Origin of the sequence: Ruegeria sp. HKCCA5426, from assembly GCF_013034585.1 — a bacterium.
Taxonomy (GTDB): Bacteria; Pseudomonadota; Alphaproteobacteria; order Rhodobacterales; family Rhodobacteraceae; genus Ruegeria.
In genome coordinates this window covers 57,672-113,419 of the sequence record NZ_WQGH01000010.1, presented here as the reverse complement: position 1 = coordinate 113,419, position 55,748 = coordinate 57,672, and the positions used below count along the sequence as shown (strand labels likewise).

61 protein-coding genes and 1 pseudogene (2 of these 62 cut by a window edge) are annotated in these 55,748 nt (G+C 58.3%); 22 read left to right on the top strand and 40 right to left on the bottom strand.

What is annotated here, in order from left to right; genetic code table 11:
- The 3 genes from GOV87_RS16395 to GOV87_RS16385 all read left to right on the top strand — a co-directional run.
- On the top strand, positions 1–359 hold the 3' end of the coding sequence (locus GOV87_RS16395; RefSeq protein WP_171212485.1) for a tryptophan 2,3-dioxygenase. 520 nt of this gene lie to the left of the window's left edge; the window shows 359 of its 879 coding nt (coding positions 521–879); its start codon lies beyond the left edge, outside the window; its stop codon occupies positions 357–359.
- Positions 360–362: 3 nt separating this feature from the next.
- The gene (locus GOV87_RS16390; protein WP_171212484.1) at positions 363–1,190 is read left to right on the top strand and encodes an alpha/beta hydrolase; all 828 of its coding nucleotides are present in this window, start codon (positions 363–365) and stop codon (positions 1,188–1,190) included.
- 208 nt (positions 1,191–1,398) lie between these two features.
- Positions 1,399–2,226 (top strand): hypothetical protein, encoded by an 828-nt coding sequence (locus GOV87_RS16385; protein ID WP_171212483.1) that lies wholly within the window; start codon positions 1,399–1,401, stop codon positions 2,224–2,226.
- A 132-nt stretch (positions 2,227–2,358) separates the two neighbouring features.
- Here GOV87_RS16385 and infB read toward each other — a convergent pair whose 3' ends face one another.
- The 6 genes from infB to pip all read right to left on the bottom strand — a co-directional run bounded on the left by infB (position 2,359) and on the right by pip (position 9,639).
- Entirely contained in the window at positions 2,359–4,833 is a 2,475-nt protein-coding gene (gene infB / locus GOV87_RS16380; protein ID WP_171125960.1) for a translation initiation factor IF-2, read from the bottom strand.
- Between the two features lie 8 nt (positions 4,834–4,841).
- Positions 4,842–5,465 (bottom strand): RNA-binding protein, encoded by a 624-nt coding sequence (locus GOV87_RS16375; RefSeq protein ID WP_171125958.1) that lies wholly within the window; start codon positions 5,463–5,465, stop codon positions 4,842–4,844.
- A gap of 24 nt (positions 5,466–5,489) precedes the next feature.
- Positions 5,490–7,106 (bottom strand): transcription termination factor NusA, encoded by a 1,617-nt coding sequence (nusA, locus tag GOV87_RS16370; RefSeq protein WP_171125956.1) that lies wholly within the window; start codon positions 7,104–7,106, stop codon positions 5,490–5,492.
- On the bottom strand, positions 7,106–7,696 hold the full coding sequence (gene rimP / locus GOV87_RS16365) for a ribosome maturation factor RimP (RefSeq protein WP_171126679.1): 591 nt from the start codon (positions 7,694–7,696) through the stop codon (positions 7,106–7,108). The genes nusA and rimP overlap by 1 nt, the downstream gene beginning before the upstream one ends.
- 147 nt (positions 7,697–7,843) lie before the next feature.
- On the bottom strand, positions 7,844–8,665 hold the full coding sequence (locus GOV87_RS16360; protein WP_171212482.1) for an ABC transporter substrate-binding protein: 822 nt from the start codon (positions 8,663–8,665) through the stop codon (positions 7,844–7,846).
- Entirely contained in the window at positions 8,662–9,639 is a 978-nt protein-coding gene (gene pip / locus GOV87_RS16355; RefSeq protein WP_171212481.1) for a prolyl aminopeptidase, read from the bottom strand. The genes GOV87_RS16360 and pip overlap by 4 nt, the downstream gene beginning before the upstream one ends.
- Before the next feature lie 48 nt (positions 9,640–9,687).
- Between pip and ubiG the strand changes: the two genes are divergently transcribed.
- Positions 9,688–10,434: a bifunctional 2-polyprenyl-6-hydroxyphenol methylase/3-demethylubiquinol 3-O-methyltransferase UbiG gene (gene ubiG, locus GOV87_RS16350; RefSeq protein ID WP_171125949.1), complete on the top strand. Its 747-nt coding sequence runs from the start codon at positions 9,688–9,690 to the stop codon at positions 10,432–10,434.
- Positions 10,435–10,436: 2 nt separating this feature from the next.
- On the opposite strand, the gene GOV87_RS16345 is transcribed toward ubiG, so the two are convergent.
- From GOV87_RS16345 to GOV87_RS16330, 4 genes are read right to left on the bottom strand one after another with little or no spacing between them, the layout of a single operon-like run.
- Positions 10,437–10,877, bottom strand: coding sequence for a MarR family winged helix-turn-helix transcriptional regulator (locus GOV87_RS16345; RefSeq protein ID WP_171125947.1), 441 nt, complete (start codon positions 10,875–10,877; stop codon positions 10,437–10,439).
- A 16-nt stretch (positions 10,878–10,893) separates the two neighbouring features.
- Positions 10,894–11,724: a carbon-nitrogen hydrolase family protein gene (locus GOV87_RS16340; RefSeq protein ID WP_171212480.1), complete on the bottom strand. Its 831-nt coding sequence runs from the start codon at positions 11,722–11,724 to the stop codon at positions 10,894–10,896.
- Positions 11,724–11,981, bottom strand: coding sequence for a glutaredoxin 3 (grxC, locus tag GOV87_RS16335; protein WP_171212479.1), 258 nt, complete (start codon positions 11,979–11,981; stop codon positions 11,724–11,726). Before grxC ends, GOV87_RS16340 begins: the two co-directional genes overlap by 1 nt.
- A gap of 37 nt (positions 11,982–12,018) precedes the next feature.
- Positions 12,019–12,783: a ComF family protein gene (locus tag GOV87_RS16330; protein WP_217360880.1), complete on the bottom strand. Its 765-nt coding sequence runs from the start codon at positions 12,781–12,783 to the stop codon at positions 12,019–12,021.
- Here GOV87_RS16330 and GOV87_RS16325 point away from each other — a divergent pair.
- Complete coding sequence (locus GOV87_RS16325; protein WP_171212478.1) at positions 12,764–13,594, top strand: methyltransferase domain-containing protein; 831 nt, start codon at positions 12,764–12,766, stop codon at positions 13,592–13,594. The two genes, GOV87_RS16330 and GOV87_RS16325, sit on opposite strands and share 20 nt — an antisense overlap.
- A 57-nt stretch (positions 13,595–13,651) precedes the next feature.
- Positions 13,652–14,701: a ferrochelatase gene (gene hemH, locus GOV87_RS16320; RefSeq protein WP_171212477.1), complete on the top strand. Its 1,050-nt coding sequence runs from the start codon at positions 13,652–13,654 to the stop codon at positions 14,699–14,701.
- Between the two features lie 75 nt (positions 14,702–14,776).
- Here hemH and GOV87_RS16315 read toward each other — a convergent pair whose 3' ends face one another.
- On the bottom strand, positions 14,777–14,959 hold the full coding sequence (locus GOV87_RS16315) for a hypothetical protein (protein WP_108861641.1): 183 nt from the start codon (positions 14,957–14,959) through the stop codon (positions 14,777–14,779).
- Positions 14,960–15,098: 139 nt separating this feature from the next.
- Positions 15,099–15,698, bottom strand: coding sequence for a L,D-transpeptidase (locus tag GOV87_RS16310; protein ID WP_171125937.1), 600 nt, complete (start codon positions 15,696–15,698; stop codon positions 15,099–15,101).
- Between the two features lie 169 nt (positions 15,699–15,867).
- Here GOV87_RS16310 and GOV87_RS16305 point away from each other — a divergent pair, with 169 nt between their 5' ends.
- Positions 15,868–16,383: a CAP domain-containing protein gene (locus GOV87_RS16305; protein ID WP_171125935.1), complete on the top strand. Its 516-nt coding sequence runs from the start codon at positions 15,868–15,870 to the stop codon at positions 16,381–16,383.
- Between the two features lie 66 nt (positions 16,384–16,449).
- On the opposite strand, the gene GOV87_RS16300 is transcribed toward GOV87_RS16305, so the two are convergent.
- From GOV87_RS16300 to GOV87_RS16270, 7 genes are all read right to left on the bottom strand, one after another.
- Positions 16,450–16,914 (bottom strand): PTS sugar transporter subunit IIA, encoded by a 465-nt coding sequence (locus GOV87_RS16300; RefSeq protein WP_171126672.1) that lies wholly within the window; start codon positions 16,912–16,914, stop codon positions 16,450–16,452.
- 61 nt (positions 16,915–16,975) lie between these two features.
- Positions 16,976–17,539: a ribosome hibernation-promoting factor, HPF/YfiA family gene (hpf, locus tag GOV87_RS16295; protein ID WP_171125931.1), complete on the bottom strand. Its 564-nt coding sequence runs from the start codon at positions 17,537–17,539 to the stop codon at positions 16,976–16,978.
- A gap of 253 nt (positions 17,540–17,792) precedes the next feature.
- Entirely contained in the window at positions 17,793–18,551 is a 759-nt protein-coding gene (lptB, locus tag GOV87_RS16290) for an LPS export ABC transporter ATP-binding protein (RefSeq protein WP_171125929.1), read from the bottom strand.
- The gene (locus GOV87_RS16285; protein ID WP_171135066.1) at positions 18,551–19,042 is read right to left on the bottom strand and encodes an LptA/OstA family protein; all 492 of its coding nucleotides are present in this window, start codon (positions 19,040–19,042) and stop codon (positions 18,551–18,553) included. The genes lptB and GOV87_RS16285 overlap by 1 nt, the downstream gene beginning before the upstream one ends.
- Positions 19,043–19,045: 3 nt before the next feature.
- Positions 19,046–19,645 carry an LPS export ABC transporter periplasmic protein LptC gene (gene lptC / locus GOV87_RS16280; RefSeq protein ID WP_171212476.1) on the bottom strand — a complete coding sequence of 200 codons (600 nt, stop codon included), beginning with the start codon at positions 19,643–19,645 and terminating at the stop codon, positions 19,046–19,048.
- Positions 19,646–19,657: 12 nt separating this feature from the next.
- Positions 19,658–20,626 (bottom strand): SIS domain-containing protein, encoded by a 969-nt coding sequence (locus GOV87_RS16275; protein ID WP_171126669.1) that lies wholly within the window; start codon positions 20,624–20,626, stop codon positions 19,658–19,660.
- Entirely contained in the window at positions 20,623–21,237 is a 615-nt protein-coding gene (locus GOV87_RS16270; RefSeq protein WP_171126668.1) for a ribonuclease D, read from the bottom strand. Before GOV87_RS16270 ends, GOV87_RS16275 begins: the two co-directional genes overlap by 4 nt.
- A gap of 186 nt (positions 21,238–21,423) precedes the next feature.
- Here GOV87_RS16270 and GOV87_RS16265 point away from each other — a divergent pair, with 186 nt between their 5' ends.
- The 3 genes and pseudogenes from GOV87_RS16265 to GOV87_RS16255 form a co-directional block, all read left to right on the top strand.
- Positions 21,424–22,656 carry an MFS transporter gene (locus GOV87_RS16265; protein ID WP_171212475.1) on the top strand — a complete coding sequence of 411 codons (1,233 nt, stop codon included), beginning with the start codon at positions 21,424–21,426 and terminating at the stop codon, positions 22,654–22,656.
- 34 nt (positions 22,657–22,690) lie between these two features.
- Positions 22,691–23,119, top strand: coding sequence for an Lrp/AsnC family transcriptional regulator (locus tag GOV87_RS16260; protein WP_171125918.1), 429 nt, complete (start codon positions 22,691–22,693; stop codon positions 23,117–23,119).
- Between the two features lie 358 nt (positions 23,120–23,477).
- Positions 23,478–24,008, top strand: a pseudogene (locus GOV87_RS16255) (flagellar basal body P-ring protein FlgI); the annotation flags it as partial.
- A gap of 41 nt (positions 24,009–24,049) precedes the next feature.
- On the opposite strand, the gene GOV87_RS16250 reads toward GOV87_RS16255, so the two are convergent.
- The 8 genes from GOV87_RS16250 to GOV87_RS16215 form a co-directional block, all read right to left on the bottom strand.
- Positions 24,050–24,697, bottom strand: a complete 648-nt coding sequence (locus tag GOV87_RS16250; RefSeq protein WP_171212474.1) for a DUF1523 family protein — start codon at positions 24,695–24,697, stop codon at positions 24,050–24,052.
- Between the two features lie 11 nt (positions 24,698–24,708).
- The gene (locus tag GOV87_RS16245; protein ID WP_171125914.1) at positions 24,709–24,975 is read right to left on the bottom strand and encodes a hypothetical protein; all 267 of its coding nucleotides are present in this window, start codon (positions 24,973–24,975) and stop codon (positions 24,709–24,711) included.
- Positions 24,976–26,313: a DUF6638 family protein gene (locus tag GOV87_RS16240; protein WP_171212473.1), complete on the bottom strand. Its 1,338-nt coding sequence runs from the start codon at positions 26,311–26,313 to the stop codon at positions 24,976–24,978.
- The gene (locus GOV87_RS16235; protein ID WP_171212472.1) at positions 26,310–26,765 is read right to left on the bottom strand and encodes a hypothetical protein; all 456 of its coding nucleotides are present in this window, start codon (positions 26,763–26,765) and stop codon (positions 26,310–26,312) included. Before GOV87_RS16235 ends, GOV87_RS16240 begins: the two co-directional genes overlap by 4 nt.
- The gene (locus tag GOV87_RS16230) at positions 26,762–27,058 is read right to left on the bottom strand and encodes a hypothetical protein (RefSeq protein WP_171212471.1); all 297 of its coding nucleotides are present in this window, start codon (positions 27,056–27,058) and stop codon (positions 26,762–26,764) included. The genes GOV87_RS16235 and GOV87_RS16230 overlap by 4 nt, the downstream gene beginning before the upstream one ends.
- Before the next feature lie 154 nt (positions 27,059–27,212).
- Positions 27,213–29,144: an ATP-binding protein gene (locus GOV87_RS16225; RefSeq protein WP_171212470.1), complete on the bottom strand. Its 1,932-nt coding sequence runs from the start codon at positions 29,142–29,144 to the stop codon at positions 27,213–27,215.
- 75 nt (positions 29,145–29,219) lie between these two features.
- Complete coding sequence (locus GOV87_RS16220; RefSeq protein ID WP_171212469.1) at positions 29,220–30,344, bottom strand: hypothetical protein; 1,125 nt, start codon at positions 30,342–30,344, stop codon at positions 29,220–29,222.
- Positions 30,345–30,661: 317 nt separating this feature from the next.
- Positions 30,662–31,741 carry a hypothetical protein gene (locus GOV87_RS16215; protein ID WP_171212468.1) on the bottom strand — a complete coding sequence of 360 codons (1,080 nt, stop codon included), beginning with the start codon at positions 31,739–31,741 and terminating at the stop codon, positions 30,662–30,664.
- Between the two features lie 249 nt (positions 31,742–31,990).
- On the opposite strand from GOV87_RS16215, the gene GOV87_RS16210 reads away from it, so the two are divergent.
- Entirely contained in the window at positions 31,991–33,466 is a 1,476-nt protein-coding gene (locus GOV87_RS16210; protein WP_171126661.1) for an NAD-dependent succinate-semialdehyde dehydrogenase, read from the top strand.
- Positions 33,467–33,588: 122 nt separating this feature from the next.
- The gene (locus GOV87_RS16205) at positions 33,589–35,772 is read left to right on the top strand and encodes an esterase-like activity of phytase family protein (protein WP_171212467.1); all 2,184 of its coding nucleotides are present in this window, start codon (positions 33,589–33,591) and stop codon (positions 35,770–35,772) included.
- An 88-nt stretch (positions 35,773–35,860) separates the two neighbouring features.
- Here the strand turns inward: GOV87_RS16205 and GOV87_RS16200 are convergent, their stop codons facing one another.
- The 7 genes from GOV87_RS16200 to GOV87_RS16170 form a co-directional block, all read right to left on the bottom strand.
- A complete protein-coding gene (locus GOV87_RS16200; RefSeq protein ID WP_171212466.1) occupies positions 35,861–36,493 on the bottom strand; it encodes a hypothetical protein in 633 nt (210 codons plus the stop codon).
- Between the two features lie 203 nt (positions 36,494–36,696).
- On the bottom strand, positions 36,697–37,164 hold the full coding sequence (locus GOV87_RS16195) for an Hsp20 family protein (RefSeq protein WP_171126658.1): 468 nt from the start codon (positions 37,162–37,164) through the stop codon (positions 36,697–36,699).
- Between the two features lie 121 nt (positions 37,165–37,285).
- Positions 37,286–38,098, bottom strand: coding sequence for a serine protease (locus tag GOV87_RS16190; RefSeq protein ID WP_171212465.1), 813 nt, complete (start codon positions 38,096–38,098; stop codon positions 37,286–37,288).
- The gene (locus GOV87_RS16185; RefSeq protein WP_171125892.1) at positions 38,095–38,844 is read right to left on the bottom strand and encodes a serine protease; all 750 of its coding nucleotides are present in this window, start codon (positions 38,842–38,844) and stop codon (positions 38,095–38,097) included. Before GOV87_RS16185 ends, GOV87_RS16190 begins: the two co-directional genes overlap by 4 nt.
- Before the next feature lie 157 nt (positions 38,845–39,001).
- Positions 39,002–40,324 (bottom strand): glycolate oxidase subunit GlcF, encoded by a 1,323-nt coding sequence (gene glcF / locus GOV87_RS16180; RefSeq protein WP_171212464.1) that lies wholly within the window; start codon positions 40,322–40,324, stop codon positions 39,002–39,004.
- 4 nt (positions 40,325–40,328) lie between these two features.
- The gene (locus GOV87_RS16175; protein ID WP_171212463.1) at positions 40,329–41,429 is read right to left on the bottom strand and encodes an FAD-binding protein; all 1,101 of its coding nucleotides are present in this window, start codon (positions 41,427–41,429) and stop codon (positions 40,329–40,331) included.
- A gap of 65 nt (positions 41,430–41,494) precedes the next feature.
- Positions 41,495–42,934 (bottom strand): FAD-linked oxidase C-terminal domain-containing protein, encoded by a 1,440-nt coding sequence (locus GOV87_RS16170; protein WP_171126654.1) that lies wholly within the window; start codon positions 42,932–42,934, stop codon positions 41,495–41,497.
- 81 nt (positions 42,935–43,015) lie between these two features.
- Here GOV87_RS16170 and GOV87_RS16165 point away from each other — a divergent pair, with 81 nt between their 5' ends.
- A complete protein-coding gene (locus GOV87_RS16165) occupies positions 43,016–43,714 on the top strand; it encodes a DUF599 domain-containing protein (RefSeq protein ID WP_171125884.1) in 699 nt (232 codons plus the stop codon).
- Positions 43,715–43,749: 35 nt separating this feature from the next.
- The gene (locus tag GOV87_RS16160) at positions 43,750–44,097 is read left to right on the top strand and encodes a hypothetical protein (RefSeq protein ID WP_171212462.1); all 348 of its coding nucleotides are present in this window, start codon (positions 43,750–43,752) and stop codon (positions 44,095–44,097) included.
- Positions 44,098–44,099: 2 nt separating this feature from the next.
- Here GOV87_RS16160 and GOV87_RS16155 read toward each other — a convergent pair whose 3' ends face one another.
- The 4 genes from GOV87_RS16155 to GOV87_RS16140 form a co-directional block, all read right to left on the bottom strand.
- Positions 44,100–44,585, bottom strand: a complete 486-nt coding sequence (locus GOV87_RS16155) for a flavodoxin family protein (protein WP_171212461.1) — start codon at positions 44,583–44,585, stop codon at positions 44,100–44,102.
- Positions 44,586–44,587: 2 nt separating this feature from the next.
- The gene (gene rlmH / locus GOV87_RS16150; RefSeq protein ID WP_171212460.1) at positions 44,588–45,058 is read right to left on the bottom strand and encodes a 23S rRNA (pseudouridine(1915)-N(3))-methyltransferase RlmH; all 471 of its coding nucleotides are present in this window, start codon (positions 45,056–45,058) and stop codon (positions 44,588–44,590) included.
- A gap of 44 nt (positions 45,059–45,102) precedes the next feature.
- On the bottom strand, positions 45,103–45,462 hold the full coding sequence (rsfS, locus tag GOV87_RS16145; protein WP_170353820.1) for a ribosome silencing factor: 360 nt from the start codon (positions 45,460–45,462) through the stop codon (positions 45,103–45,105).
- 155 nt (positions 45,463–45,617) lie between these two features.
- Entirely contained in the window at positions 45,618–46,967 is a 1,350-nt protein-coding gene (locus GOV87_RS16140) for a mechanosensitive ion channel family protein (RefSeq protein WP_171212459.1), read from the bottom strand.
- Positions 46,968–47,082: 115 nt separating this feature from the next.
- Here GOV87_RS16140 and GOV87_RS16135 point away from each other — a divergent pair, with 115 nt between their 5' ends.
- The 6 genes from GOV87_RS16135 to GOV87_RS16110 all read left to right on the top strand — a co-directional run bounded on the left by GOV87_RS16135 (position 47,083) and on the right by GOV87_RS16110 (position 52,050).
- Positions 47,083–47,178 carry an isopropylmalate isomerase gene (locus GOV87_RS16135; protein ID WP_254428854.1) on the top strand — a complete coding sequence of 32 codons (96 nt, stop codon included), beginning with the start codon at positions 47,083–47,085 and terminating at the stop codon, positions 47,176–47,178.
- A gap of 43 nt (positions 47,179–47,221) precedes the next feature.
- The gene (leuC, locus tag GOV87_RS16130) at positions 47,222–48,625 is read left to right on the top strand and encodes a 3-isopropylmalate dehydratase large subunit (RefSeq protein WP_171125874.1); all 1,404 of its coding nucleotides are present in this window, start codon (positions 47,222–47,224) and stop codon (positions 48,623–48,625) included.
- A gap of 38 nt (positions 48,626–48,663) precedes the next feature.
- The gene (locus GOV87_RS16125) at positions 48,664–49,218 is read left to right on the top strand and encodes an HdeD family acid-resistance protein (protein WP_171126650.1); all 555 of its coding nucleotides are present in this window, start codon (positions 48,664–48,666) and stop codon (positions 49,216–49,218) included.
- A gap of 42 nt (positions 49,219–49,260) precedes the next feature.
- Positions 49,261–49,866, top strand: coding sequence for a 3-isopropylmalate dehydratase small subunit (leuD, locus tag GOV87_RS16120; protein WP_171125870.1), 606 nt, complete (start codon positions 49,261–49,263; stop codon positions 49,864–49,866).
- Between the two features lie 328 nt (positions 49,867–50,194).
- Positions 50,195–51,025: a hypothetical protein gene (locus GOV87_RS16115; RefSeq protein WP_171126649.1), complete on the top strand. Its 831-nt coding sequence runs from the start codon at positions 50,195–50,197 to the stop codon at positions 51,023–51,025.
- Positions 51,022–52,050, top strand: a complete 1,029-nt coding sequence (locus GOV87_RS16110) for an endonuclease/exonuclease/phosphatase family protein (protein WP_171212458.1) — start codon at positions 51,022–51,024, stop codon at positions 52,048–52,050. Before GOV87_RS16115 ends, GOV87_RS16110 begins: the two co-directional genes overlap by 4 nt.
- A 93-nt stretch (positions 52,051–52,143) precedes the next feature.
- On the opposite strand, the gene GOV87_RS16105 is transcribed toward GOV87_RS16110, so the two are convergent.
- A complete protein-coding gene (locus GOV87_RS16105) occupies positions 52,144–52,635 on the bottom strand; it encodes a hypothetical protein (protein ID WP_171212457.1) in 492 nt (163 codons plus the stop codon).
- 194 nt (positions 52,636–52,829) lie between these two features.
- On the opposite strand from GOV87_RS16105, the gene GOV87_RS16100 reads away from it, so the two are divergent.
- Together GOV87_RS16100 and leuB are read left to right on the top strand one after the other, a co-directional pair.
- Positions 52,830–53,684 carry a LysR family transcriptional regulator gene (locus GOV87_RS16100; RefSeq protein WP_171212456.1) on the top strand — a complete coding sequence of 285 codons (855 nt, stop codon included), beginning with the start codon at positions 52,830–52,832 and terminating at the stop codon, positions 53,682–53,684.
- Positions 53,685–53,837: 153 nt separating this feature from the next.
- Positions 53,838–54,941 carry a 3-isopropylmalate dehydrogenase gene (leuB, locus tag GOV87_RS16095; protein ID WP_171212455.1) on the top strand — a complete coding sequence of 368 codons (1,104 nt, stop codon included), beginning with the start codon at positions 53,838–53,840 and terminating at the stop codon, positions 54,939–54,941.
- 60 nt (positions 54,942–55,001) lie between these two features.
- Here leuB and GOV87_RS16090 read toward each other — a convergent pair whose 3' ends face one another.
- Positions 55,002–55,748, bottom strand: the 3' portion of a protein-coding gene (locus tag GOV87_RS16090) for a transglycosylase domain-containing protein (RefSeq protein WP_171212454.1). 1,440 nt of this gene lie beyond the right edge of the window; only the last 747 of its 2,187 coding nucleotides appear in the window; the start codon falls outside the window, past its right edge — the gene reads right to left on this strand; its stop codon occupies positions 55,002–55,004.

Here is a 55,748-nt window from a genome sequence, read left to right as displayed (position 1 = left end):
ACGAAGTCCTTCACATGATGGCACGGCAAGGGTTCGATGTGCCGGACGACTTGCTGAACCGCGACTATGCGCAGCCATACTCCGGTGACTCGCGCATCGTGAAGCTGTGGGTGCAGGTCTTCCGCGACACGAACACGTATTGGGACCTCTATGCGCTGGCCGAAAAGCTGATGGATGTGGAATCCCTGTTTCAACGCTGGCGTTTTGACCATGTCACCGCAGTTGAGCGCGTAATCGGCAACCAACCCGGCACTGGTGGCTCCAGCGGTGTGTCCTTTCTACGCAAGGCCTTGGATTTGCGGTTTTTCCATGATCTCTACGATGTACGTACCGAACTGATGTATGCCGAGCAGGAGTAAGTGATGCTGTACCGGGGTTTCACACAGGAAGAACTGGATCAGGAATATTCACCCCGTTCGATGATCGGTGGCGACCTGACACCCTATGTCAACAGTTGGGCTGCACTCAGCGCGCAGCATCGGGCGCAGATGGAATGCCACGAGAACCTGGCTTACGGCGACAGCCCGTCGCAGGTTCTGGATTTCTTTCCGGCAAAAGGCACTGGCGCACCGCTGCACGTGTTTATCCACGGCGGCTATTGGCAAGCGATCAGCCAGCGCGAATCCGCGATGATGGCCCCGGCCCTGATGGAGGCTGAGCAGTCCTTTGCGACCCTGAACTATACGCTGGCCCCGAACGCGCGGATCGGCGACATGATCGAGGAATGCCGCGCTGCGATACTCTGGCTGGCGGCGAACGCCACCAGTTTAGGCTATGACCCTTCCCGCGTGACACTGTCCGGCCACAGCGCCGGGGCGCATCTGGCCAGCATGGTCATGGCAACGTCCGCCGACGCACTGGCCCGCGCGGGGCTACGTGTGCGCGACGTGATCTTGATCAGCGGGGTTTATGATCTGGAGCCGATCAGCCTGACACCCGTCAACGACCCGCTGCAACTAACCCCGGTCGAAGTCCACGACCTGTCGCCCATCCGGCGCCTTCCGGCCCCCGGCCCGCGCTATCGCGTGACCGTAGGTGAGCGCGACACCCCCGAATTCATCCGCCAAAGCCGACACTACGCAGAACTTTTGCGAAAGGCCGGGCACTCGGTGAGTTTTGACCTGCAAAAAGGGGTGCATCATTTCGATATCGTTATGCATCCGGGGACGTTTTTGGCGGCGACAAAATAGCCAACGGCATAATCTGCGACGCCAGGAACGTCTGGTTCGAGCCCTAAACGGTCTTCCTATCGCTTGCCAAGTCGCCAACTTTTTAGACGAGCAGAAGTTTTTCTCGCCTACCATTTTTAGTTTTGGTGCATCGACAACTATGTTTGCATGCCTAAAGATTGCCTTTAACAAAAAGTTGATAAACTAAAGTAAAGGAGCAGGCATTTTCATGACAACTTGCAGCTTCATCCTGTCGACCGGCCGGACATCAACAGAAAATATTGCGGCGATTGCTGGAAGAGCACATCCAGATGCTAAGGTTGAACATGAGGGTCTTGGTTCAGAATATTTTTCAAGGAGAGTTTATCGGCGCCCCGGAAAGTTCGCTCAGGTCCTCGGTTCCCACGTTCCTTTGCAGCGTAAGCTTATTGAAATCGAAGATATGATCACACAAGGAACGCGTTATCTCGATGTCGGCTGGCCGTGCTATGCTTGGTTACCATATTTTTCTAAGAGGTTTTCAAGCCGGTTAAGATTTGCGCATTTGGTAAGGAATCCGTTCCATGTTGCCGCATCACTCACAACGCATGGCTTGTTCAACCCCGAAATCCGTGCCGGAAGGCGTTGGGAAAGAATCGCCATGATTCATGTGGACGACCCACGAGTTAAGTATTCGAAGTTCGCTGCGGTGGCAGAGGGGTTTACACCGTTTGAACGCAACTTGTTCCACTGGTTGGAATTGAACGAGTTTATGATTGAGCAGCACGAACGGGAAGGCTTTGTCGGTGTTTTTCGATTTGAAGAGTTGTACGAGGGCCAGCACCCAACCGTGACTGTCCTTCTGGACCAACTCGTTTCGAAAGCACAGTATGACCTAAATGCCAGAGCAGTGGATTCGGTCCATCGTAAGTTACCCGCCCAGATACGGAAACCGAACTCTCAGCTCGTTGAAGCGGTAATCGAGGTTGGTACGCGACTAGGATATTCGGAAGAGTATTTGCGCAATTCGGCAAGTGTTGAGGAATTGAACGAAAGGTACTCGAGGAAAAGGCTTTAGTTCCTCATTCGAGAGGCACATTTGACATCCCATAAATGCCCGTTTGCCCCGCATAGTAGTCATTGAAATTTAACAAATGCCAAAAAAAAGCGGCCCAATGGGACCGCTTTTATTTTTCTTATAGCACTCGGATCAATCCAGCGTCCGCGTTACCTCTTCGCGCTCGAAGATTTCGATCACGTCGCCGGCGCGGATATCGTCGTAATTTTCGAACGCCATACCGCATTCCTGACCCGACTGAACCTCAGCCACTTCGTCCTTGAAGCGCTTCAGCGTCTTCAGCGTCCCTTCGTGGATCACCACGTTGTCACGCAGCAGACGGACGCCTGCGGAACGGCGGGCAACGCCTTCGGTGACCAGACAGCCCGCAACCTTGCCGACGCCTGTGACCTTGAAGACTTCGCGGATTTCGGCGTAACCGATGAACTTCTCGCGGATCTCGGCGCTCAGCAGGCCGGATGCGGCGGCTTTCACGTCGTCGACGAGGTCATAGATCACCGAGTAATAGCGAATCTCGACACCCTTCTGGTTCGCGGTGTTCCGCGCTGATGCGTTGGCACGGACGTTGAAGCCCATGACGGGGGCACCCGAGGCTTCGGCCAGGCCGATATCCGTTTCGGTGATCGCACCCACGCCCGAGTGCAGAACGCGCACGCGGACCTCGTCGTTGCCGATTTTCTCCATCGCCTGAACGATGGCCTCGGCAGAACCCTGCACGTCAGCTTTGACGAGGATCGGCAACTCGGCCACGTTCTCGTCTTCTTTCGCCTTCTGCATCAGTTGCTCAAGGGTGGTCGCAGCACCAGCGGCGGCGCGTTTGTCCTTGGCGGCTTGCTCACGGTATTCCGCGATCTCACGCGCTTGCGCTTCGGTCTCGGTCACGTTCAGAACGTCACCAGCTTCGGGCGTACCATTCAGACCCAGAACCTCGACCGGAACCGAGGGGCCGGCCTCTTTCACGCGGTCGCCCTTGTCGTTGATCAGCGCACGGACCTTACCGTATTGCTCACCCACAACGAAGATATCACCCTGACGCAGCGTGCCGTTCTGAACCAGAACGGTGGCGACGGGGCCACGGCCCACGTCCAACTGCGCCTCGATCACGGCACCCTGGGCGGCGCGATCGGGGTTGGCTTTCAGTTCCAGAATCTCGGCCTGCAGCGCGATGGCTTCCAGCAGTTCGTCCAGGCCCTGACCGGTGACGGCCGAGACCTCAACATCCTGAACCTCACCCGACATCTTCTCGACGATCACCTCATGCTGCAGCAGGTCGGTGCGCACTTTGTCGGGGTTGGCTTCGGGCTTGTCGATCTTGTTGATCGCCACGATCATCGGCACTTCGGCGGCCTTGGCGTGGTTGATCGCCTCGATGGTCTGCGGCATCACCGCGTCATCGGCAGCGACCACCAGAACCACGATATCCGTGACCTGAGCCCCGCGCGAACGCATCGAGGTAAAGGCCGCGTGGCCCGGCGTATCCAGGAAGGTTAGCGTGGTGCCGCCATCGGTTTTCACCTGATAGGCGCCGATGTGCTGGGTGATGCCCCCGGCCTCACCCGCCACAACGCGTGCGTCACGGATCGCGTCCAACAGCGAGGTTTTGCCGTGGTCAACGTGACCCATGATGGTGATGACCGGCGGACGCGGCTGCAGTTCGTCATCGCTGTCTTCGACCTCTTTGATGACGTCTTCAACATCCGAATCAGAGACACGGGTGACCTTATGGCCAAATTCTTCGATGATCAGCTCGGCAGTATCGGCGTCGATGGTCTGGTTCTGCGTGACCATCATGCCCATCTGCATCAGCGATTTGACTACATCCGCCACACGCTCGGCCATACGGTTGGCCAATTCCGAAACCATGATCGCCTCGGGCAACTGTACGTCACGGATCACCTTTTCCCGCTCGACCGGGGCACCCATGGCTTTCTGACGCGCGCGCTCCTGCTTGCGCTTCATCGACGCCATCGAGCGTTGACGGTTGCCTTCGCCGCCGGTGGCCTGACCCAGTGTCAGCTTACCCGAGCGGCGGTTATCGTCACGGCCCTTGCCACGACCGCGCTGTTCGCGTTCGCGGTCTTGCTTGCGCGGAGCGGCAGCAGGCGCAGGCTTGCTGGCCGGGCTGCGCGCGGCTTTGGGTTCTTCGGGCGCGGGGGCGGCAGCAGCGCGCTTGGCGGCTTCTTCCGCCTCTTTGCGCTTGCGCTCTTCTTCCTCGGCCTTGGCGCGGGCACGTTCTTCGGCCTCGCGCTGTTCGCGTTCCTTGGCCTCCTGTTCGGCACGGCGGCGGGCGCGTTCTTCTTCACGCGCCTTTTCCTGCGCTTCGCGAGCGGCGGCTTCTTCAGCCTCACGCGCCTTGGCAGCTTGCAGCGCCTTCATCCGGCGTGCCATTTCCGCGTCGGAAATCCCGGCAGGACGGCGCGACGGATCACCCGAGGGCGTTGCACCGCCACCCGGCTTTCCGGCACCCGGCTTGGGGACCACCACGCGTTTGCGTTTGGTTTCCACCACGACATTCTTGGTGCGTCCGTGGCTGAAACTCTGTTTCACATTTCCGGGGCGTGCCCCGCCACGAAGACCCAATGTCTTTTTGCCGTCACTATCGCTCATAAAGCTTCTTACCCTTCCGAGCGGCCCTTGCCGCCGTCATCCGTTTCGCGCAAGCCACGCAGGCGCTGCGCTTCCTCTACAACACGTTTGGCGAGTCCGCCAGAGGCCAGCGCCGCATGAATCACGGTTTGGCGCCCAAATGCCGCCCCTAATTCATCCGCTGTCAGCCAACCGATGTATTTTCCGAAGTGCGGCGTGCTGAGTTTCGACTTGCCGCGCCCCGATCCATCAGAGGCCTGAATCAGTACCTGAGCCTCTTCCCGGTCCAGCCACGTCTTGACCTTTTCATATCCCGCGACTGCGTCGCCGGACTTACGCGCCAGGCTGATCAGTTCGATCACCCGCCGCGCGACTTGTTTTTCAACCTCGTCAGCCAGGTCCGTCTGCGCCGTTGCCTGCGCCTTGAACCCGCGCGAGAACAGCTTTTTGCCGACGGCCTTATCCAGCGCGGCGCGATCCGCCGCTACATAGACCCCACGCCCCGGCAATTTTGCCGCAACATCGGGAAAGACCTGACCATCCGGCCCCATCACAAAGCGGATCAACCCGTATTTTGGCTGAACCTCGCCCGTGGCGATGCACTTGCGCTCGGGGCCTTCCGACCGATCCTTATGGACGCCACCGCGACCCATTCACGCCACCCCGAGGCCCTGAGATCAGGCCTCGGCCTCCTCGTCAGCTTCGCCTTCAACCTCTTCTTCGGCCTGCTCCAGCTCGGCCGGATCGACCCAGCCCAGCATTATGCGGGCGGTCATGACCAAATCCTGCGCTTCTTCCAGCGTAATGCCAAAAGGTTCCAGAACACCGTCATCCTTGATGCGCTCGCCGTCGACCGTGGTCCAGCCACCGGCCAGTTCCCAGTCGGCGCAGGTGGCGAAGTCTTCCAACGTCTTCACGTCATCTTTGGCCAGCGCTTCTACCATCTGGGGTGTGAGGCCTTCGAATTCAATAAGGCTGTCCTCGGCGCCCAGCGCACGGGCAGCATCCAACGCCGCCTTGGCCTGTGCTTCCAGGAATTCACGAGCCCGGGTCTGCAGTTCCTGCGCGGTGCCTTCGTCAACACCATCGATGACCAGCAGCTCGTCCAGCTCGACATAGGCAACTTCTTCGAGGTTTGTGAACCCTTCGGAGACCAGCAACTGCGCGAAGAATTCGTCCAGATCCAGGCTGTCCATGAACAACTGGGTGCGGGCTTCGAATTCTTTCTGACGACGCGCCGATTCTTCGGCCTCGGTCATGATGTCGATGTCCAGGCCGGTCAGCTGGCTGGCCAGACGCACGTTCTGACCGCGACGGCCGATAGCCAGAGACAGCTGTTCCTCGGGCACAACCACTTCGATCTTGCCGGCTTCTTCGTCCAGAACCACCTTGGAAACCTCGGCGGGCTGCAGCGCGTTCACCAAGAAGGTCGGCTGATCTTCATTCCACGGGATGATGTCGATCTTTTCGCCCTGCAGCTCATTCACAACTGCTTGCACGCGGCTGCCGCGCATACCAACGCAGGCGCCCACTGGGTCAATCGAGCCGTCATACGAGATCACAGCGATCTTGGCGCGCGAGCCGGGGTCGCGGGCCACGGCCTTGACCTCGATGATGCCGTCATAGATTTCCGGCACTTCCATCTTGAACAGCTCAGCCATGAATTCCGGCGCGGTGCGCGACAGGAAGATCTGGTGGCCACGAACCTCGCGGCGAACCTCTTTGATGTAGGCGCGCACGCGGTCGTTGGGACGATAGCTTTCACGGCCGATCTTGTCATTGCGGCGCAGAACGGCCTCGGCCCCACCCAGATCGACGATGACATTGCCGAATTCCTCGCGCTTGACCGCACCGTTGATGATGGTGCCTGCGCGATCCTTGAATTCTTCGTACTGACGGTCACGCTCGGCTTCGCGGACCTTTTGCAGGATCACCTGCTTGGCAGATTGCGCCGCGATCCGGCCCATTTCAACCGGCGGGACTTCTTCGACGAAGACGTCACCGACCTCAGGGTTTTCCATGTATTGCTTGGCTTGCTCGACAGTGAACTCGGCCTGATAGTTTTCCAGCTCTTCATCCTCGACCACGGTGCGGACGCGGGTAAAGGTCGCCTTGCCGGTCTTGCGGTCGATCGACACGCGGATGTCCATCTCAGCGCCGTAGCGGCTCTTGGCGGCACGGGCGAGCGATTCTTCCATCGCTTCGACAACCAGACCGGGGTCGATCATCTTTTCGCGGGCCACGGCCTCGGCGGTCTGCAGCAGCTCCAGCTGGTTGGCTGAGGTGATTGCCATCAGTTCGTCTCCTCTTCGGACCCTTCGGTCTCAATCTCGTCGAAAGCGTTTTCGTTCAGGGCACCGGCGTCTTTGCGCTGGCGCAGCATTTCCTTGATCAGATCATCGGTCAGGACCAGCTTGGCATCGCTCAGCCAGTCGAATTGCAGACCAATGGTGATTGTCTCGGACCCTTCGGGGATATTGATCAACACTTCATCCCCTTCGATCCCAGCCAATTCGCCCTTAAACCGGCGGCGGCCGTCGATCAGTTCAGCGGTCTCGATCTTGGCCTCATACCCTTCGAAGGTCTCAAAATCCTTCAGACGGGTCAGAGGGCGGTCGATACCGGGGCTGGACACCTCAAGCGTATAAGCGTCAAGGATCGGGTCCTCGACGTCCAGCGTGGCGCTGACCGCGTTGGAAATCTCGGCGCAATCATCCACTTCGATGCCGCCATCGGGCTTGTCCGCCATGATCTGCAGCGTGGTCAACTTACCGCTCATCAAACGGATGCGGACCAACTCATACCCCAGATCCTCGATCACGGGGGTTATGATCTCGGCCAGTCGCCGGTCGATGGCTGCTTTGGCTATCAGGTCGTTTGTCATTCGGGTCTCTACCCTTCAATCGGGCACAAAAAAACGGGCGCGCGGCCCGTCGTATTTTCCGGTGGAGCTTTGAACCAGAAGTCCAACGCGCCGCTGTTGGAACTGCATATACGCAGGGTTTCCCGAGTCTGCAACCCCCGGCGAGAATTAAGCCAGCCACCACCGCTCGGCGATGCGGCCATCGTCCAGCGCACGCGCCTGTCCGACCTGACCCGGCATTCCGACACGAGCGGCCACGGCCAGCGCCATATCCGTCTCGCTTGGGAAAAAGCGCAGACCGCGTTGCCCCCTTAAATCGTCCTGCGCGGGCAGAGCGGCGACATCCACATAGCCATCCCGCAAAGCCTCAGCCCGAACACGCGCATCAGGGATCACGATAACTTCCAGCGCATCGACCCAGCCCGCCTGACCGCTTTTATAGTGACCGGCGACTTTGCGCCCCAAGAAATGCCGCCCGTCTTCGGCACGCTCGACCCGGTAACATCCGGTGCCGTTGGCCGCGCGCAATGGCGTTACGTCTTGCCCATTGCGCGTTATGACAAATCGACTGTCTGCCAGCAGAAACGGCAGGCCCGGATTAGCTTCCGCCAGTTCCAGCCGCAGGGATAAGTGCGAGGTGGCCTCAACACGCCCGACCTGTTCCAGCATGGCAAGAACGTCGGCAACGTCCAACGGGGCCTCATCATGGAACAGAACACCAGGGCGCAGATCGAAACGCCAAACCCGCGCGTTCGCATCGGTTTGCCAGCCTGTCGCCAATTCCGCGCGCAACGTGCCATCCGGCGCGATCTCGGTCAGCGTGTCGAACACAGCGCCACGCGCCACCTGTTCAAGGCTTTCGTCCCGGGGCACGGCCAATCGCAGCGTTCCGCCGGACTTGGGCGTGTTGGCCAATGACGCGCCGGTTGCTGCCAGCAGAGCCGCTGCTGCACCCGAAGCAAACAAGGCACGACGGTCCATGCGGGTCATGCGATGCCCTCCGCCACGCGGTCCATGATACGCACCAACTCGGCGCTGATGCCCGGCTCGGACAGGGCATGGCCTGCCTGTCGCACCATCTTGAGCTCGGCATTGGGCCAGCGTTCCGCCAAGGACCACGCGGCCTGCGGCGGGCAGATCATGTCATACCGCCCCTGAACGATATGGCCGGGGATATGGGCGATCCGGTCCATCTGATCCAGAATCTGCCCGTCTTTTTCAAGAAAGGCACTGTGCGTGAAATAGTGATTCTCAAGCCGTGCAAAGGCGCGCGCGTATTCGCCGGGGCTTTCACCCGTCGACCCGTGCGAATGGATCGAGGCCAGCGCGTTCTCCCACGCCGACCACGCCCGCGCATACAGGATTTCCGTCGCCCGATCGCCCGAGAACAAGCGTTTGTGATAGGCGCCTATCGTGTCCGACAACTCATCCTCGGTCAGCAGAGCAGTGAATTTCGCCCATTGCTCGGGCCAGAACTTGCCCGCGCCGCCGCCATAGAACCAATCCAGCTCGGCCTGCGTGGCCAGAAACACGCCGCGCAGTACCAGACGGTTCACCCGGTCTGGATGCGCTTGCGCATAAACCAGCGCCAAAGTCGCGCCCCAACTGCCGCCGAACACCGTCCAATCGTCGATATCCAGCAGAGTCCGCAGGCGTTCGATGTCATCCACCAGATCCCACGTCGTATTATCCACCACCGAGGCATGAGGCCGCGACCGGCCACACCCGCGCTGATCAAACAGAATCACCCGAAACACACGCGGATCGAAATACCGCCGCATCGCCGGGCTGCAGCCGCCGCCCGGTCCGCCATGCAGAACCACAACCGGTAACCCCTCGGGATTGCCGCATTGCTCCATATAAATACGGTGCCCATCGCCCACATCGACCATTCGCTGATCGAACGGGTCGATCGGCGGGTACAGATATTGAACTGCGCGCTTTTGGTCCGGGTACTTATCCATTAGAGCCCTATATAGTCTTTAAATGTAAAAGAGCACACGGAGACAGGAATGCAAGCGCATCCGAACACGGTGGACCCGTCCGAGATCGCAAAATTCGAGGCGATGGCGGCTGAATGGTGGGATCCCCATGGGAAATTCAAACCGCTGCACATGCTGAATCCGTGCCGTCTGGATTATATCACACAACAGATTGCGGGTGAATTTGACCGTGACCTGACGACCGCGAAACCATTCGAAGGCCTGCGCCTGCTGGATATCGGCTGCGGCGGCGGGCTTTTAAGCGAGCCGATGGCGCGTTTGGGCGCGACGGTCGTGGGCGCCGACGCCGCCGAGGGCAACCTACCCGTCGCCCGTATCCATGCCGAGCAATCGGGACTTGAGATCGACTATCGCCACACCACAGCCGAGGACATGGCCGCTGCGGGCGAACAATTCGACGTCGTGTTGAACATGGAAGTGGTCGAGCACGTAGCCGATCCATTGGGCTTCCTGACCGCCTCGCAACAACTGCTGAAACCGGGTGGGTTGCTGATCTGCTCGACCATCAACCGCAACCCGAAATCCTATGCGATGGCCATTTTCGGGGCCGAGGTCGTCATGCGCTGGCTGCCGCGCGGCACGCATGAATGGAACAAGTTCATCACCCCTGATGAGCTGTTCGACCTGCTGCGCCAATCCGGGCTGGACCCGGTCGACCGCAAGGGCTTCGTCTTCAACCCGATTCTGTGGAGCTGGTCGATCTCGGACCGGGATTTAAGCGTGAATTATGTGACGGCGAGTGTGAAGGCGGGCTGAGCTTACTCCCCCTCCAACTGCAACCGCAAATCCCTCAACACGGGCAGCGTGCCGCGGACACGCTCCAACCCCAGCTCTCCAACCACACGGTTAATCAGCGGGGCGATAGAGGAAATCGCCTGATCGCGGGCGCGGCGGCCGGCAGGGCTGATCGCGACCATTTTGCGGCGGGCGTCGTCCCAATCGGGGCGGATGTGGATGTATCCGGCCCATTCCAGCTTGGCCAATGTGTTGGTCATCGCCCCGCGCGTGACGTGGAAAGTGCTGGCCAGTTGTGCGGGCGTGCGTTCATCCCCCACAAAGACCAAATGGTTCAACACCGAGAAGTGTGAGATTTCCATGCCCTTGGGCAGCACCCGGCTAAGCCGGTTGCGCAATAGCTGGTCGGCGGTCAGGATCTCGCTGAACAGCGTGACCGCAAGGGCATTGGTGTCGTCCGTCATTGGGTCCGGCTCTGGGTCAGGGGCCGTCAAAAGCCCGCAGGTGCGTCAATGAAGGCACGCGGCGGCGCGCCTCTGACACAGAACTATCATCCAAATCAAAAATGTGAATGCCCGGATCGGTACCTGCGTCGATGATGACCTCTCCCCATGGCGCCACGACCATGCTGTGACCGTAGGTATAGCGCGTTCTGCCACGGGTTTTGGGATGCTCTCCGGTTTGGGCCGGTGCCAGCACCCAAGCGCCGTTTTCAATCGCCCGGGCACGCAACAGCGATTCCCAATGTGCAGCCCCCGTAACTGGGGAAAACGCCGCCGGAACCGTCAAGATGCGCGCACCAGCCTGAGCCAGCGCCGCATAGAGGTGGGGAAAGCGGATATCGTAACAAACGGTCAGGCCAACTTTGCCGAAATCTGTCTCGGCAATCACGGCCCGGTCACCGGGGCGGTAGTTTCGAGATTCCCGAAAAGTCTCGGTCTCAGTGACCTGCACGTCAAACATGTGGATCTTGTCATACCGCGCAACGATCTGCCCCTGCGGGTCGATCATGATGGAACGGTTGGCAAATCGCCCGTCCGCGTCATGAGTTTTGACCGCCAGCGAGCCGATCAGCAGCCACACGCCCAGCGCCTGCGCGTGATCGCGCAGCCCGGCCAGCGTCAGGTCATTTTCTTCGTACTGCAAAACTTCGCGCTGCCGCGTTGTCGAGGTCGAGACGCAGTTCGTCACCTCAGGGGTGAGGATGAACTGCGCGCCCTGTTCGGCCGCCTCGGTCATCAGGGCGCGCACCATCTTCAGATTTTCGGACGGATCATCCGACGAGGTGACCTGCAGCAGCGCAGTCAGCATCACGCGGCCAGAAGCCGGTCCAGCTTGCCCTGACGCTCCAGCTCATAAAGATCGTCGCAGCCACCCACGTGCTGCGTGTCGATGAAAATCTGTGGCACGGTGCGTTTACCACCAGCGCGCTTGATCATCTCGGGCTTGCGTTTGGGGTGTATCAAAACATCGACTTCTTTGAACTCAACGCCTTTCTGTTTCAGCAGTCGTTTGGCCGCGTGGCAAAAGCCGCATAGCGGAGAGGTATAGATTTCAACAGGTTTCATAATCCGTCCCTTGGGGTTTCACGTAATCTTCGACGAATTAGGCATCCTTGGCAACGCGCGCTAGGGTCAACACGAAAATATGATTTGCGCCAGATGCAAGGCAGACACTTGCACAAGCGGACAGCGTCGCGCCGGACGTCATCACGTCGTCGACCAGCAGAACATCCCGCCCCTGCATCCGGTGCCGCCGCTTGGGATGCGCAACAATCACGTCTTCCAATGTCCGCGCACGTTCCGCTGCAGTTTTTCCATCCAGAATCGGAGTTCGGACGGGCCGAACCAAAAGGTCGGGACACACCTGCAATCCGGTTTCCCGCCCCACGTGATGCGCCAACAAAGCGGATTGGTTGTATCGCCGTTTTAACAATCTGGTCCAATGCAGCGGCACCGGAGCGAGCAGCATGTTGTCACGAAACAAGTCACGCCCTGCCTGCACCATCCATCGCGCCGCCGGGCGCGCCAGTTCCGGGCGGTCACCATGTTTCAGAGCCAATATCAGCGCCCGCGCCCTGCCTTTGTATAAAAGAGCGGAACGCCCATCCCGCCACGGCCGGGAAACCTTCATGCAGTCATCGCATTCAATCCGGTGCCCGTCCGGATCACCGGGCAAGGGGACGCCGCAGCTTTCGCAGACGGTGCCCCCGATAAATGGCGTGTCGCTCCAGCAGGGTCCGCACAGGGCAAAGTCCGATTCTGTCAGCGCGCCGCATCCCAGACAGCGCGGCGGATAGATCAATTGGACGGCGGCTTGAATCCGCGGCCAGATGCGATAGTTGCCCCTTATGAAGCTGCCTGACTCCAATGCACCCTCTTTGTTTGACCGCTTTGCCCTGACAAAGCGTCGCGCCCGCGCGCAGGACGACGCATTGTTTTTGCACCGCGCCGCGATTGACGAGGTGCAGGATCGCCTCTCCATGGTTAACAAAAGCTTTACCGCCCCGGCGATCGTGACGCCCTTTGCGCATGTTTGGCAGGGTGTGTTGCCCAAAGCGCATATCGTTGCCGATGAACATGTTTTGCGGCTGACGCCCGGCGCGCACGATCTGGTGGTACACGCAATGGCGTTGCACTGGGCTAACGATCCGGTCGGGCAACTGATTCAGTGCCATCGCGCGCTTAAACCCGACGGGCTGTTGCTGGTTGCGTGTCTGGGTGGGGAAACCTTGCACGAGCTGCGCACATCCCTGGGGAAGGCCGAGATCGAGGTCACCGGCGGCCTCAGCCCGCGCATTGCCCCGATGGGTGAGTTGCGCGATCTGGGCGGATTGCTGCAACGGGCGGGTTTCGCTCTGCCTGTCGCCGATACCGCGCGCCTGACTGCGGAATACCGCGACATAGTCCACCTGATGCACGATCTGCGCGCGATGGGAGAGACCAACAGCCTGTCCGAGAGGTTAAAGCACCCCACCCGACGGCAGGTCTTTGGACGGGCGCAAGACATCTATGCCGAAAACTTCGCAACCCCGCAGGGTCGTCTGGCGACAACTTTCGAATTGATCTGCTTGACCGGCTGGTCGCCCGATGAAAGCCAGCAAAAACCCCTGCGCCCCGGATCGGCACAAGCGCGCCTTGCCGACGCGCTGGGAACAAAAGAAGGCAAACTGTCCGATTGACGGCGGGCTAATTCCGTTTATCTCAGCCCGAAACACGACGATTTCAGGAAGCATCCCATGTTTGACGCCACCCGCCCCGCTCATGCCCCCGACGACCACCCAAAGGTCAAAATGGGCCGCGTCGGTATTCTTTTGGCCAATCTGGGCACCCCGGACGATTACAGCTATTGGCCAATGCGTCGCTATTTGAACGAGTTCCTGTCGGATCAGCGCGTCATCGACTATCCGAAATGGAAATGGCAGCCGATCCTGCAAGGTATCATCCTGACCAAGCGGCCTTTTAGCTCGGGTGAGGCGTACAAGTCGATCTGGAACCACGACAAGGGTGAAAGCCCGCTGATGACGATCACCAAGGATCAGACGGCCAAGCTGCGCGAGGCGATGCAGGCACGTTATGGCGATCAGGTGATGGTGGATTTCTGCATGCGCTACGGCAACCCTTCGACCAAGTCCAAGGTGCATGAGATGGTGGCGGCAGGCTGTGACCGCATCCTGTTCTTCCCGCTCTATCCGCAATATGCAGGCGCGACGACCGCCACGGCAAACGATCAGTTCTTTCGCGCGCTGATGGAAGAAGCGTGGCAGCCTGCGTCACGCACCGTTCCCGCCTATTTCGACGAACCCGCCTATATCGACGCCTTGGCCGGTTCAGTCCAGAACGCCTATGCCGCGATGGAAACCAAACCAGATATTCTGGTCTGTTCCTACCACGGGATGCCGGAACGCTATCTGCAGCAGGGCGATCCGTATCACTGCCAATGCGCGAAAACGACCCGGCTTTTGAAAGAGCGTCTGGGATGGCAGGATGACCAGCTTGTCTCGACATTCCAATCCCGGTTCGGGCCGGAAGAATGGCTAAAACCCTATACAGTCGATCATGTTGCTGAGTTGGCGCGGCAGGGTAAGAAGAATATTGCCGTCATCGCTCCGGCGTTTTCCGCCGATTGCATCGAAACGCTGGAGGAGATCAACGAAGAGATCAAAGAAAGCTTTGAAGAGGCCGGCGGCGAGACCTTTACCTATATACCCTGCCTGAACGATGACGATTCGCACATCGCTGCGCTTGGCAAAGTGATCGAAGACAATCTGAAAGGCTGGTTGGACTAATTCGCCCCGGCCCTTGGGCATAAAAAAAGGCGGTGGAAAACTCCACCGCCTTTTCTTTGTATTGCGCTCGTCGAATTAGCTTGCTGCAACAGCTGCGGCAACCACAACCAGCAGGACCAGCGGCAGGATGATGCCCTGCGACGAACCCTGAGTTTCTTCGACAACAACAGGTGCTTCAACAACCGGCTCTTCCAGGTTGCCAGCATAAGCGGTCGATGCAGCAGCGGTCAGTGCAGCGGCGAGAACGAGTTTCTTCATATTAACCTCCAGAATACGCACGGTTTCATATATTGAAACCGCACACCCAAGACTTACCTCGTGTTTTTTTCTAATCAGCTATCCGACTGGAATGCAAATGGAACTTGCTCCAAAAGCGGGTTCGTGCGCGGAAATGTCGTCAAATAAGCAACACTTGCGTACCTACGTTCGCCATTGAAAACAACTCGGCAATATCCTCGTTAAACAGACCGATGCATCCGTTGGATGATCTACGCCCGATTTTACGTGTGTCATGTGTGCCGTGAATCCGATAGTACTTCCAGCTTAGATACAAAGCGTGCGTTCCCAACGGGTTATCCGGCCCCGGAGGGATATAGTCCGGCCATTCCGGATTTCTTTTCTTCATGGATGGCGTTGGCGACCAGCTTGGTCCTTCAACCTTGCGGATGACACTTGTGCGGCCACGGCGCGTTAATTCCTCGGTCAGAGGCACCGAAGATGGATAGAGTTTGTAGACCGATTGATCATCTGACCAATAATGCAGCGCGCGTGATACCGTATCGACCAGAATGGCCCCGTTCCGCGTGTTCGAGAAATAAGGCTGCCAATCCAGCGCACGGAAGCCCGAAACGTTTCTACGGACCTGCGGTTCAGGTTCCGGCGCAGGACGGAGCGGATCACCGGGGATGTACTGCGCGATCGCGGGCGAGGCTAAAACAGCCGAAGCGCCGGTTAAAAATCCACGGCGGGTCGTCGAGGGAATGAGCTTCTTGACCATATCAGGCGGTCCTTTGCTAAACCAAAGTTGAAAATCTAACGCATTTTATTGCCAGAATACCTCATTCGCAAATCAAACCGGCAGAATCACGCGAGAATCAGCTTTTGCAGGTTTGCCCAAGTCAGTCGGGCGCGCTATGCCGTAAGGCATCACAATCATCAGGTCGGCCATGACGCGTATTATTTCATTACTTTTCGTTTGCTTCGTTGCGCTGGCAGCGTGCACCCCCAGCAGCACCCCAACCTATGGGTCGGATGGTCGCCCGCTGCCGACGGTTTACAAGATTCGCGGAAACCCGGAAAAGTTGCAGTTCCGGATGCTTGATTCGGTGAACGCGCTGCGTCAGGCGTCGGGGCTGCAATCTGTGCAGTTGAACTCGCAGCTTAACGCTGCTGCGGCGACTCATTCCAAGGACATGGCGCGCCAGAACCGGCCATGGCACTTCGGATCAGACGGTTCATCGCCAATCGACCGCGCCGCACGCGTGGGGTATTTCGGTACTTTCCTGGGCGAAGCGATCTCGGAGACCTACGAGACCGAGACTGAGACACTGGCCGCATGGATGCAGGAGCCGGGTCCGCGGTCCGTGATCATGGACCCGAAAGCCACACAGATGGGCTTTGCCTGGCATCAGGAAAATGGCGGCAAAATCTGGTGGACCCTGGAAATGGGAACCGGCGGCTAAGACGCCAATCCAGCCAAAAAAGAAAGCCCCCGAAAATCGGGGGCTTTTTTATTGTTTGTCAGTGGCTTATGCCGCTTGCATCGACTGCGCCTCGGTCAAGATCGCATAAAGCTTGACCGGATCGGGATTGGCCCGAAGCTTGGCGCAAACCGCAGTGTCCCGCAGCGTTCTAGACACCAGAGCAAGGGCCTTCAGGTGATCGACACCGGCCTCTTCCGGCGCAAAAAGTGCGAAGGCGATATCGACGGGCTGCCGGTCGACCGAGCCAAAATCAATCGGCTTTTCCAGCATGACAAAAGCCCCGGACACCTCTTCGACTTCGTTCAGACGAGCATGCGGCAACGCAACACCATGCCCAACACCCGTCGGCCCAAGGCTTTCACGTTCCAGCAAACTGTCCACAACAGTTTGCGCTTCAAGTCCCAGAATCCCGGCGGCAATATCGCCGATTTCCTGAAACAACCGCTTCTTACTGGAAGCGGCGGACAAAACACGTACTGCTTCGGGCTTTAGTATGCTCGAAAGCTCCATGATCACGCTCCACGGCAATGCCCCCACCTTTGGCAGGGGCTAGCCTTGCTATTCTTGCCTGTTACGGATCGATCCAGCCGATATTCCCGTCGTCCCGACGGTACACGACGTTCAATCCGTCCTTGTTTTCATTCCGGAACACCAGCACCGGGGCACCAGCCAGTTCCATCTGCATTACGGCTTCACCAACACTCAGCGATGGGATCTTGGTCTCCATCTCAGCCACGATCATCGGCTGCAGAGATTCGGGTTCGTCAGCCGACTCCGATTCGTCAGAGGCGAGGATATAAGAGGATGCTCCAAAGAGTTCAACCGGCTCGGCCCGATCCTTGTGGTGGTCCTTCAGACGGCGCTTGTAACGGCGCAATTGTGTTTCCATCTTGTCGCAGCAAGCCTCAAAAGCTGCGTAGATTTCAGTTGCGTGGGCTTTGGCCTGAGCCGTCAGGCCGGTGGAAAGATGCACAGTAGTTTCGCACACATATTCATGCGCAGAACGGGAAAAGACGACATTGGCATCGGTCGGACGCTGGGCATATTTACCCACCACCTCGCCAAGTTCGGTCTGCACATGGGTCTGAAGTGCTTCACCGATGTCGATCTGTTTTCCGCTAATTTGGTAACGCATGTGATCTCCTTCACAATTCACACCCATTCTGACGCCGCAAATCGCGACGCGCTTGTTGATTATCGGGTGGGGGGTATCGACAATTTCCGCAGTAACCGAACCGCGCACCCTTCAGGGAAGGGGCATCGTGATCCAGAATTGAACCGTAGAAATGCCATACCCCAATTGAGGCAAGAGACGGCGGAAGAGTCAATCAAAACAGGTGTGTATATACGCGATTTCCGCCATGCAGTCGGCACAGACCTGCACAAACCTATGAAATTCGGAAGTTTTCGCCCAAATAGACGCGGCGCACGTTTTCATTTTCGACCACCTCGTCCGGCGTGCCGGACATAAGGACCTGGCCGTCATGCAGAATATAGGCGCGATCCACGATCTCGAGGGTTTCGCGGACATTGTGGTCGGTAATCAAAACGCCGATTCCACGCTTCTTCAGATCCGCGACCAGATGACGGATATCCCCCACACTGATCGGGTCAACGCCCGCAAAGGGTTCATCCAGCAGCAGATATTTGGGGTCTGCTGCAAGGCAGCGCGCGATTTCGACGCGACGACGCTCACCACCTGACAGGGCCAGCGCGGGCGCACGGCGCAGATGTTCGATCGAAAAGTCCGACAGCAGCTCTTCCAGCCGTTCCTTGCGGCGATGCGCGTGACTGACAGTGATATCCAGCACCGAGGCGATGTTGTCCTCAACACTCATCCCACGGAAAATCGACATTTCCTGCGGCAGATAGCCGATCCCAAGACGCGCGCGACGGTACATCGGCAAAGTCGTGACCACCTGCCCGTCAATCGTGACGGTCCCCGCTTCGGGGAACACCAAACCGGCCACAGAATAGAATGTCGTCGTCTTGCCTGATCCGTTCGGCCCCAACAGAGCGACCACTTCGGACCGGTCCAACGTCATGGAAACGTCCCGGATCACCGTTTTCTTACGATAAGACTTGCGCAGTTTTTCAATTCTGAGGCCCGAGTTGCCCTCGGCAACAGTCAGGCTCGGACCGGCCATCAATTGGCCCCCTGCTGCAGAATGGTTTTGACGTTGCCCGTCATCGTCGCTGTACCGGTCGTAAGGTTCGCGTTCATCTGGTCGCCACTGATCGTACTTGGCCCCTGCGTCAGCAGAACATTGCCCTTCATGACGATCACGCCCGAGTCGATGGTGTATTCCGCCCAGTCACCTTCCGCAGCGTCCGGCGGGCTGACCAGAACGACATCCTCTGTCGCCTCCATGCGTTCAATCGCGGACCGATCTTCGTTGTAGATGACCAGAACACGTTCGGCTGTCAGGCGCATTTCGCCCTGGATTACGATCACATTGCCCTGAAACTCGGCCGATCCGTTTTCCTGATTCACGTTGAGCGTTTCTGACGTCACCTCAACCGGCAGGCTGGGGTCTGCCTTGACGGCCCCGAACGCGACCTGTGTCTCTTGAGCAGTCGCTGAAACAGCACCGGCTACAAGGGCACAAAACGCAATGGCTAAACGAAAATCGAACACAGGTTATCTTTCTGCTTTTTCCGGCTCATACACCAACTTGACGCCATCTGTAAAAATAATATGGACCGGCCCGTCCTTTTTTTCAGTCCCAAATGTCATCCGGCCCGCTGAAAAGTTGCCAATTATGCCCGTGCCGTCGACCTGACCCGGTGTATCACCACGGATTTCGTCCAGCGCCGTATTCAAAAGGTCCGTCGTAACCTTGATACCGTCTGTTGTAATTATGACCACATCACCGACAAAGATCGCCGTGTTCTTGTCCGGGCGGATCATCCCGGAATTTGAGTCCAGCGTGATCACGCCCCCGTCCGAAAGACCAAGCCGCCCCTTGAAATCAGACGCTGTCGGAACCGAGTTTTTTGTCCCCTGAGTCGCCTTTGTCGCTTCGATTTGAACCTCTTCGCCCTTGCGTGTGGTGCCGCGATAATTCGGCAGGGTCACGACCTGATCTGCCAGCCGTTCCTCGATATCTCTTTGCGTAAAGGGCACAGTTACGTTGGTTTCAATACTGCGCGACAACAGGAAAACGGTGGACAGCAGCACGATGGCCGCCAGTGGCAGCAACACCTTGAGGAATTGCACCATGCGCGAATGACTGTCCACAGATCCGCCCTCTTATCCCAGCCCGACGCGCAGGCAGTCGTGAATGTGCAGCAGCCCCTCGGCCGAGCCGTCGGAGTCAGGCGAGACCACGAACAAAGAAGTGATCTTGTGATCGTTCATGATCGCAACAGCTTCTTCCGCCAGAGCATCGGGGCTGATCGTGGTCGGGCTTTCCGTCATGACTTCGGCGGTGGTCTTGTCCAGAAGCCCGTCCATGTGACGCCTCAGGTCACCATCCGTGATGATACCGGTCAGTTGACCTTGCGCATCTGTAACGCCAGCGACGCCGAACCCTTTCTGGCTGATCACGATCAACGCCTCGCTCATCGCGGTGTCAGCCGCCACCAGAGGCAGCGCGTCGCCTGAGTGCATCAGATCGCGCACGGTGGACAACTGGGCGCCCAATTTGCCACCAGGATGAAACGCGCGGAAATCCTCGGGTTTGAAATCGCGATGCTTCATCAGCGCAATCGCCAGCGCATCACCCATCGCCAACGTCAGCGTGGTCGAGATCGAAGGCACCATGCCGAACCCGCAGGCCTCGCCCATCGACGGGATCAGCAGATGCACATCCGCCTGTGTCATCAAGGTGCTTTCGGGTTTGCTGGACAGACCGATCAGCGGGATACCAAAACGGCGTGTAAAGGCCAGCAGGTTCGCAAGTTCGGGCGCTTCACCCGAGTTCGAGATGGCCAGAACCACGTCGCCTTTGGACACCATACCCAGATCGCCATGGCTGGCCTCGGCAGGGTGAACGAAATAGGCGGGCGTGCCGGTGCTGGCCAGCGTTGCCGCGATCTTGTGGCCAATATGACCCGATTTTCCGATGCCGCTGATGATGATGCGGCCTTTGGCCTGCAATATCATTTGCACAGCTTCGGCAAATTGTTCGTCCAGGCCTTCGGCCAGAACATCCAACGCGCGGGCTTCGTCAGTGACGACTTGCCGCGCGGTTTTCAGGAAAGCTTCGGTATCGGTCATGAGTGCGCAAATATATCCGTTTCGGGCCAACCGGCGAGGTCGAGTTTCGCACGCATCGGCAGGAAGTCAAAACAGGCCTGGGCCATTTCGGTCCGGCCTTCGCGGGCCAAACGCCCGTCCAGCGCCTCGCGTAGGCGGTGCAGGTACAACACATCCGAGGCCGCATACTCCAACTGCGCCTCGGTCAGGTTTTCCGCGCCCCAGTCACTCATCTGTTGTTGTTTCGAGATATCAACACCGATGAGTTCCTGACACAGGTTCTTCAGCCCGTGGCGGTCGGTATAGGTCCGCACCAATCGGCTGGCGATCTTGGTGCAATAGACAGGTGCCGCCAGCGCGCCAAAGGTATGAAACAGCGCGGCAATGTCGAAGCGGCCAAAGTGGAACAGTTTCAGCACGTCGGTGTTTTCCAGCATGGCGCACAGGTTTGGCGCAGCGGTCTGGCCTTTTTCGACCTGCACAATATGGCTGTCACCATCCCCCCCGGACATCTGGATGACACACAGACGGTCACGATGTGGGTTCAATCCCATGGTTTCACAGTCAATGGCCACAACAGGGCCCATATCCAACCCGTCTGGCAGGTCGTTTTTATAAAGATGGTTTGCCACGGGGGTCTTCCTTTGTGCCGTATCGCCCCCGAGATAGGAGGTTTGGGCCGTAAACTCAACGCCATCCATGGAATGCGACCAATATGCACATGTTTCTTGCCCCTTGCGCGTTTGACTAGAAAATGGCGTTCTTTACCGGGCAACATCACCGTCAGAGCAATTGGGCGCAAAAGAAAGGCATTGCAGATGCTCAGCATCCTGCGAAACCGAGTTTACCGCCATTTACTGGCCGCACAGATCGTGGCGCTGACCGGAACCGGATTGGCAACCGTTGCTTTGGGTCTTTTGGCGTTTGAGCTTGCCGGTGAGGCCGCCGGTTTGGTGCTTGGCACGGCCCTGACCATCAAAATGGTCGCTTATGTGGTGGTTGCGCCGATTGCCGCCGCTTTCGCCGAAAAGCTGGACCGGCGGCGAATGCTGGTCGCCCTGGACGTGGTGCGCGCTGCCGTTGCGATGTGCCTGCCCTTTGTAACGGAAATCTGGCAGGTCTACTTGCTGATCTTCGTCCTTCAATCTGCCTCTGCCGGATTCACACCGACCTTTCAGGCGACGATTCCGGACGTTCTTACGGATGAGCAGGATTATACCAAAGCTCTGTCGCTTTCGCGTTTGGCTTACGATCTTGAAAGCGTGGTAAGCCCGATCCTGGCCGCGCTATTGCTGACAATCGTAAGTTTCGACAGCCTGTTCTGGGGAACGGGTCTTGGGTTTGTCGCATCGGCACTTCTGGTAACTTCGGTTGTCCTGCCCTCGCCCGAACCGACACGACCCCGTGGCGTCTATGACCGCACAACGCGCGGTATCCGTTTATATCTGGAGACGCCCCGCCTGCGCGGGTTACTGGCGCTGAGCTGGGCAGCTGCCGCGCTAAGCGCGATGGTCATCGTGAACACGGTCGTGATCGTCCGGGCCGATTTGGGTTTATCGGAAAGCGCCGTAGCCATTTCACTTGCCGGATTCGGGGGCGGTTCGATGCTGGCCGCATTTGTCCTGCCGACGCTGCTGAACAGGTTCCGGGATCGCAGGGTCATGCTGACGGGAGCCTTCTTTGGCACCTTTTCCATGGCGATGGGGGCAGTGTTGTCCATTGGGGGCCAAATCACGCTGCCGACACTGATCCTGACTTGGGTCTGCATCGGGTTCGGATATTCGGCGACCCTTACGCCATCTGGCCGGTTGTTGACACGGTCTGCCGCGCCCGAGGACCGCCCGGCCGTATTTGCCGCGCAGTTCACCCTATCCCATGCCTGCTGGTTGGTGCTTTATCCGTTGGCGGGCTGGCTGATGACGGTCAAAGGAGTAACACATGCCTTGGGCTGGATGGCGTTCGCTGCGGTCTTGGGACTGGCACTGGCGGTTCTGTTGTGGCCCACCGAAGACAGGAAAGCCGTTTCCAAAGAACACCTTCACAAGCCTTGAGCAACAGCGCAACTCTGCACTACACCTTTGAGCCATGGATCAACTGGACCGCCGCATCATCGCCGCCCTTCAACACAACGCTCGCGATTCAACCACTCGGATCGCGGCGAAGCTTGGCGTGGCAAGAACCACGGTGCATGAGCGCATCAATCGCATGGAAGAACGCGGCGTGATCGCCGGGTACTCCGTGGTGCTAAATACCCCCGAAGATGCCCCACGCGTTCAGGTTGTCGTTTTGCTGGAGGTGCAGCAGAAAGAAACCACGCGCATTATCAAGCGACTGGAAGCCTACCCTGAGGTCAAACTTTGCCTGTCCATCAATGGCGAGTTCGATCTGCTGCTGTCGGCCGAGGCCCCCCGGATCGAGGATCTGGATATTCTGGTCGATGACCTCGCCAAGATTCCGGGCGTCCTTCGGACCAATACCAGCGTTGTATTCGGGCGCAGGATCGACCGAATCTGAACAGCCGATAACTGTCTGTAAACCCTCGCACAGCTAGCTTGGCCCGGACTGATCAGAATCCCGGACCGGCAGAATGCCCAATCGACGATCCTTGGACTGGCTTTTGCGTTGTACATCGCGCAAGCGGCGATAGCTTTAGCTTCCCCCCAAACGGCAGCGCTCTGTGATCGGGCGGCGCTGCGCGCAGCGCTGTCACACGATGTCCCTATTGACGTCCTGCGCGCCATAACTCGGGTCGAAACCGGACGCACACTGGACGGTCAATTCGCCCCGTGGCCATGGGCCATCAATGTCGAAGGGGGGGTTTCTGGTTCAAATCCGAGGTTGAGGCGAAGTCTTACGTTTTCAACATCTTCAAAGGGAGCCTGATTTCACGACGGCGGGTCGGATCGAAACGGCAATAAACAGGGAATTCAACCGCCCCGTCGCCATCATGCGCGATTCCGGGACAGTCGAGTTGAACATCGCCGCCACGCAGTCTCTTTCTACGGCACATGCCCTGGGTCGGATCGAGAACATTCTGGTGCAACCCGAGGCCAAGGCTCGGGTTGTGGTTGACCAACGTTCGGGCACGATTGTCATGGGGCAAGAGGTAAGGATTTCCCGGGTTGCAGTCTCTCAAGGCAACCTAACCCTTACTGTAGAAGAGGCCCCGATCGCCGTTCAGCCCAACCCATTCGCACGCGGCGAAACCGTAGTGGTCCCCCGAACCATCGCCGGCATCGAAGAAGACGAAGGCACTGGCCTGGCAGAGATACCCGAAGCCACGACCCTGTCCGAGGTTGTGGCAGGGCTGAACGCACTTGGGGTGTCGCCGCGCGACATGATAGACATCTTGAAAACGATCAAGGCCGCGGGTGCCCTGCATGCGGAATTCGTCGTCCGTTGAGTTTACCAGACACGGCCAAGGTCACGGCGCCCCAACGACCCCTATTTCGATTTCCAAGTATCCAGCCATTTCCTGAAGCTGCTGCTCTTTTCTTCGATTGCGTCGCCAGCGGCATAAAACCCATCTTCCACGTTCTCAAGCATCGGGTCGATACGGCGTTGCCGAAACCTGCGCCACCGCACCCAAATTGCCCAGAGGATCGAAAAGAACACTGTCAGGAAAATGATATTGAACCACGGGATCACTCGCACATCCGGGCTGTCTACCGGGCGCACCGACACCACATTGGGAAAGATCGACATAAGTTGATTGCGCCAGCCATAGTGGCGCAACACCACCCATTGCGGATCTGCTGCTGTTGAAACCAGATTGGTCAGCTCTGCCTGCAGATTAGAGCTGTCGAGCTTGAAATAGGGCGGCCATCCCCACCCGGTATCCTCGTTGCGGTAAACGCGCGGGGTTCCGTTAGGGCGGAACGTTTCAACGAACCGCACATCACGATTGACAGTCTGCGCGCCTTCCTGACCAGTATCCTGCTGCGCCCAGAAAATCGAATTCTCGCCAAAATCGACCCGGCGCACCTCGGTCTTGACGACCCGGACAACGTCCTGTTGCGGCAAAGTATACTCCAGTACTGCCGCAACAGACCCCCAAAAGAGTATAATAAACGCCCATTTAACATAGACCATCTGTCCGGCCCTCACATGAAATTTGTAATATATAACAACAGGGCGATTGCCCCAAGCGGGACGACATAGACACCCAGCAGCAGTTTCTTGCGGAAAGACCTGTCATATTGCCTCATGCCCCGCTTCAAAAAGGCTTCACGATCACCGGTAATTCCCTTCTTTTCCCAATGCGCAATCAATTTGCCGCGTCGAACCCAGCGGGAATAAAGCGACAGAACAAAATAGATCACCGTCAGAATGATCAGCAAAGGGATCAAAAATCGCAGAGCGACGAACATTCAACCTCTTCCTACTGCGCCCCAGGGGCCAACGCGCGCGATGATATCATCGCTCACCCGGTCCTCGCCGCTCATATCCGGTTCGTGACCGAACAGAGCCGCGCGCGCACCGGCTTTGTCCACCTGATACTCGCGCGCGAGGAAGTCGGCAACAAAGGCTTTCTTGGTTTCGGGCCAGGTTTTGTAGGTGCTGTAGAACAGTTCCTTGTGGCAGATGAACAATTGGCGCGGGTCCAGCGGGGCCAGTTCGGCCAGCAGCATGTTCACAAGATCGCGGTTGGGCGTGTCCGCAGCGCGCAGCGTGTAGAAATAGGCCGGGTGATCCGAGGTGATGCGCGGCCAGGGCCCGCCATCTGTCGCCCATCGCAACAATTCGGCAAGCCCATGATACGCCTCAGGCAAGCGATCCGAGTGGTTGCGCGCCAAACGCCGCATATCGCCGCGGTCCAGCCCAGTCAGATCGACACCGGCATCTGCCGCCGCAGCGATCGTCAGGAAATCCATTTTCTGTTGCAAGATAGCGGCCGAGTTCAGCCCACGAGCCTCGATGATCGTTTCGACCAACGCGTTATTTTCCAGAAACTGCGCGATCCCGTTGCGCTGCAATTGGTGAAGCAAATACTCCATCGGCAACCCGTCCGGCTTGTCGCCCATATAAACCGCCGCCGGATGATCCACATCCGCAAACAGATACAGCCCGCCGAAATGCGCCGTCCAGAAATTGCGCCGATCAAAGGCTGTATGGCGCAAGCGCACCGGGTTGCGGGTCACATCACCGGTGTCCCGTGCGGTTTCGATCATCTGAGCGATCAGGACATCGTCAAACCATGCGTCTTCCTCGGACTTGAAACGTTCGACCATACCGGCCAACTGTTCAGCCTTGCGCAGGGTGCCGCCGACCGTATCTGCCTCAACCTCGATCCTGCGCAGGCTCAGCAGATCAGCAGGCGTGGTGAGTTCAAAGACAGAGTTCACCAACTCTCCGGCCACGGCATCCGTGGCGGTCAGGGCAAAAAGCTGCGCCTCGTTCATCTCGATGAATTCACGCAGGATATCGCGCGAGGTCGAGAATTTGACGTTCAGCAAAGGCGCGCGTTTTTGTTCAGTCGTCAGCAGGACGAACTGCCGGTTGACCCCGTTGGGGTTTAGGTAGAGCGGGTCGTCCAGCTCAATCACCACCTCCGGCGAATAGCCCGAGATATCGACATGGAAATCCGTCAACGCCGTGGTCTTGCCCGCCAGATGCTGCAGCGCGCGGTTATACCGCTCGACCAAAGCCGGGCTGGAGATGTGGACGAGGTTGCCGAACATCAGGCCTTTTTCGATGAGGCGGATCATTGCAATTCATCCCTAGACGATCGTCGCGCGCGCGTTTCTGCCATGTGACTTCTCTGAGAGTCTACTCGGCTTTGAGTTTCTTGCATCGAAGCAGTGTCTTCAGCTGCCGCTCGACGCCCCAAGGCGTGGTTAATCAAGCAGACCGCAACACTCGAAACTACAAGGAGCAGTAAGTATTCAGACCCTCCACCTGAACCAGCAGAAAGAAGCAAGGCCCAACCCCAAAATTTTATCAAAAACGGAACGCTGCTGAAACCGCCTGACAAAATTGCCGAAAGAATAGCAGGCCCAATTGGCACCACAATAAATACCAGAAACAAGCTGACCAAAACCGCTCCCATTCCGGTATGCTCGTCTCTCTTCAATCGTAGTTTACCGGCGTGCCAACCCACAACGGCCGAAATCGCGACGCTCAAAACGTAGTAGGCAATAAGCGGCAGAACGTCGTTCATTTCATCTCCGTTCTGAAGCGCCAAACTACAATGGTCGCAAATATTATCAACGGTAACGCAAACGCCCGCGCCGTGATCTGCAAGTTGAACCCGAGGTAAGACACTACGCTGCCTTCGAACAGGATCAGCGTTTCCTCCCATGTCGTTCCCTCGAACCCGCCACCCGCGTTCACGCCGAATTGGGTCAGGAACAGTACCGCTACGGCAGCCAAAAAACCGATCACACCCCAGCGCAAAGGCAAAATCAGACCCAGAACAAGGGCCAAACCGGTGATTGCGACTGTCAACGTCATGTCTCTTTCTCCTTTGACTGACAGAGCGCATCAGTGCGCGCTCTGACGCTCAAAGTCTGCGCGATCACATGCGGTAGCAACGACCGACCAAGAAAACGTGAAGGCATTTCAGCCAACTGATCTGGACAGTTTGATTGCTTGATCAAAGTAGCCGTCACCCTTTCCCCTCCAGATATCGCCGCTTGGCCTCTTCCATCCGGCTCATCTCACGCACCGCGTTTTCGATGGCGACCTCGTCGCTCTTGTCGGCATAACGGAACTCGCTGTCGGCGTAGCGGTTGATCTCTTGCATCACCATCTCAACCGTGATCGGCTGGCGCAGGCCCTCGATCATGGCCTTCTTGGTGTCGTAGTCGCGGAACAGGAACAGGTCGGGGTTTTCCATCCACTCGTCGGGCAGTTCGAAATCCATCGCGCGGACCTTGACCGCGTCGGTGATGTTCTTGATCGCGCGGCCGGTGAAACGCTCATCCGCCTGCTGGATCGCCTTGAGGTAGGTGCCCAGCTTGGCGATCGTGTCCATCTGGCCGATCTGGCCCGAAACCCGGTCATAGACTTGCATCAGGGCGTCCTCATGCGGGCGGGCGTGGCTTTCGAAACTGGCGGCGACGGCCTTTTTGATTTCCTGCGCAGCATAGGCGTCGTGCTCGCCCAGCGGGATGTCGTGGTTGCGGCCCATCAGCAAATGCAGGATGTCGATGTAATCCTCGCGCGTCTGCGGTCCGTCCACCAGGAACCGAGCTCCCGCCCGCTGGCGCAGGGCGTCGTCTACGTTTTCTGGATAGTTCGAAAACATGCCAAAGGTGCAGTTGCCGCGCACAACGGTGTTGGCCCCCGCAAAGCTCTCCATCAGCACGGCGGTAATCTCCAACTGCCCGGCCGAGGACTGCCGGTCGCCACGTTTACCCGCCAGTTGGTCAATATCGTCGATGGTGCCGAACCCGATGACCGAGGGGTCGACAATCGTGTTGATAAACGCCTTGGCATTCTGGCCGGATTTACCCTGATAGCTGTCGATATTGTCGGTGCTCAGGTTCTGATAGCGGAACGGATAGCCTGCGTTCTGGCAATACTCGTAAATCAGCCCGGCCATCATCTGAATAAGGGTGGTCTTGCCGGTGCCTGGTTTACCGTCGCCCATAAAGGTAAAGATGAACCCGCCAAGTTCTGCAAACGGGTTCAGGCGTCGGTCGAAGTCATAGGCCATAACCATCTTGGCCAACTTCATGGCCTGATATTTGGCGATATGGTTGCCGACCACCTCATTCGGTTTCTTGAACGTCATGGTCAGGGTGGTGGATTTCGCCTTGGACGCCGGGTCAAACCCCCGGATTGTCAGGTCGTCAGCCTCGATATGCCAAGCGGCGTTCTGGAACGGGGCCAGATGGCCCGCGGACTGGGCGCGCAGGGCGGATTTTTCCATCAATTGCTCGGCATAGGCGCTGGTGGCGGCGATCAGATGGGCGTCGTCGGGGGCATGTTTGGCAAGGGTTTGGTCCAGCTCCCACAGCGCGCCGTGCAGGGCAAGCTGGCCATTGTCGGTCAGAACTTCTTCGATCTCGCCCAGATCAACCGTGGTTTCACCCAGATGCGAAGACATCAGATAAGCCAAGGCATTGCCGAAGGTATGCGAGGTGATCAACGCTTCAGCCGTCAACAATTCGGAAAACTCGGTCTTACGCGCGGCGGGCAGATCCCCCGCCAGATTGGCGCGTTTCAGATCGGCCAGCGGAGTTTGCTCGGCATAAGTCTCTGCCACGGCCAGAGCGATGGCGATGGCGCGCCGAATGGCCTGCTGCGTAGTGGCCTGAGGGGGCGAGACCAACGTGTCGCCCTCATCCGAGGCTTCGATCCGTTCAACCAGATGCACTCCGTCCGCGCGCGCGGTGCGCCGTGTCACCAGCCCCGGCGTGGTCGACCGGAAACGCCGCCCCGTCGACACGCCCGAGGAGCGCTCGACCGCCACATCAACTGGTTTCGCAATCCGCGGCGCGTGTTCGAACCCGTTCAGCATGACGGTCGCTGCGGGATAATGTTTGCGAATATCGTCTTCGCGCAATTCCATCTGATCTGACGTCAAACTCATCTTATTCCTCGCAATGCCGGGCTGAGGCCCGGCCTACTCAAACTTCGTCGGGCGGGCTTCGGCCCGCCACCCGCTTCAATACCTCAACACCTGCCCGCTCTTGCTGACGACAAACTTGCGCACATCGGCGAACCCCGGCGGGTCGCGCTCTGCCAGAACCTGAAACGGGCGCTGAGGCAGGATGATCGAGCGCTGCGTGCGCGTGGCCCCGGTTTCGGCCCCCTGCCCACCGAACGGGTCCAGCGCAAACACCTCACGCTCAACGGTCGAGAACCATCCGGTGCGTTCTTCGATGACGTCCTCGCTTTCCAACTCTTCCGTGGTCCAGGCCAGCGCCCAGTCCTGACCCTCGGGCGCCTGCGCATCCTCAAGCACCTGCCGCAGGGGGCCGGATTGCTCGGTATAGGCCGAGGAATACATCGGCCCCACGTGGATGCGGCGCAAATGCTTTGGGTGCAGGTCGTCGAAATCCTGATCGAACCCCTTGGCGATGGTCACCAGTTTCAGCCCGCCCAGAGATTGCGCCATCAGATGCGCCTGCACCTCGGGCCAGCGGCGTTGGTCCTTGGGCAGGGCCGTCCGGCCTCCATCCTCCAACTGCATCAGGTAGATGACCGGTAGGTTGATCTGGCTGTCATACACGGCCCAGTGGATCAGAAATTTCCGCCGCTCGCCCTCATTCCCGATCCAGTGGCATTCGGGATCATTGCGGGCCCAGAACAGCTGACCTTTCAGCAATTCCTCATAATAGAGCCTTTGGGACAGAGCGAATTGCAGCTTGGTCGGGATTTCCTGATCGCCAATAATGGTGCGGACCATGTCGGTTTTCAGGTCGTCTTCCGAAGGCATATTCGCCAAATGCACCTGCGCCTGCTGCGCGTCATTGGCCATGGTCAGCAACTCGGCCGCCACCGGAAACCCGCTGTCGCGCTTGTCCATCGCAAGGCTGCCAAAGAACCGCCCCGTATCGCGTCCGACCAGCAGGTATTTCATGCTGAGAGCCCGGAAGGTGTAAAGCAACCCCGAAAGGTAGCGCGACACGATCCGCACCTCTTGTTTGCTGATCGCACCCTCAGCCTCCATCGTCGCAGCCACTCGCAGGAGGTGGACAGTGATCACCTCGAATTTGCGGAAATAGCGGCGCGAGGCGAAGGTGTCGGTCAGGCCGACATGGTCTTGGGTGGGGTCAATATCGTTCATCTTGGAGCGTCCAAGTCCTTCCCATTTTTGTCGATGTGGAACCACCACCGGTATAAGGGCGAACCGATACTATTCAGGACCACCTCGGGATTAATTCCAACTGAGCGTTGAAACTGACGCCCCCGCTCACTGCCCCAACTGAGCCAGCACAGCAGCCTTATGAGCGAAGCTGCAACGACCATCATCATCAATGTCTGGACGACTTCTGGATAAGCCGGTTTCTCGTCGATGAAACCCAATCGCTCCAGTATTCTCGGCAGCTCTAACGGTCCAAGACTTGCAGCTAGCAAGAGGAATTGCTGGTGAGCGAAACGCACTTAACCCCCATACAAATTCTTATCATGCTTCTCGACAATCGAGGCAAAGCGGCGGGCAAAGCGTTCATCCGCCTTGGCCTTTTTCTCCAGCACGTCACGAGCAAAGACCATGTGGCCTTCGTGCGCCTCAAGCATGTCGGCCATTTTCTGGTTGGTCGCGGTGCCGATTGCGGCCATGGCAGTCTGGGCCTCCTGGTCGGTCTGCACACCGATCTCGTTGATGCGGTGGGCCACGTCCTGCTGCTGCGCGGTTTTCAGCGATTTGGTCAGGGCGTCGTACAGCACCACCCGTTGTTGCGTGTCTGTCTGCAGCTTGTTGATCAGCACCATCTGCGTCGCCGCCTGGTTCTGGAGTGAATCGACCCAGGTCTTACCTTTTTCGATATAGCGCTCCAGCGTCTGGGACTTGGCCAGCTTGACTTGCTCGTCCTGAACCTTGGCGTTGTATTGCTTGTTCAGCTCGGCCAGTTCGGTCTCCAGTTGGGTACGCGCAGCGGCGTCCTGTTCGACACTGATCTTGTTTTCCAGCGTGATAATCGTCGGGTCCATATCCTGAATTTCAGCGCGCAAGGCTTCCAGTTCGGCCACGGTCGCTTCGCGGTCGTCCAGCGTGCCTGTTAGGTTGTCCTCGACCTTAACGCGCTGTTCTTCCAGCACGGATAGCTGCCCTTCCAGCAGCTTTACGATCACATCGGATTTGGCGATCAAATCCTGCAACTTGTCGTCGATATTGGCGGTGCGCATCCGCTCCTGCCGCATCGACTCGGACTTGGCCTTGGCGAAAATGCCGACAAAAGACTCCCACCCTGTCTTCGAGCGCATTTCGTCGAAATCTTTGGAGAACGCGTTGGTGACGTCGTCCAGCCCCATAATCAGTTCGGCGATATTGGCGTTCATCACCTCGGTATGGGCATGGACATCCTCAAGCGTGGCGTTTTCAATGTCGATATCGGCCTGGACGGTGCCGATCTTGGCGCGTGCGGCGTCAATCCGCGACGTTAGCCCTTCAATCTGCGACTGGCTTTCGCGCACTTTCGCCTGCGTCTCTTCGATCAAAGCGTCAAATTGATGGTTCGACATCTGCACTATCCCCCTTTTTGTCCAATTACCCAATAAGATAGGGAATGTTATGGCCATTTACATCCCCTTGCGTCCAAAATTCCCCGGAACTTTGGCAAACTCCACCTGAAAAAGATAGGCACCACACGGGCAGCAAATGCCGGAGTTTTTGATCAAATTTGGATTGATCTGCGACGGACAGTGGACATAGACATTCTGCGTACCACCTGTTTGGGTGCGACGACCGAAATTCCTGCCGGAGGCTGACCTATGCTGGACGCAACGACCGACCTGAAATCTATCCTCAAGAACCCCGATCTGCTGGCGACCCAAGCCTATATTGGCGGGCAGTGGGTGGATGGCGACAATGGCAACTTTGCCGTCACCAACCCCGCGCGCGGTGATGTGGTGGCCGAAGTTGCAGACCTTAGCCGTGCACAGGTGGCAGGGGCGATCGCACAGGCCGAGGCCGCGCAAAAGGAATGGGCCAAGCTGACCGGAAAAGAGCGCGCAGCGATCCTGCGCCGCTGGTATGACCTGATGATGGAGAACGCCGAGGATCTGGGCCGTATTCTGACAGCCGAGCAAGGCAAACCGCTGGCCGAAGCCGTAGGAGAGATTGGCTATGGCGCATCGTTCATCGAGTTTTTCGGGGAAGAGGCGAAACGGATTTACGGCGAAACCATTCCCGGCCATCAGCGCGATAAGCGGATCACAGTGCTGAAACAGCCAATTGGTGTGGCGGCCTCGATCACGCCGTGGAACTTCCCCAATGCGATGATCACCCGCAAGGCTGCGCCGGCACTTGCGGCGGGCTGCGCCTTTGTCGCCCGTCCGTCCGAGGAAACGCCCCTGTCTGCGCTGGCTCTGGCGGTTCTGGCCGATCAGGCGGGCATCCCGGCGGGTGTGTTCAACGTTTTGCCGTCCCTCAATGCCAGCGAGATTGGCAAGGAATTTTGCGAAAACCCCGGCGTGCGTAAGCTGACCTTTACCGGTTCGACCCAGGTGGGGCGCATCCTGCTGCGGCAGGCCGCAGATCAGGTCATGAAATGTTCGATGGAACTGGGCGGCAATGCGCCCTTCATCGTGTTTGACGACGCCGATCTGGATGCAGCCGTCGAAGGCGCGATGATGTGCAAATTCCGCAATAACGGTCAGACCTGTGTCTGCGCCAACCGAATCTATGTACAAGCCGGTGTCTATGATGCCTTTGCCGAAAAGCTGAAAGCCGCGACCGAAGCCCTGTCGGTGGGGGACGGCCTGTCCGATGGTGTCACCACCGGGCCGCTGATCAATGACAAAGCCGTGGCCAAGGTGCAGGACCATATCGCGGACGCCACCGCAAAGGGTGCGCAGGTCGTGACAGGCGGCCTGCCGCATGATCTGGGTGGCACTTTCTTTCAACCCACCATCGTCACCGGCGTGACGCAGGACATGAAGGTCGCGCAGGAAGAAACCTTTGGCCCGCTGGCCCCGTTGTTCAAGTTCGAGGACGAAGATGACGTGATCGCCATGGCCAATGACACGATCTTTGGTCTAGCCTCGTATTTCTATGCCAAGGACCTGAGCCGCGTCTACAAAGTGGCCGAGGCACTGGAATATGGCATCGTCGGCGTGAACACCGGCATCATCTCAACCGAGCTGGGTCCGTTCGGCGGCGTCAAGCAATCTGGTCTGGGCCGCGAAGGCAGCCATCACGGTATGGAGGACTACCTTGAGATGAAATACATCTGCATGTCGGTCTGATCTTTGTCGGCCACCGTTTCGGCGGTGGCCGCGTTTGTCACAAAACTGAAGCCAAACTGTCACAACACCGCAACGATCCCGGTTCATCCCCCTGTCATCCAATAGTGAGAGGAAATCAACCGATGTCGTTGCGCGCTGTCTGCCTGACATCTGCCCTTGCCCTGACCGCCGGTCAGGCCATGGCAGAAATGAATTTCAACCGAATTGCGTCCTTCCCCGTGGTGAAAAACATGGCCGACGGCGCGGACACGACCCGCGAGACCTCGCCCGAGATCATCGCGGCCACCGCAGATGGCATGACGCTGGTCTATACCGACAGCCCTTTGGGCTTGATCGGCATGGTCGACATCACCGACCCGGCGAACCCAGCGCCTTTGGGTGCGATGGACGTGGGTGGAGAACCGACGTCCGTGGGCATCGTCGGCGCGACCGCCTTTGTCGGCGTGAACACCTCGGAAAGCTTTGTTGCGCCATCGGGCAAGCTGATCTCGGTCGATATTGCGGGCAAGGCGGAAACTGGTGCTTGCGATCTGGGCGGTCAACCCGACAGCGTTGCCATTGCGCCGGATGGCAGCTTTGTCGCCGTGGCGATTGAGAACGAGCGGGACGAAGACCTGAACGATGGCATCATCCCGCAGCTTCCTGCGGGTGAACTGGCACTGGTGCCGCTGAAAGATGGAGCGCTAGATTGTTCGGGCATGGAAATGGCCTCTCTGACCGGACTGGCCGAGGTTGCGCCCACCGATCCCGAACCCGAATTCGTTGACATCAACAACCTTGGCGAGACCGTCGTCACTCTGCAGGAAAACAACCACATCGCGGTTGTTGCCAAAGATGGCACCGTGCTCAACCATTTCTCGGCCGGAAGCGTGGATTTAGAAGGCATCGACGCCACCGATGAGCGCGGCGCACTGATCTTCATCGAAAGCCAGCCGGGTCGCCTGCGCGAACCCGACGCGGTGAAATGGATCGACGACAACCACTTCGCCACCGCCAATGAAGGCGACTATGAGGGCGGCTCGCGTGGTTGGACAATCTTCCACAAGGACGGCACCGTTGTGTATGAGAACGGCACCGAGTTCGAGAAGGCGATCATCCAGATCGGGCACTACCCCGACAAACGCTCGGACAGCAAAGGCGTTGAGCCGGAAAGCGTAACCGCAGCCACCTTTGGCGGTACGCCGATGATCTTTGTCGGGGCGGAGCGCGCCTCGGTCGTGGGTGTCGATGACGCCACTGACCCCGCGAACCCGATTCTGAAACAACTGTTGCCATCAGGCGTTGGACCGGAAGGCTATGTGGCGATCCCCGAGCGGAACCTGCTGATCTCGGCCAACGAAAAAGATCTGATCGAAGATGGCGGCCCACGTGCGCATGTGTCGGTCTTCGCATATCAAGAGGCCCCCGCCGCCTACCCGCATCTGACATCGGAAGGCGCGGATGAGTTGATCGGATGGGGTGCTCTGTCCGGTCTGGTAGCGGACGAGGACGGCATGATCTATGCCGTCAATGACAGCTTTTATGGCTTCCAGCCGTCGACTTTCAAGATCGACCCCAGCCAGCAACCCGCCCGCATCGTGGACGTGATCCGCATCCACCGTCAGGATGGCAACCCAGCGCAGAAGCTGGACCTTGAGGGCATCACGCTGGACGGCAAGGGTGGCTTCTACGTCGCATCCGAAGGTCGCACTGACCGTGTGATCCCGCACGCGATCTATCACGTCAGCGCAGATGGTCTGATCAAGGACCGCAAGGGTGAAATCGGCCTGCCTGCCGAACTAATGGCGGTCGAGAAACGTTTCGGCTTCGAAGGCATTACCCGCGTTGGCGACACCCTATGGATGGCCGTTCAGCGTGAATGGAAGGACGATCCGGAAAACCATGTGAAACTGGTGGCCTATAATCTTCAGACCAAGGAATGGGGTGCCGTGCACTATCCCAAGGCAGACCCGGAAACCGGTTGGGTCGGCCTGTCGGAAATCGTGGCCTTCGGCGACCACGTCTATGTGATCGAGCGCGACAATCAGCACGACCATCGCGCGGTGACCAAAAAGGTCTACCGCATCCCGCTGGCCGAGATGACCCCGGCCCCGCTGGGCGACCCCCTGCCCGTCGTCAGCAAAGAAGAGGTCCGCGACCTGCTGCCTGACCTGACCTCGACCGGAGGTTATGTTCTGGACAAAATCGAAGGCCTGGCGATCCTGCCCTCGGGCGAGGCGTTTGTGATGACCGACAATGACGGCGTCGACGATGCCTCAGGCGAAACGATGTTCTGGTCGATCGGGTCGGTGACGGCTGGGAACTAGGTCAAAACCTAAAAGAGTGACCCTGCGCAGCCGTTGCGCAGGGTCTCTTTGCTGAAGAGACTGGCAGTCAGACAGGCCGCTCTGGACACTATTCCTTCGATTTCTGCCTCCGGACCCAAAGAACACGGGCCAGCGGGAAAAAGCTTAGAAAAAGCAACAAGAACAGCTTTAGCGCCGACATTGGATCCGTCAAAATAAGAACTAATGAGCTTGGCGTGCCTTTGACTGGTTCTTGTTTGGGGCGGAAGACATGGTCGAAAGCCCAGCCTGATTTCGTATTCTCGGACAACTCCGACCACCCGACAATGCGGATCGCATCATTGTCTCCATAGGTAATCAATAGGTCGGTTTCTCCGTTACGCCCGGGCGTTTCGAACCGCCGGACCGCACCTTCGGGTACATCAATGAACTTTATCCTGTTTCCGTTAGCGCTGTGATCGACAACGATATCTGCACCGTCGCCCAATTCAAAAGTATAGGTATCAACCGAGTCGTACCCAATCAGAACGTCATTTCCCCCTGCACCCAAAAACGAGTCCACCAGACGTGTTCCACCAAGCGTGTTGTCGGCAGAGTTTCCGTTTCGAACAAGCCCGATTTTCGTTGTCGGACCGATGGCAATCATATGGGAATAGTCGCTGCTCAGGGCCGGAGGAAAAACGTCCGCCTTGGTTGCGATCGGCCAAAGAACAATCACTGTCGAGATGAAACAACGAAACATAAAAATCGCGGAATAGCCTGTGTTTCCAACTTGGCACCACGGATGAAGGGAAACAAGGGCGCTAACGACACGTATCTTTGGTCGCAGCGGTTTATGCCAAGTTGAAGCCCCGCCCAAAAACAACGCCCCGCGTCTGGAGGAACGCGGGGCGTATGGTGCGATAATCGAGAGAGGCGCGATTATCGCTGTTTGGTCGGATCGCCTTAGTTCACGGCTTTGGCGTCAACCACATCCTTTTCGATGGCCTGACCGGACGAAATCTGAATCCGGCGTGGTTTCAGCGCCTCGGGCACCTCGCGTTTCAGGTCGATGTTCAGCATACCGTTTTCATGACTTGCGCCAGTGACGCGCACGTGATCGGCCAGGGCAAAGCGGCGCTCGAACGCGCGGGTGGCGATGCCGCGATGCAGGTAGGAACGGTCCTTATCTTCGGCGGCTTTCTTGCCGGCCACGATCAGGGCGTTTTCCTTCACTTCGACCGACAGATCGGCCTCGGCAAAACCGGCGACAGCGACGGAGATCCGGTACGCGTCGGCGTCGGTTTTTTCAATGTTGTAAGGTGGATAGCTGGGCTGGGCCACGTCATTTGTCAGAACGCGATCCATCATGTCGGCGATCTGGTCGAAACCAATGGTGGCGCGGTGCAGCGGTGCAAAGTCAAAACTACGCATGTGTCATATCCTCAAGTCTGAGCGATTTATGATGTGCCCTCCAGTTCGGACGGGCGATGAGATATCAGGCCCCGTTTGTGGCGACCCGATACAGTTCACATGGGTAGAGATTTGACCGAGTTCAACCCCCGCCGGGGCTGATGAATTTAGCGCCTGAACTGGACTTTCCCGAACCCACCTGCAAACGGCGTATCGCAGCCTTGGGCTGAGGGGCGTCACGGCGCAGCACCGACTTCAATTCCGCCACGATTCCAGACATTTCCATGCCAAACCCGACTTTTTGGCGCCCATCTGTCCCGACTGCGGATACGACAGAGAGGATCTGCCAGCGCGGGCCGTTTCGCGCCAACAGTGCCGATCCCGACGACCCGAAGGTGATGTCACAGTTGAACGTGATCAACCCTTGTCGACGCTGGAGGATACGGCAAGAGCGTTCCCGCGTGATCGCCTCGGACCGACCACGCCCGTATGAGGCGATGCTCACCTCGTTCCCAGCAACCCGGCCACTGTGCAATTCAAAGGGATCCGCAACCGAGTATGGGATCGGCTGCTCTAGCTTCATCAGCGCGACGTCAACCCGAACCGCCTCAGCCGAGAGGTTCGGATGTCGGGCGTAATCAGGATGCACAGCGATCTGGACAACCTTGCGTTCCGCCAGCGCCTTCCCATCACTCAGCCCCGCGCGAAAGGTAACCTCACCAGGTTCATAAGGAGACCCGCTAGCCCGGTTCAAAGCGCAATGCGCCGCCGTCAACACAAGGTCCTGCGCGATCAAGGTGCCTGTGCAGAACCCGTCTTGACCAATATCCAACCGACCGACAGCTTCCCAACCATAAAGATCGTCACGATCGTTCAGCGTGCGTTTCCCGCTTTGTGCAGACGCGGCGAATGTCACAGAAAAAAGGCAAATGACAGAAAAAAGAAATCGGATCATGGTTTGATGAAACGAGCGCCCACGTTGTTGCCTGATCCGTTCGAATTTGTAGAGGCGATAAACCCGCGCCCTGCCGATAATTCGGCCTGTAACACGGTCAGCGATTCTTCTACCGCTGTTCCAACGGCCACGCGCTGCCCGTTGAATTCGGCCTTGGCCGCAACAACAGACACGATCCGGGGCCGATCCCCGTCAAAGGAAAAGACAGGGGCGCCAGACGATCCGAACTCGACATCGCAGGACATGACCAACACATCAGATTTGCGGGTCATGACCGAGCACACTTCTTGCAACGAAGGCGCCTCGGCCCGGTCTTTGGCATAAGAAACCACGCCAACCTCTTCGCCTTTTGCCGGGCGGTTTCCTGTTTCAAAGGGAATGACGGTCGTGTTGCGGATTGGCTGCCAAAGCTCGATCAGCGCAATATCACTGCCGATACGCGCAGCAGATGCTTCTTCGCCATACTGGTAGTCAGGGTGAATCACGGCCCTGCGTGCGGCGCGGTATGCAGACGCGCGCCCCAGCCGCCAAGCCGCCAGAAACTCGACCTGGGCCAGTTCCACACGTTGACCTGTGACCTTGTCGAATAGGCAGTGGGCCGCAGTTAAAACCAAGGTCGGGGATATCAGCGTGCCCGTGCAAAACCCAGCGCCACCAATATCGAGGCGACCCACAGCCATCCAAGCGCGCCCCGCATCGGTGGTGTCCAGACTTTTCAGTCTGGAATCCTGTGCGTTGGCGGTCATAGGCAAACATACCAGCACTAGAGCCTTGATCCAGTTTCGCAAGCGGTTCTCCGGCGTTGCTATCTACGCATCTTCCTACGCACCGGGTGAGGCGAAAATAGGGCGCTGACATGACAGGCGGTTCCTGACCGAAACCGATGCGTTGCCGCATCAACACCTATCTAAGGATCGGGACCTCATGGTCTGACTTCCGATCCTGTTGCATGGCTCGGGGCACGGGACCTCCGGTTGCCCAGTCCAGCAATTCCACCGTGTGCAGGATCGGAACGTCGGTGCCCGAACCGATCTGCATCATGCAACCAATGTTGCCAGCGGCGATAACATCAGGGTTCTTAGCCTCAAGAGTCCTGACCTTGCGCTGTTTGAGTTTTCCAGAAATCTCAGGTTGCATCAAGTTATAGGTGCCTGCGCTGCCACAGCACAAATGACTGTCCGCCGGCTCGACCACGGTGAAACCCGCGCGTTTCAACAAGTCTTTGGGGTGCGTCTTGATCTTTTGGCCGTGTTGCAGGGAACATGCTGCGTGATAGGCGACGGTCATGTCCTTGTCGGTGCCGTCCGGCAGGTCAAGCTGAACCAACAGCTCGCTGATATCCATTGCGATCGAGGATACCCGCGCCGCGTCTTCGGCCAATGCATCGTTTCGGAACATATGCCCGTAATCCTTGACGGTCGTACCGCAGCCAGACGTGTTGATGACAATCGCATCCAGCCCGTCTTTGTCCATCTCGGCTGTCCAAGCGCGGATATTCGCGGCAGCGGCCTTATGGCTGTCGTCTGATTTGCCCATGTGATGAGTCAGGGCACCACAGCATCCGGCCCCCTCGGCCACGACAACTTCGCAGTCCATACGGGTCAACAAACGAATGGTGGCATCGTTGATATCCGTATTCAGAGCCTTTTGCGCGCAACCCGTCATCAACGCGATGCGCTTTCTGCGTGCACCTTTAGGCGCAAAGCTTTGGGGATCATCGTTACGACTCACCGGTGGGATATGTTTCGGTGCCATGTCCAGCATTGCGCGCAGCCGCGCGTCGGGCATCAGGAATTTGAACGGCCTGCCGAGTTTCGCACCGATCAACGCCCAGCGGAACCGCATCGGATAGGGCAGGATTTGCGCCAGAACCCAGCGCAATGCACGGTCTGACAAGGGCCGTTTGTAATTCTGTTCGATATACTCGCGGGCATGATCCACCAGATGCATGTAGTGCACGCCCGAGGGACAGGTCGTCATGCACGCCAGACAGGACAAGCAGCGGTCAATGTGCTTGACGGTTTTTTCATCCGGAACACGCTCGTTCTCCAGCATGTCCTTGATCAGGTAGATGCGTCCCCGCGGGCTGTCCAACTCATCCCCAAGAACCTGATAAGTGGGACAGGTCGCAGTGCAAAACCCGCAGTGCACGCAATTGCGCAGGATTTCGTTCGAGCGTTTGATGCCCGGGTCTCGCAGTTGCTCTTCGGAAAACGTCGTCTGCATTTTTCTATCCCATCAGTCCCGGGTTGAACAAACCACGCGGATCAAATTTCTGCCGAAGTCCTTGTGTTAGAGCCGCCACACCAGCTGTTTCGGGTTGGAAACGGCCCAATGCTGTGATGGTTTCTGTATCCGCTCGGACAATCGTCGCATGACCGTCGAACGCACCTAGACGTGCGTGCAGATCAACGCCCTTGGGAACAAGCGCCCAGATCAATCCGCCGCCCCAATCAAACAGAGTCTGGCTTGCGTCCAGACGCGCGGACACCTCTGGCGCGTCCGTCGGTTTGACCGAGATACGCCATACATCGCCCTCCTTGTCATGGAACGCAGCGGCATCCCGAATGTCGCGCCACAAGTCAGGCAAGCCCTCGACCTCTTCTGGCGCGCCAAAACCGGCCAGTGTGGATTTCAACTGCTCCACCCTGTAAGCTACCGAATCCGCAAACCCTTCCAGCCGCAGCAACGCGCAGCCTGATTGCGGGTCATAGGCTGCACCGCTTACCTCGAACGGGGATTTCAATGCAGCAGAGAGCACCTGAATTGCCGTTCCTGCATCCGCGACCGGGATTTGCAGCGTTGCGATCGCCTCGGGCTTGGGCAGCACTTTCAGCGAAACCTCGGTCAACACGCCCAGCGTTCCCCAGGCACCGCTCATCAACTTGACCAGGTCATACCCGGTCACGTTTTTCATCACCCGCCCGCCATTCTTTACGATCTGACCCCGACCGTCGACGTAACGGACGCCCAGCAGGAAATCGCGGCACGCCCCCGCCTGAATCCGGCGCGGCCCCGAGATATTGGCGGCCACGACGCCACCAATCGTCGGTGTGCCATTGGTACCCAACAGGCCGCGATGATCCATCGGTTCGAACGCCAATTGTTGACCTTCGGCGTCCAGCGCGGCCTCGATCTCAGTCACGGGGGTTCCGGCTTGCGCCACGATCGTCAGCGCGCCTGGCTCATACAAGGTAATCCCGCTCAAACCGCTAGTTTCAACAAGGTCATCCGGCCCGCCGATCCCTCGGGTTCCACCACCGGCAATTCGCACGGGCCCTTGCAGTCCGGCCACTATCTCGGCCAGTTCGGCCTCTGTTTCAGGTCTCATGACACTTCTTCTGTTTTAAAATACTTCGGGGGAATCGCGGCCTGCCGCGATGGGGGCAGCGCCCCCTACTCAGCAGCGATCCTGCGAACTTCGGACACATCCAGCGGGAACACTTTGGCCGGGTTCAAAAGCCAGTTTGGATCGAACACATCCTTTACCGCCATCTGCGCCTCAAGGTCCGCAGGCGCGTATTGGTGCGACATCAGATCCCGCTTTTCGATCCCCACGCCATGTTCGCCGGTCAGACATCCCCCCACATCCACACACAGCTTCAGAATATCCGCCCCGAACGCCTCGCATTTCTCAAGGTCGCCGGGCTTGTTGGCGTCAAAAAGGATCAGTGGATGCATATTCCCATCACCCGCGTGGAACACGTTGCCCACCGGCAATCCGTAATCCTCGCTCAGCTCTCCGATCCGGCGCAACACCTGTGGAAGAGCAGACACAGGGATCGTCCCGTCAAGACACATGTAATCGTTCATCTGCCCCATCGCACCAAAGGCCGATTTGCGCCCAAGCCAGATTTTGGCGCTTTCCTCGGCCGATTGGCTTTCGCGCAGCTCAACGGGGTTGTGGCGCTTCGCGATCTCGACGATCTTCGACAGTTGATAGTCGATTTCGGCCTCGGACCCTTCAACCTCGACGATCAGCAGGGCGTGGCAATCGGGATAACCGGCATGGGCAAAGTTCTCGCACGCCTTGATACAGAGCGTATCCATGAACTCGATCGCCACGGGCAGGATTCCCGACTTGATGATGTCAGACACACATTGCCCGGCGACTTCGTTATCATCGAACCCCATCAGCACAGGCCGCGCGCCCTCGGGCTTGCGTAGGATGCGCAGGGTAGCCTCGGTCACGACGCCCAATTGCCCCTCGGACCCGCAGACCACACCCAGCAGGTCCAACCCGCCTGCATCAAGATACGCGCCGCCAATCTCGACCACGCTGCCATCCATCATGACCATCGTGACGCCCAGCAGATTGTTCGTGGTCACGCCGTATTTCAGACAATGCGCCCCACCTGAATTCATCGCGATATTCCCCGCAATCGCGCAGGCCAGTTGCGACGAAGGGTCGGGCGCATAAAAGAAGTCATCTTCTTCCACGGCCCCGGTCACGCTCAGGTTTGTGCGCCCCGTCTGGACCCGGATAAATCGGTTGTCATAGTCGACCTCCAACACCTCATTCATACGTGCGACACCCAGAATGACACTGTCCGCCGTGGGCAATGCGCCACCGGCCAGAGATGTCCCCGAGCCGCGCGGCACCACCGGAACGCCTTCTTCGTTGCAGATGCGCAGCACGTCCGAGACCTCGGCTGTCGTGGATGGCAGAACAGCCAGCATCGGAGGGCAACGATAGGCCGTCAGCGCATCGCACTCATAAGCGCGTGTCTCAGTCGGATCGTGGATCACGGCGTCTTCGGGCAGAACCTGTAACAGGCGTCGCAGGACCACATCCTTGCGGCGCAGAATGTCTGGGTTTGGCTTTGGCATTTCCATGGCGGGTCCTCCGTTTGGTAAAATAATATTACCAATTTTCCGATCTGGCAAGTTGCGACGTCACGACTTAGTGTCGCGCGCATGTCCTGGATTGATCAAACATTGCCCTTCGCGCCGCTGGACTTTGTCGGCATCGCCCTGCTGATCGGCGCATGGCTGTGGATCGGCTGGCGTATCGAGAATCCGTCGCCCGGCAAACCCTCGGTCGGGATGATAATGGATGACTATCGCCGCGACTGGATGAAGGAAATGGTCACCCGTCAGCCGCGCATGTTCGACGCGCAGGTGGTCGGCACAATGCGGCAGGGCAGCACGTTCTTTGCCTCGACCACGATGATCGCCATCGGGGGTGGATTGGCCCTGTTGGGCAATACGGAACGGCTGGCCGGGCTGGCGCAGGATCTGGCGCTGGGAACGGCCCCCGCGATGGTGTGGGAGGTCAAGATTCTGATCATCCTGCTGTTTTTGGCCAACGCCTTTCTAAAATACGTCTGGGCACACCGATTGTTTGGCTATTGCGCCGTGCTGATGGCCGCTGTCCCCAATGAACCCGAAGACCCTGCCGCTTATCCCCGTGCCGCCCAAGCGGCCGAGATTTGCGTCACCGCCGCGCGCAGCTTCAATCGGGGCCTGCGGGCGACCTATTTCGCGCTGGCGGCTGTGGCGTGGATACTGGGACCTCTGGCTCTGATTGCAGGTACGGTGACGACACTTGCCATGCTGTATCGGCGTGAGTTCGCATCGCATTCGCGCACGGTTCTGCTCAACACTGGATCGTGATCGCCGGGTCGCACCAAACCGATTAGGTTCACATCATGAGATATCTTGTTCTGACCGCCCTTCTGGCCACTCCCGCCTTTGCCGACGATCCCGTGATTGAAAACGTCACCGCGCAACAGAGCGGTGGGACATGGCGATTCGACGTGACTGTCCTTCACCCCGAAACGGGTTGGGACGATTATGCCGATGGCTGGCGGGTGCTGGATATGCAGGGGCAAGAGCTGGGAATGCGCGTGCTACACCACCCGCATGAGAATGAACAGCCATTTACCCGATCCCTTAGCGGTGTGACGATTCCTGACGGCGTCACGCAAGTTCAGGTACAGGCCCGCACCAATACGGATGGGTGGGCCAAAGATACCTATGTGGTCGACCTGAACTGAGGTCAGAACACGCCCATTTGCAACCCGGCGGCCATGGACAGTCCAAGCTCTCGACAGGTTTCAAGCTGGTCGGAAGGGATGGTTTTCGCGGCCAATATCGCCTCGGGCGTTTGTGCATGGGTGCAGATGATCAAAGGCGGCTGCACCTCTTTCAGCCGCCAGCCAGTTGCGATGCGGGCGATCTGGCGGGCCGCGTTTTCGCCATCGGACCCGGCGCAGATCATCTGGGCATAGGGGCGGCCCTCGATCCGGCCCAGCACCGGGTAATAGCTGCGATCAAAAAATTCCTTCATCAGACCCGAAATCGCAGCAAGATTCTCGGGCGCGCAGAAGACATAGCCCTCGGCTTGCAGCAGATCATCGGGTCCAGCCTGATCAGCGGTTTTCAGGATAACATCTGCTTCACCCTGCGCGGCCCGGGCCGCAGCTTCGGCCATCTGCCGGGCTCCGCCGGTGCGCGAGTGGTAAACGATCAATAGCTGCGCCATGGTCAGACCCGGTGATAGGGACCGCCAGACAGAATGGTTGCGGCCCGATAGAGTTGCTCGGCCAGCATCACACGGACCAGCATATGGGGCCAGACCATCGACCCGAATGAGAGGGAAAAATCCGCCTGCGAACGCAAATTAGGGTCTATTCCGTCCGCTCCGCCGATGATCAGCGCCAGATCCTGCCGCCCGGCGTCACGCCAACTGCCTAGTTTTTTCGCAAAATCAGGTGAGGACATCACCCGCCCGCGTTCATCCAACGTACAGATCACGGCCCCTTTGGGCAGCGCCTTGCGCAGCAAAGTCGCCTCGGCCCCCATGCCCGCGTTTTTCTTGTCTTCAACCTCGATCACCCGCGCGGGGCCAAGGCCCAAGGCGCGCCCGGTCCGATCAAAGCGTGTCAGGTAATCGTCAAGCAGGGTTTTCTCGGGTCCGGCGCGCAATCGCCCGACCGCAACTATGCTGATCCGCATATCTCTCTCGCCTCCGGCCCTTCAATACAGGCCGGGATGGCGCCTCAGTTGGCTGAGGCGCTGCCGCCCGCAGGCAGCCACATCTTTTCCAGCTGATAGAATTCACGCACTTCGGGGCGGAAGATATGGACGATCACATCGCCCGTATCAATCAACACCCAGTCGCCGGCATCCTTACCTTCGACCTTCGAGGTGAAACCGAATTCTTGCTTGATGCGATCCGTCAGCTTTTCCGCCATGGCCGCCACCTGACGGGTCGACCGACCCGAGGCAATCACCATGTGATCCGCAACAGAAGACTTACCTTGCAGGTTGATCTGCACGACGTCTTCGGCCTTGTCATCGGAAAGTGAGGAAAGGATACGCTCAAGCAGCTTGTCGCTGATTGACTGAGAGTGGGCCATCACGCTGGCCCCGTCATCGGCGGGCAAACCCGCCTGGGTATGTAGAGACAGGACATAGTCCTCCTTTGCTGCGCGCCATGCAATCCCGGCGCCGGGGTACTAATAAGGTAACAAGGGGATTGCAACATTTCAATGAAGCGCCACGCAACGCAGGCTCAATCCTCTGCGATCTGTTGCGAGCCTGCGTCGGGCAGCAGCCGCACCTCGCGCTGCGGGAAGGGTATCGATATGCCCTCGGCGTGGAATGCATCCCACAGCGCCAGATAGACATTGCCGCGGATATTGGTCAGCCCCTTGGTCGGGTCACTAATCCAAAAGCGCAGGACATAGTCTACGCTGCTGTCGGCGAACCCAGTGATATGGCAGACCGGCTCATGAGACCCGCCGCTCAATACCCGCGACACGGTTTTAACGGAATTGACGGCTGTCGAGCGGACCTTGTGCGGGTCGTCGGAATAGCTGGTGCCAAACTCTAGATCCAGCCGCACGAATTTGTCGGAATGCGACCAGTTCACCACCTGATTGGTGATCAAGTCCTCGTTCGGGATCAGGTACTCCCGCCCGTCGCGCGTTACGACCGAGACATAGCGTGCGCCCAGCGCGTTGATCCAACCGAACGTGTCCCCCAGCGAGATTACATCGCCCGGCTTGATCGACCGATCCATCAGGATGATGATCCCTGAAATCAGGTTCGACACCACCTTTTGCAGTCCGAATCCGATCCCCACACCAATCGCGCCGGACAGCAGCGCGATACCGGTCAGGTCAAAGCCCAGCGTGCGGATCGCGACCAGAAAAACCCCGCCATAGATCAAAACCTGAATGCCTTTGGCCAGCAGCACCTGCATCGACGGGGTGATATCGTCATTGCTCATCAAGCCGCGCTCGGCTGCACGGGTTCCAACGCGCGCCAGCGTCAACAGAATGCCGATCAGCAGAACAGCCTTGAGAATCCCAAGGGCCGAGATGTGCAGGTCACCTATGGAAATCGCCACTCCATCCATAAACCCGGCCACGTCGTCGGTCAGGTTCAGGGCAACAAGCGTTGCATAGACCCACATTGCCCATTTGAAGATGCGTCGCAGCGTTCGGTTCCGCACCAACCGTGCCACCAGTGCAATCGCCAGCCACGCAGCGGCCAAGGTTGCGATCACGCCGATTATGTAACTGCGCGAAGGCCATGTGATCTGCTGCATGACCAGATACAGCGCCCATGACAGCACCACGAAATACACCAGTGTCAGGCGCTGCATCAGTTGTACAAGAACCCGCAAACGCCACTTAGGCCACCCGGTGCGCGAGCGCGCCCAGGTATCCCAACGGCCCTGGGTCAGCAGCTTTAGAACAAATGCCGCTCCCCACAGACAAAGGATGATAATAATCTGGTACTGCCGCCAGCCCGGTGTGACGATCAGTTCGGCAAAATTTTCAAACTGAGAGGAGAAGGCCGCGACCATATCGTCATAAAGCTTTGACACCGAACTTGGGATCAGGTCTTGGTTCATGCAGCGCCTCCTCACGACCAGATTGAAGACCAAAGCCCCACGATGCAAGTCCGCGGCGGTTTTGAACCTTGATTGCCGGGATCGCGCGATATATCTGGTGCGCATGAGACTCAATGTGGCCCAACTTCAGAATCTGGAAGATCGCGCGCGTCTGCGCGAACGGTTCTATGGGGCTGCCCGCACGGTTCTGGCGCGCCTACGCGCAGCCTAAGCCACCTCGCCAGCTATTTCTCATTACATACGGGAGAGGACCGATGTCCCCCAAAACGCTCTATGACAAGATCTGGGATGCCCATGTCGCCCACGAAGCCGATGATGGCACCTGCCTGCTGTATATCGACCGCCATCTGGTTCACGAAGTGACCAGCCCGCAGGCCTTCGAAGGCCTGCGCATGGCGGGCCGCAAGGTGCGTGCGCCGGAAAAAACCATCGCCGTGCCGGATCACAACGTGCCCACCACACCAGACCGGGTGAACGGGATCGAAAACCCGGAATCGCGCATTCAGGTTGAAGCACTGGACAAGAACGCCAAGGATTTTGGCATTCACTATTACCCGGTGCATGACGTCCGTCAGGGCATCGTCCACATCGTTGGCCCTGAACAGGGTTGGACCCTGCCCGGCATGACCGTCGTCTGCGGCGACAGCCACACCGCCACCCACGGCGCGTTTGGCGCGCTGGCCCACGGTATCGGTACGTCCGAGGTTGAACACGTTCTGGCCACTCAGACCCTGATCCAGAAGAAATCCAAGAACATGAAGGTGGAAATCACCGGCAAATTGCAGCCGGGCGTAACCGCCAAAGATATCACTCTGGCCGTGATCGGTGAAACCGGCACCGCCGGCGGCACCGGCTACGTCATCGAATATTGCGGCGAAGCGATCCGCGATCTGTCGATGGAAGGCCGCATGACCGTCTGCAACATGGCCATCGAAGGCGGTGCCCGCGCGGGCCTGATCGCCCCCGATGAGACCACGTTCGAATATGTCAAAGGTCGCCCGCATGCCCCGAAAGGTGCCCAGTGGGAAGCCGCGATGGAGTGGTGGAAAACGCTTTATACCGATGAAGGCGCACATTTCGACAAGGTCGTGACCCTTCGCGGTGAAGACATCGCGCCTGTCGTCACATGGGGTACCAGCCCCGAAGACGTGCTGCCAATCACCGCAACCGTGCCGAACCCCGAAGATTTCGAAGGCGGCAAGGTCGACGCGGCGCGCCGTTCGATCGAATATATGGGTCTGGAAGCCGGTCAGAAACTCAGCGACGTGGAAATCGACACCGTCTTTATCGGGTCGTGCACCAATGGCCGGATCGAAGACCTGCGCGCCGCTGCTGAAATACTGAAGGGCAAAAAGATCAAGGACGGGATGCGCGCCATGGTCGTGCCCGGCTCGGGCCTTGTACGCCTGCAGGCCGAAGAAGAAGGTCTGGCGGATATCTTCAAAGAGGCCGGTTTCGAATGGCGTCTGGCGGGATGTTCCATGTGTCTGGCGATGAACCCCGACCAGTTGCAACCGGGCGAGCGCTGCGCCGCAACCTCGAACCGCAACTTTGAGGGCCGTCAGGGGCGGGGTGGACGCACCCATCTTCTTAGCCCGGCGATGGCTGCCGCGGCGGCAATCACAGGACGGCTGACAGACGTCCGCGAAATGATGTAAGCTACCCTCATATCTGAATATTTGAGGGAGAGACTGAAATGAGTGATTGGGTCAAATGGCTCTTGTTGGGGCTACTTTCGATTGCGTTTGGCATCTTTGTGCTGGGCGCGCCGGTGGTGGCTTCGATAGCTGTGACAGTGGTAACTGGCGTGTTGCTGCTGATATCGGGCGCGTTGCAGGTCGTCGGCGGATTTTCCGTCGAAGGCACCGGCAACAAGATTCTGTCATTCATCATGGGTGCCGTGATGCTGTTCCTCGGCTGGAACTTCATGTCCCAGCCGCTTGCAGGAACGCTCACCCTGGCGGTGGTCATGTTGATCCTGTTCATGGCAGGCGGCATCGCGCGGGTTATCCTGTCGTTCCAAATGCGCGGAACACAGTATTTCTGGCCGACAATGATCTCGGGCATCTTGTCGATCGTGCTCGCGGGTATCATCTGGACCTATGTAGGAAGTGAACCAGCAGTGCTGATGAGCATTCTGGGTATCTTCCTGGGGGTCGAGATGCTGTTCAACGGGTTCGGTTTGGTCTTCATGGCGTTCTTCGTCAAGAACGCACCCAACGACGCAACAACGGAAGCGAAACAAGCTTAAACGCGGGGCAAGGGGTCGGCCCTCTCCCGCAGGAGTGTAAACATGGAAAAGTTTGACAAAGTCCACGGGGTGGCCGCCCCAATGCCACTGATCAATATCGACACCGATATGATCATCCCCAAAGTGCACCTGAAAACCATCAAACGGTCCGGCCTTGGCGTCGTGCTGTTTGACGAGATGCGCTATCACGAGCACGGCGGCGAGAACGAAGACTTCGTTCTGAACAAACCTGCCTACCGCAATACCGAGATTCTGGTGGCCGGTGACAATTTCGGCTGCGGCTCGTCGCGCGAACACGCACCTTGGGCGATCAAGGATTTCGGCATCAAGGTTGTAATTTCGACCAGCTTTGCCGACATCTTCTTTAACAACTGCTTCAAGAACGGCATCCTGCCCATCGTGGTCGAGGAAGAGCATCATGCGATCCTGATGGATGACGCGCATAAAGGCGAAAACGCCCGCATGACCGTGCATCTTGAAGATCAGAAGATCACAACATCGGATGGCGTCGAAATCGCGTTCGACATCGACCCGCACCGCAAGCACTGCCTGCTGAACGGTCTGGACGATATCGGCCTGTCGATGGAGAAAGAACATCACATCGACAAATTCGAGGATCACGCGAGTCAGGCCCGCCCCTGGGTATGATTCTGTGGATGATTCTGTGAACACTCAACCTAAAGGGGTCGCTTAAGCGGCCCCTTTCGCATTCTAGGGGTTGAATTCGCGGCAACCACAACATGTAGGGGCAATGCTAAATTACACGTCGGATTTGCGTCAGCAATGATGCAAACCCGCACCAATTTCGCCATCATTTTGCCCAAAATCACGTGTTTTCTGCACCTTGGCTTGAGTGGAGTGCCTGAGGCAGCCAGTGTTGGCGCTAAAGAGGCATCCGTCAAAAAACAAACGGCGGGCACAAGTTGGAATGAAGTCGGCACAGAACCGACCGGTCCAGTTTGAAAGGGTTCGGATAGTGATTGCGCGCACAACAGGGGCGGCAATACGGGGAATATTGGTTGCGTTGATCGTGCTGACCCCCGCGTTGTATCTGCCCGCATCGTCAACGAATGGGACCGAGATCGTCGTGTTTCTCGCCATTCTTGCGTTTTTCCTGACCTTTGCCGAATACAACTCGGCCTTCCCCAGCTTTATTGAGTTCCGGGACGCGCCCCCGGTGAACCGGCTGCGATTTGTTGGTCTGGTCACAATGATCATGTTTTTGACACTGATCTGTAAGAACGCCTATGCGCCGACCCATCTGACAACTGTCTTTTATTCGGTTGGCCTGAGCGTGGCCAATATCGTCGACTTTCCGTATTCGCCAGTTCGCCTGATCGTGCTGATGCTGCCTGTAGATGCCAGCTCGCCCCTGATCGAACTGGTTCGCATATCTGCCAGTGTCGCTTATCTCACGGCATTGGTTACGATTGGCAGCTTTGCCTACGCCGTGAAATTGCGTGGCTGGCCTACAGGCAACGGTGCGTTCAATGTCTGGACCAACCTGCCCTTGTTCGATCCGACCAAAGGCGGCGATGTGGTCACGCGCCTTCAGCGCGATGGGCGGCTCAACATCTCGATCGGGGTGCTGCTGCCGTTCCTGATCCCCGCGATGATAAAGATGCTGACGAATTATGCGGATCCCATTTCACTCAGCAATCCGCAGACCCTGATTTGGACCATGAGCGCATGGGCTTTCCTGCCCGCCAGCATGATCATGCGCGGCATGGCGACCCTTCGTATCGCGAACCTGATCGTTGAAAAACGTCGCGCCTATTCCACGGCCGAGTCCACTCAGACCGCATGATCCGAATACTATTCCTGCTAGTACTGCCCCTTATGGCGCAGGCTGAGACTGTGCGCGTGGCAACTTTTAACACCGAACTCAGCCGCGATGGGCCGGGCCTATTGCTCAGGGATATTCGGCGCGGCGACGCACAGGTTCAGGCTGTGGTGCAGGTGTTGACAGCGGTCAACCCCGATATTGTCGCGTTGCAGGGTGTCGACTGGGACTTTGGCGGCGAAACGCTTGCCGCATTGACTGAACAGTTGCGAGAGGCCGGTTTGGACTACCCCCATCAGTTTGCCGCTCGGCCAAATTCGGATTTGGAGACAGGCCTGGATATGGACGGCGACGGTCGCACCCATGGTCCGGGCGACGCGCAGGGTTGGGGCAAATACACCGGGCATGGCGGCATGGCGGTCCTGTCGCGTTATCCCATCAACCAAGACGAGGTTCAGGATTTTTCGCCTTTGCTCTGGCGGGACCTGCCGGATGCGCAATTGCCTGTATTGGACGGGCAACTTTATCCGTCAGAAGACGCGCAAATGGTACAGCGGTTGCCTTCGGTCGCACAGTGGGTGGTTCCGGTTGATACACCTTTTGGGCCGGTCGACCTGATGACTTTTCATGCGGCACCCCCCGTTTTTGACGGACCGGAAGATCGGAACGGGCTCCGCAATCACGATGAGATACAGGTGTGGTCGCACGTTCTGGAAGGTCGGCTAGGCAGCGCCCCTAAAGGCCCTTACGTGATCGCCGGGGATGCCAATCAGGACCCGACCCGCGGAGAGGGGCGTAAACAGGCGATTAAGGCGCTTTTGTCCCATCCCCTGCTACAAGACCCCCAGCCGCGTGACGCGACAGGCGACTTGGCGACGGTCACTTGGAAAGCAACGGGTGATATGCGGGTGGATTACGTGTTGCCCTCAGCCCATTGGACGGTTCGGGACTGCGGTGTTTATTGGCCTGATACAGGGACCGAAGGGCGAACGGCGGCGCAAACAGCAAGCCGCCATCGGCTGGTTAGGGTCGATCTGGAATTGGAGTGAAACTGACAAAACAGGGCAACCGGTTGGCTGCCCTGTCCTTTGTCGAGGATCGTCTTCAAACCCTGAAGAACTCGTTACCCAAAATATGCAGTATCAGGTCCGCGGTGCCGAGGATGACCCTCCGCCCGCAGGATCACGGCCTCCGCTGGTGGACGAACTTCCGGTCGGATCGCTACCGCCGCCAGGTGTTGAACTTCCACCTGGATCACGGCCGCCGTCGGAAGTTGAGCTATCGCTCGGGTCACGCCCCCCGCCCGAGGTTGAGCTATCGCCCGGGTCACGCCCCCCGCCTGAGGTTGAGCTATCTTCAGGCTCACGCTCTTCACCGGTTGGCGAGCAGGGAACCGATGCCGTTCCAGCAACCGCCGAGTCATCGCACCCTCCGGGGGGCGGTGGCGGCGGTGGCAGGCAGGGCTGGTCCGGGTTCGCACCGCTGGGGCTGGCCCCGCCGGTACAACCGACAACGTCTCCGTATTTATTGAAAATAGGCTCGGGTTGGATCGGCTCTGGGACTTCTGTTTGACCACAGGCGGCGACTAACGCCAGACATGCAGTCGCAGCCCATAGTTTTGAGTATCTTTGCATTCACTTGTCCTTTTTCACGGGCCGACACACACCCGCACCGGCCCAAACCATCCAAAAAAGCGTACTCGTAACCCACTGTGAAATATGGAAAGTGCTGTCTCTCTTTCGGAACGCCGGAACTTTAGAATTGAAATCTGCGGACAAAAAGCCGCTAATCTGCATCAAGATCATGCAAATTTGCAGGACGTCTGAAAATGAACTGGGACAATCTGAAAGTGCTGTTAGCCATTAGTCGGGCGGGCTCTTTGACAGGCGCGGCACATTTCCTTGATGTGGACGCGACCACAATTGGCCGCCGGTTGACCGCGTTGGAACAAGAGCTTGGGGTGATCCTGTTTGTTCGCTCTAAGTCAGGGTTTGTGGCGACCGAAGCCGGGGCCATTGCAATCGAACGCGCGCTACAAATCGAAGCAAGCTATCACCGAATGACCGACGAAATCTCTCAATCACATGCCAACGCTGTAGGGATGATGCGGATAGTCGGGAATTCGTGGACAATGCAGCGCCTGGCCTTGTCAGGGATGGATCGTTTTCTTGCCGAAAATCCCGGATTGGACCTGAGGTTCATGACCCGTGCCGCAACAACGCGCATCTCGGGCGAGGCGTCAATTCAGATGTGGTTCGAAGTTCCGCCCGAATCTGCGGAATACACGGTCACACTGGGTCAGGTCCCTTACGCCGTTTACCACGCCGCCCACCTGCAAGAAGAACCCGCAAGCTGGGTTGCCTTTTTTGACGAAGAGGCCAGCCGCCCAATCATCAACCGCGCGGTCAGACGCCTGAGCAAACACGCCGAAAAAGTGAGATTAACCGCAACGGACGCCAGCGTGCTGGTCTCGGCCGTTGCTGCAGGGGCGGGTAAGGGGTTGCTGCCAATGTGCCTTGCCGAAGGGCGCGATGATCTGGTGCGTGTTGGCACAGGTCGTCCGGATTTCAGCCGCACCCTGTACCTTTATCTCAACCCGGATACTGTTGGGTACAAGCGCGTGCAGGTCACTGTTGAGTGGGTGCGCAAGGCGTTCAACGCCGCGTTTCTACCGAACACCTGAGCGTCGGCAGGGCCGCGCGTGGCAAGCATTTCTTCAGGAATTCGTCGTTCCGAGCACAGATACGGGTTTTACCTGCAGCTTACAGCTTCCTCGCATTGACCCCATGCTGCGCAGGCGCTAGGGCCATTGCGACGAAACGCAAGGAGATCCTTCATGTCCAACCCCTCGCTCCTCATCCTGCCCGGAGACGGTATTGGCCCCGAAGTCATGGCCGAAGTCCGCCGCATCATCGACTGGTTCGGCGCGAACCGCGGTCTGGCGTTCGACGTGAGCGAGGATCTGGTCGGCGGTGCCGCCTATGACGCCCATGGCAAGCCCCTGTCGGATGAGACCATGGCCAAGGCGCAAGAGGTCGACGCGGTATTGCTAGGCGCGGTTGGTGGCCCGAAATATGACGATCTGGATTTCAGCGTAAAACCTGAACGCGGCCTCCTGCGCCTGCGCAAGGAAATGGACCTGTTTTCCAACCTGCGCCCAGCTCAGTGCTTTGACGCGCTGGCTGATTTCTCATCGCTGAAGAAAGACATCGTCGCCGGTCTGGACATCATGATCGTGCGCGAACTGACATCGGGCGTCTATTTCGGCGTACCGCGCGGCATCTTCGAAGAAGGTAACGAACGCGTGGGCATCAACACCCAGCGCTACACCGAATCCGAGATCGAACGCGCCGCACGCTCGGCCTTTGAGCTGGCGATGCGCCGGAACAAAAAGCTGTGCTCGATGGAAAAAGCCAACGTCATGGAATCGGGCATCCTGTGGCGCGAGGTCGTGGACCGTGTGGCCGAGGATTACCCCGAGGTTGAGCTGACCCATATGTATGCCGACAATGGCGCAATGCAGTTGGTGCGCGCACCCAAGCAGTTTGATGTGATCGTCACCGACAACCTGTTCGGCGATATCCTGTCCGATTGCGCGGCAATGCTGACCGGCTCGTTGGGGATGCTGCCATCCGCTTCGTTGGGTGCACCGATGGCCAATGGCCGGCCCAAGGCAATGTACGAACCGGTCCACGGCTCGGCCCCTGATATCGCGGGTCAGGGCAAGGCGAACCCGATCGCCTGTATCCTGAGCTTTGCCATGGCGCTGCGCTATAGCTTTGACCAAGGGGATGAGGCCGATCGTCTGGAAGCCGCGATCGAGAAAGTTCTGGCCGATGGTATCCGCACCGCCGACTTGCTGGCCGAGGAAGGTGTGCAGCCTGTGTCGACTACCGAAATGGGTGACGCGATTCTGGCGACGCTGGACGAAACCGTCTGATCACGCGAGCATACAAATGCAAAAGGCGGTGCCCAGCGCACCGCCTTTTTCTTTGCCCGATCAATTGCCAAAGATATTATTCAACAGGTTGTTAATGGCGTTCTCGAACCCGTTGCCCTGCCTGCGGCGTTGCTGCCGGGGCTGCGCGGTTCGCACGGGCGGGTCCGGGGCCAGCATCGGCAAGGGCGTCGGCGTCATCCCTTCGGTCACGCGCAGCATGGTTTCCTTCCAGATTTCCGCAGGCAACCCGCCGCCGGTGACACCGGAAAGGGGCGTGTTGTCGTCATAACCCATCCAGACACCCGCCACGTAATCCGCCGTGAACCCGATAAACCACGCATCGCGCGCGGCCTGAGTCGTGCCGGTTTTACCCGCCACCTGCCAGCCCGGAAGCTGCGCCCGCGCGCCGGTGCCTTCCGAGACCACGCGCTCCATCATCCATGTCAGTTGCTTGGCCGCCTTGTCGTTGATGACGCGTTCTCCGATGCCGGTCGTCGTCACCATGACGGGCGTCTGGTCCCCCAGCAGCTTTAACTCGGTCAGACCATAAGGTTCCACGGACGAGCCACCGTTCAGGATACCCGCATAAGCGCCGGTCATCTCAATCAGCGTGCTTTCCGACGCGCCCAGGGCAAGGGCGGGACCTTCGGCCAGATCATTGGCGATCCCAAAACCGCTGGCGACAGTGCGGACGTTTTCAAGCCCCGCAACCTCGGCCACTTTGACGGCCGGGATGTTCAGCGAGTTCTTCAAGGCATCCGCAAGCGTGACCCTACCATAGAACTTGTTGGTATAGTTCTTTGGGCA

Bases quoted from the DNA above. Each gene is read 5' to 3' on its own strand.
- GOV87_RS16160 (WP_171212462.1), top strand. From the start codon at position 43,750: ATGAGATATCTTGTTCTGACCGCCCTTCTGGCCACTCCCGCCTTTGCC.
- GOV87_RS16345 (WP_171125947.1), bottom strand. From the start codon at position 10,877: ATGACGGACGACACCAATGCCCTTGCGGTCACGCTGTTCAGCGAGATC.
- GOV87_RS16190 (WP_171212465.1), bottom strand. From the start codon at position 38,098: ATGATCCGATTTCTTTTTTCTGTCATTTGCCTTTTTTCTGTGACATTC.
- GOV87_RS16155 (WP_171212461.1), bottom strand. From the start codon at position 44,585: ATGGCGCAGCTATTGATCGTTTACCACTCGCGCACCGGCGGAGCCCGG.
- GOV87_RS16325 (WP_171212478.1), top strand. From the start codon at position 12,764: ATGAAGCTGCCTGACTCCAATGCACCCTCTTTGTTTGACCGCTTTGCC.
- GOV87_RS16205 (WP_171212467.1), top strand. From the start codon at position 33,589: ATGTCGTTGCGCGCTGTCTGCCTGACATCTGCCCTTGCCCTGACCGCC.
- GOV87_RS16300 (WP_171126672.1), bottom strand. From the start codon at position 16,914: ATGGAGCTTTCGAGCATACTAAAGCCCGAAGCAGTACGTGTTTTGTCC.
- GOV87_RS16220 (WP_171212469.1), bottom strand. From the start codon at position 30,344: ATGAACGATATTGACCCCACCCAAGACCATGTCGGCCTGACCGACACC.
- GOV87_RS16390 (WP_171212484.1), top strand. From the start codon at position 363: ATGCTGTACCGGGGTTTCACACAGGAAGAACTGGATCAGGAATATTCA.
- GOV87_RS16185 (WP_171125892.1), bottom strand. From the start codon at position 38,844: ATGACCGCCAACGCACAGGATTCCAGACTGAAAAGTCTGGACACCACC.
- GOV87_RS16210 (WP_171126661.1), top strand. From the start codon at position 31,991: ATGCTGGACGCAACGACCGACCTGAAATCTATCCTCAAGAACCCCGAT.
- GOV87_RS16360 (WP_171212482.1), bottom strand. From the start codon at position 8,665: ATGACCCGCATGGACCGTCGTGCCTTGTTTGCTTCGGGTGCAGCAGCG.
- GOV87_RS16305 (WP_171125935.1), top strand. From the start codon at position 15,868: ATGACGCGTATTATTTCATTACTTTTCGTTTGCTTCGTTGCGCTGGCA.
- GOV87_RS16315 (WP_108861641.1), bottom strand. From the start codon at position 14,959: ATGAAGAAACTCGTTCTCGCCGCTGCACTGACCGCTGCTGCATCGACC.
- GOV87_RS16240 (WP_171212473.1), bottom strand. From the start codon at position 26,313: ATGATCCGCCTCATCGAAAAAGGCCTGATGTTCGGCAACCTCGTCCAC.
- GOV87_RS16225 (WP_171212470.1), bottom strand. From the start codon at position 29,144: ATGAGTTTGACGTCAGATCAGATGGAATTGCGCGAAGACGATATTCGC.
- GOV87_RS16265 (WP_171212475.1), top strand. From the start codon at position 21,424: ATGCTCAGCATCCTGCGAAACCGAGTTTACCGCCATTTACTGGCCGCA.
- GOV87_RS16140 (WP_171212459.1), bottom strand. From the start codon at position 46,967: ATGAACCAAGACCTGATCCCAAGTTCGGTGTCAAAGCTTTATGACGAT.
- GOV87_RS16385 (WP_171212483.1), top strand. From the start codon at position 1,399: ATGACAACTTGCAGCTTCATCCTGTCGACCGGCCGGACATCAACAGAA.
- rimP (WP_171126679.1), bottom strand. From the start codon at position 7,696: ATGACAAACGACCTGATAGCCAAAGCAGCCATCGACCGGCGACTGGCC.
- GOV87_RS16230 (WP_171212471.1), bottom strand. From the start codon at position 27,058: ATGACGTTGACAGTCGCAATCACCGGTTTGGCCCTTGTTCTGGGTCTG.
- nusA (WP_171125956.1), bottom strand. From the start codon at position 7,106: ATGGCAATCACCTCAGCCAACCAGCTGGAGCTGCTGCAGACCGCCGAG.
- GOV87_RS16110 (WP_171212458.1), top strand. From the start codon at position 51,022: ATGATCCGAATACTATTCCTGCTAGTACTGCCCCTTATGGCGCAGGCT.
- pip (WP_171212481.1), bottom strand. From the start codon at position 9,639: ATGGATAAGTACCCGGACCAAAAGCGCGCAGTTCAATATCTGTACCCG.
- leuB (WP_171212455.1), top strand. From the start codon at position 53,838: ATGTCCAACCCCTCGCTCCTCATCCTGCCCGGAGACGGTATTGGCCCC.
- rsfS (WP_170353820.1), bottom strand. From the start codon at position 45,462: ATGGCCCACTCTCAGTCAATCAGCGACAAGCTGCTTGAGCGTATCCTT.
- glcF (WP_171212464.1), bottom strand. From the start codon at position 40,324: ATGCAGACGACGTTTTCCGAAGAGCAACTGCGAGACCCGGGCATCAAA.
- GOV87_RS16195 (WP_171126658.1), bottom strand. From the start codon at position 37,164: ATGCGTAGTTTTGACTTTGCACCGCTGCACCGCGCCACCATTGGTTTC.
- GOV87_RS16235 (WP_171212472.1), bottom strand. From the start codon at position 26,765: ATGAACGACGTTCTGCCGCTTATTGCCTACTACGTTTTGAGCGTCGCG.
- GOV87_RS16260 (WP_171125918.1), top strand. From the start codon at position 22,691: ATGGATCAACTGGACCGCCGCATCATCGCCGCCCTTCAACACAACGCT.
- leuC (WP_171125874.1), top strand. From the start codon at position 47,222: ATGTCCCCCAAAACGCTCTATGACAAGATCTGGGATGCCCATGTCGCC.
- GOV87_RS16215 (WP_171212468.1), bottom strand. From the start codon at position 31,741: ATGTCGAACCATCAATTTGACGCTTTGATCGAAGAGACGCAGGCGAAA.
- GOV87_RS16165 (WP_171125884.1), top strand. From the start codon at position 43,016: ATGTCCTGGATTGATCAAACATTGCCCTTCGCGCCGCTGGACTTTGTC.
- lptB (WP_171125929.1), bottom strand. From the start codon at position 18,551: ATGGCCGGTCCGAGCCTGACTGTTGCCGAGGGCAACTCGGGCCTCAGA.
- hemH (WP_171212477.1), top strand. From the start codon at position 13,652: ATGTTTGACGCCACCCGCCCCGCTCATGCCCCCGACGACCACCCAAAG.
- GOV87_RS16100 (WP_171212456.1), top strand. From the start codon at position 52,830: ATGAACTGGGACAATCTGAAAGTGCTGTTAGCCATTAGTCGGGCGGGC.
- rlmH (WP_171212460.1), bottom strand. From the start codon at position 45,058: ATGCGGATCAGCATAGTTGCGGTCGGGCGATTGCGCGCCGGACCCGAG.
- GOV87_RS16105 (WP_171212457.1), bottom strand. From the start codon at position 52,635: ATGCAAAGATACTCAAAACTATGGGCTGCGACTGCATGTCTGGCGTTA.
- ubiG (WP_171125949.1), top strand. From the start codon at position 9,688: ATGCAAGCGCATCCGAACACGGTGGACCCGTCCGAGATCGCAAAATTC.
- hpf (WP_171125931.1), bottom strand. From the start codon at position 17,539: ATGCGTTACCAAATTAGCGGAAAACAGATCGACATCGGTGAAGCACTT.
- GOV87_RS16340 (WP_171212480.1), bottom strand. From the start codon at position 11,724: ATGCTGACTGCGCTGCTGCAGGTCACCTCGTCGGATGATCCGTCCGAA.
- GOV87_RS16245 (WP_171125914.1), bottom strand. From the start codon at position 24,975: ATGTTCGTCGCTCTGCGATTTTTGATCCCTTTGCTGATCATTCTGACG.
- GOV87_RS16250 (WP_171212474.1), bottom strand. From the start codon at position 24,697: ATGGTCTATGTTAAATGGGCGTTTATTATACTCTTTTGGGGGTCTGTT.
- infB (WP_171125960.1), bottom strand. From the start codon at position 4,833: ATGAGCGATAGTGACGGCAAAAAGACATTGGGTCTTCGTGGCGGGGCA.
- leuD (WP_171125870.1), top strand. From the start codon at position 49,261: ATGGAAAAGTTTGACAAAGTCCACGGGGTGGCCGCCCCAATGCCACTG.
- grxC (WP_171212479.1), bottom strand. From the start codon at position 11,981: ATGAAACCTGTTGAAATCTATACCTCTCCGCTATGCGGCTTTTGCCAC.
- GOV87_RS16175 (WP_171212463.1), bottom strand. From the start codon at position 41,429: ATGAGACCTGAAACAGAGGCCGAACTGGCCGAGATAGTGGCCGGACTG.
- GOV87_RS16170 (WP_171126654.1), bottom strand. From the start codon at position 42,934: ATGGAAATGCCAAAGCCAAACCCAGACATTCTGCGCCGCAAGGATGTG.
- GOV87_RS16200 (WP_171212466.1), bottom strand. From the start codon at position 36,493: ATGTTTCGTTGTTTCATCTCGACAGTGATTGTTCTTTGGCCGATCGCA.
- GOV87_RS16125 (WP_171126650.1), top strand. From the start codon at position 48,664: ATGAGTGATTGGGTCAAATGGCTCTTGTTGGGGCTACTTTCGATTGCG.
- GOV87_RS16375 (WP_171125958.1), bottom strand. From the start codon at position 5,465: ATGGGTCGCGGTGGCGTCCATAAGGATCGGTCGGAAGGCCCCGAGCGC.
- GOV87_RS16310 (WP_171125937.1), bottom strand. From the start codon at position 15,698: ATGGTCAAGAAGCTCATTCCCTCGACGACCCGCCGTGGATTTTTAACC.
- GOV87_RS16275 (WP_171126669.1), bottom strand. From the start codon at position 20,626: ATGACCGATACCGAAGCTTTCCTGAAAACCGCGCGGCAAGTCGTCACT.